The 56,783-nt window shown below is 69.8% G+C and carries 46 protein-coding genes and 7 pseudogenes (1 of these 53 running past the window's edge); 30 read left to right on the forward strand and 23 right to left on the reverse strand.

The window, feature by feature from the left end:
- Positions 1 to 301, forward strand: a pseudogene (locus tag LP52_RS15475) (IS630 family transposase); it begins 807 nt to the left of the window's first position.
- Here LP52_RS15475 and LP52_RS15480 read toward each other — a convergent pair.
- The 3 genes from LP52_RS15480 to LP52_RS15490 form a co-directional block, all read right to left on the reverse strand.
- A complete protein-coding gene (locus LP52_RS15480; RefSeq protein ID WP_040274381.1) occupies positions 298 to 1,413 on the reverse strand; it encodes an alkene reductase in 1,116 nt (371 codons plus the stop codon). The pseudogene LP52_RS15475 and the gene LP52_RS15480 overlap by 4 nt on opposite strands.
- A 65-nt stretch (positions 1,414 to 1,478) precedes the next feature.
- Positions 1,479 to 2,081 (reverse strand): NADPH-dependent F420 reductase, encoded by a 603-nt coding sequence (locus LP52_RS15485; protein WP_040274382.1) that lies wholly within the window; start codon positions 2,079 to 2,081, stop codon positions 1,479 to 1,481.
- The gene (locus tag LP52_RS15490) at positions 2,078 to 3,121 is read right to left on the reverse strand and encodes a zinc-binding dehydrogenase (RefSeq protein WP_202966125.1); all 1,044 of its coding nucleotides are present in this window, start codon (positions 3,119 to 3,121) and stop codon (positions 2,078 to 2,080) included. The genes LP52_RS15485 and LP52_RS15490 overlap by 4 nt, the downstream gene beginning before the upstream one ends.
- A gap of 87 nt (positions 3,122 to 3,208) precedes the next feature.
- Between LP52_RS15490 and LP52_RS15495 the strand changes: the two genes are divergently transcribed.
- Positions 3,209 to 3,808 carry a TetR/AcrR family transcriptional regulator gene (locus tag LP52_RS15495; RefSeq protein WP_040274385.1) on the forward strand — a complete coding sequence of 200 codons (600 nt, stop codon included), beginning with the start codon at positions 3,209 to 3,211 and terminating at the stop codon, positions 3,806 to 3,808.
- Positions 3,809 to 4,085: 277 nt separating this feature from the next.
- Here LP52_RS15495 and LP52_RS15500 read toward each other — a convergent pair whose 3' ends face one another.
- Positions 4,086 to 4,706, reverse strand: a complete 621-nt coding sequence (locus tag LP52_RS15500) for a TetR family transcriptional regulator (RefSeq protein ID WP_040274387.1) — start codon at positions 4,704 to 4,706, stop codon at positions 4,086 to 4,088.
- A 94-nt stretch (positions 4,707 to 4,800) separates the two neighbouring features.
- On the opposite strand from LP52_RS15500, the gene LP52_RS15505 reads away from it, so the two are divergent.
- Both LP52_RS15505 and LP52_RS27940 read left to right on the forward strand, forming a co-directional pair.
- Positions 4,801 to 5,733: a zinc-binding dehydrogenase gene (locus tag LP52_RS15505; RefSeq protein ID WP_040274388.1), complete on the forward strand. Its 933-nt coding sequence runs from the start codon at positions 4,801 to 4,803 to the stop codon at positions 5,731 to 5,733.
- A 318-nt stretch (positions 5,734 to 6,051) separates the two neighbouring features.
- Positions 6,052 to 6,204 carry a hypothetical protein gene (locus LP52_RS27940; protein ID WP_193789997.1) on the forward strand — a complete coding sequence of 51 codons (153 nt, stop codon included), beginning with the start codon at positions 6,052 to 6,054 and terminating at the stop codon, positions 6,202 to 6,204.
- A 113-nt stretch (positions 6,205 to 6,317) separates the two neighbouring features.
- On the opposite strand, the gene LP52_RS15510 is transcribed toward LP52_RS27940, so the two are convergent.
- The gene (locus LP52_RS15510; RefSeq protein WP_040274482.1) at positions 6,318 to 7,223 is read right to left on the reverse strand and encodes an NADP-dependent oxidoreductase; all 906 of its coding nucleotides are present in this window, start codon (positions 7,221 to 7,223) and stop codon (positions 6,318 to 6,320) included.
- Positions 7,224 to 7,369: 146 nt separating this feature from the next.
- Between LP52_RS15510 and LP52_RS15515 the strand changes: the two genes are divergently transcribed.
- Positions 7,370 to 7,741 (forward strand): MerR family transcriptional regulator, encoded by a 372-nt coding sequence (locus LP52_RS15515; protein ID WP_040274390.1) that lies wholly within the window; start codon positions 7,370 to 7,372, stop codon positions 7,739 to 7,741.
- A gap of 3 nt (positions 7,742 to 7,744) precedes the next feature.
- On the opposite strand, the pseudogene LP52_RS26665 reads toward LP52_RS15515, so the two are convergent.
- Positions 7,745 to 8,561 (reverse strand): annotated as a pseudogene (locus LP52_RS26665) (IS5 family transposase).
- Positions 8,562 to 9,273: 712 nt separating this feature from the next.
- On the opposite strand from LP52_RS26665, the gene LP52_RS27335 reads away from it, so the two are divergent.
- Complete coding sequence (locus LP52_RS27335) at positions 9,274 to 9,453, forward strand: hypothetical protein (protein WP_157036343.1); 180 nt, start codon at positions 9,274 to 9,276, stop codon at positions 9,451 to 9,453.
- A gap of 51 nt (positions 9,454 to 9,504) precedes the next feature.
- Here LP52_RS27335 and LP52_RS15540 read toward each other — a convergent pair whose 3' ends face one another.
- Positions 9,505 to 10,230: an SDR family NAD(P)-dependent oxidoreductase gene (locus tag LP52_RS15540; RefSeq protein WP_040274395.1), complete on the reverse strand. Its 726-nt coding sequence runs from the start codon at positions 10,228 to 10,230 to the stop codon at positions 9,505 to 9,507.
- A gap of 215 nt (positions 10,231 to 10,445) precedes the next feature.
- On the opposite strand from LP52_RS15540, the gene LP52_RS26670 reads away from it, so the two are divergent.
- The 3 genes and pseudogenes from LP52_RS26670 to LP52_RS28985 form a co-directional block, all read left to right on the forward strand.
- Positions 10,446 to 11,018, forward strand: coding sequence for a TetR/AcrR family transcriptional regulator (locus LP52_RS26670; RefSeq protein ID WP_238580941.1), 573 nt, complete (start codon positions 10,446 to 10,448; stop codon positions 11,016 to 11,018).
- An 83-nt stretch (positions 11,019 to 11,101) separates the two neighbouring features.
- Positions 11,102 to 11,665 carry a transposase family protein gene (locus LP52_RS26675; RefSeq protein ID WP_274518818.1) on the forward strand — a complete coding sequence of 188 codons (564 nt, stop codon included), beginning with the start codon at positions 11,102 to 11,104 and terminating at the stop codon, positions 11,663 to 11,665.
- Between the two features lie 25 nt (positions 11,666 to 11,690).
- A pseudogene (locus tag LP52_RS28985) lies at positions 11,691 to 11,873 on the forward strand (putative quinol monooxygenase); the annotation flags it as partial.
- A 459-nt stretch (positions 11,874 to 12,332) separates the two neighbouring features.
- Here the strand turns inward: LP52_RS28985 and LP52_RS15555 are convergent.
- The gene (locus LP52_RS15555) at positions 12,333 to 12,629 is read right to left on the reverse strand and encodes a hypothetical protein (protein WP_040274400.1); all 297 of its coding nucleotides are present in this window, start codon (positions 12,627 to 12,629) and stop codon (positions 12,333 to 12,335) included.
- 264 nt (positions 12,630 to 12,893) lie between these two features.
- Here LP52_RS15555 and LP52_RS15560 point away from each other — a divergent pair, with 264 nt between their 5' ends.
- The 3 genes from LP52_RS15560 (at position 12,894) to LP52_RS27340 (ending at position 15,573) form a co-directional block, all read left to right on the forward strand.
- Complete coding sequence (locus tag LP52_RS15560; RefSeq protein ID WP_040274402.1) at positions 12,894 to 13,559, forward strand: response regulator transcription factor; 666 nt, start codon at positions 12,894 to 12,896, stop codon at positions 13,557 to 13,559.
- On the forward strand, positions 13,556 to 14,734 hold the full coding sequence (locus tag LP52_RS15565; protein WP_052809891.1) for a sensor histidine kinase: 1,179 nt from the start codon (positions 13,556 to 13,558) through the stop codon (positions 14,732 to 14,734). Before LP52_RS15560 ends, LP52_RS15565 begins: the two co-directional genes overlap by 4 nt.
- A 473-nt stretch (positions 14,735 to 15,207) precedes the next feature.
- On the forward strand, positions 15,208 to 15,573 hold the full coding sequence (locus LP52_RS27340) for a hypothetical protein (protein ID WP_157036344.1): 366 nt from the start codon (positions 15,208 to 15,210) through the stop codon (positions 15,571 to 15,573).
- A 70-nt stretch (positions 15,574 to 15,643) separates the two neighbouring features.
- Here LP52_RS27340 and LP52_RS15575 read toward each other — a convergent pair whose 3' ends face one another.
- From LP52_RS15575 to LP52_RS15590, 4 genes are all read right to left on the reverse strand, one after another.
- Positions 15,644 to 16,252, reverse strand: a complete 609-nt coding sequence (locus tag LP52_RS15575; RefSeq protein WP_040274406.1) for a GTP-binding protein — start codon at positions 16,250 to 16,252, stop codon at positions 15,644 to 15,646.
- Complete coding sequence (locus LP52_RS15580) at positions 16,227 to 16,586, reverse strand: DUF742 domain-containing protein (RefSeq protein ID WP_084723234.1); 360 nt, start codon at positions 16,584 to 16,586, stop codon at positions 16,227 to 16,229. The genes LP52_RS15575 and LP52_RS15580 overlap by 26 nt, the downstream gene beginning before the upstream one ends.
- Before the next feature lie 64 nt (positions 16,587 to 16,650).
- Positions 16,651 to 17,082, reverse strand: coding sequence for a roadblock/LC7 domain-containing protein (locus tag LP52_RS15585; RefSeq protein WP_040274408.1), 432 nt, complete (start codon positions 17,080 to 17,082; stop codon positions 16,651 to 16,653).
- Between the two features lie 62 nt (positions 17,083 to 17,144).
- Positions 17,145 to 18,440 carry a sensor histidine kinase gene (locus LP52_RS15590; protein WP_052809892.1) on the reverse strand — a complete coding sequence of 432 codons (1,296 nt, stop codon included), beginning with the start codon at positions 18,438 to 18,440 and terminating at the stop codon, positions 17,145 to 17,147.
- A 1,044-nt stretch (positions 18,441 to 19,484) separates the two neighbouring features.
- Between LP52_RS15590 and LP52_RS15595 the strand changes: the two genes are divergently transcribed.
- From LP52_RS15595 to LP52_RS15605, 3 genes are all read left to right on the forward strand, one after another.
- Positions 19,485 to 20,747: a styrene monooxygenase/indole monooxygenase family protein gene (locus LP52_RS15595; RefSeq protein ID WP_040274410.1), complete on the forward strand. Its 1,263-nt coding sequence runs from the start codon at positions 19,485 to 19,487 to the stop codon at positions 20,745 to 20,747.
- 108 nt (positions 20,748 to 20,855) lie between these two features.
- A complete protein-coding gene (locus LP52_RS15600) occupies positions 20,856 to 21,572 on the forward strand; it encodes a class I SAM-dependent methyltransferase (RefSeq protein ID WP_052809893.1) in 717 nt (238 codons plus the stop codon).
- Positions 21,572 to 24,580 (forward strand): type I polyketide synthase, encoded by a 3,009-nt coding sequence (locus LP52_RS15605; RefSeq protein ID WP_157036345.1) that lies wholly within the window; start codon positions 21,572 to 21,574, stop codon positions 24,578 to 24,580. Before LP52_RS15600 ends, LP52_RS15605 begins: the two co-directional genes overlap by 1 nt.
- A 414-nt stretch (positions 24,581 to 24,994) precedes the next feature.
- Here LP52_RS15605 and LP52_RS28990 read toward each other — a convergent pair whose 3' ends face one another.
- The 4 genes from LP52_RS28990 to LP52_RS15620 form a co-directional block, all read right to left on the reverse strand.
- A complete protein-coding gene (locus LP52_RS28990; RefSeq protein ID WP_169775375.1) occupies positions 24,995 to 25,423 on the reverse strand; it encodes an MFS transporter in 429 nt (142 codons plus the stop codon).
- Between the two features lie 136 nt (positions 25,424 to 25,559).
- A complete protein-coding gene (locus LP52_RS27345; protein WP_157036346.1) occupies positions 25,560 to 25,700 on the reverse strand; it encodes a hypothetical protein in 141 nt (46 codons plus the stop codon).
- Positions 25,701 to 25,813: 113 nt separating this feature from the next.
- Positions 25,814 to 26,530 carry a methyltransferase gene (locus tag LP52_RS15615; RefSeq protein WP_052809895.1) on the reverse strand — a complete coding sequence of 239 codons (717 nt, stop codon included), beginning with the start codon at positions 26,528 to 26,530 and terminating at the stop codon, positions 25,814 to 25,816.
- A gap of 68 nt (positions 26,531 to 26,598) precedes the next feature.
- A complete protein-coding gene (locus LP52_RS15620) occupies positions 26,599 to 27,918 on the reverse strand; it encodes a cytochrome P450 (protein ID WP_084723237.1) in 1,320 nt (439 codons plus the stop codon).
- Positions 27,919 to 28,978: 1,060 nt separating this feature from the next.
- Between LP52_RS15620 and LP52_RS15625 the strand changes: the two genes are divergently transcribed.
- The 8 genes from LP52_RS15625 to LP52_RS15660 all read left to right on the forward strand — a co-directional run bounded on the left by LP52_RS15625 (position 28,979) and on the right by LP52_RS15660 (position 40,148).
- Positions 28,979 to 29,176: a thiomuracin/GE37468 family thiazolyl RiPP peptide gene (locus LP52_RS15625; protein ID WP_040274414.1), complete on the forward strand. Its 198-nt coding sequence runs from the start codon at positions 28,979 to 28,981 to the stop codon at positions 29,174 to 29,176.
- Positions 29,177 to 29,374: 198 nt separating this feature from the next.
- The gene (locus LP52_RS15630) at positions 29,375 to 32,230 is read left to right on the forward strand and encodes a lantibiotic dehydratase (protein WP_084723238.1); all 2,856 of its coding nucleotides are present in this window, start codon (positions 29,375 to 29,377) and stop codon (positions 32,228 to 32,230) included.
- Positions 32,223 to 33,224, forward strand: a complete 1,002-nt coding sequence (locus LP52_RS25835; protein ID WP_052809896.1) for a lantibiotic dehydratase C-terminal domain-containing protein — start codon at positions 32,223 to 32,225, stop codon at positions 33,222 to 33,224. Before LP52_RS15630 ends, LP52_RS25835 begins: the two co-directional genes overlap by 8 nt.
- On the forward strand, positions 33,184 to 34,293 hold the full coding sequence (locus LP52_RS15640; protein WP_040274418.1) for a thiopeptide maturation pyridine synthase: 1,110 nt from the start codon (positions 33,184 to 33,186) through the stop codon (positions 34,291 to 34,293). The genes LP52_RS25835 and LP52_RS15640 overlap by 41 nt, the downstream gene beginning before the upstream one ends.
- The gene (locus tag LP52_RS15645; protein ID WP_052809897.1) at positions 34,290 to 35,702 is read left to right on the forward strand and encodes a SagB family peptide dehydrogenase; all 1,413 of its coding nucleotides are present in this window, start codon (positions 34,290 to 34,292) and stop codon (positions 35,700 to 35,702) included. The genes LP52_RS15640 and LP52_RS15645 overlap by 4 nt, the downstream gene beginning before the upstream one ends.
- Before the next feature lie 14 nt (positions 35,703 to 35,716).
- Positions 35,717 to 37,798, forward strand: coding sequence for a hypothetical protein (locus tag LP52_RS15650; RefSeq protein WP_040274419.1), 2,082 nt, complete (start codon positions 35,717 to 35,719; stop codon positions 37,796 to 37,798).
- Entirely contained in the window at positions 37,788 to 39,803 is a 2,016-nt protein-coding gene (locus LP52_RS15655; protein WP_052809898.1) for a TOMM precursor leader peptide-binding protein, read from the forward strand. The genes LP52_RS15650 and LP52_RS15655 overlap by 11 nt, the downstream gene beginning before the upstream one ends.
- Positions 39,804 to 39,812: 9 nt before the next feature.
- Positions 39,813 to 40,148, forward strand: coding sequence for a hypothetical protein (locus LP52_RS15660; protein WP_040274420.1), 336 nt, complete (start codon positions 39,813 to 39,815; stop codon positions 40,146 to 40,148).
- A gap of 36 nt (positions 40,149 to 40,184) precedes the next feature.
- Here the strand turns inward: LP52_RS15660 and LP52_RS15665 are convergent, their stop codons facing one another.
- Positions 40,185 to 41,246 carry an acyl-CoA dehydrogenase family protein gene (locus tag LP52_RS15665; RefSeq protein ID WP_052809899.1) on the reverse strand — a complete coding sequence of 354 codons (1,062 nt, stop codon included), beginning with the start codon at positions 41,244 to 41,246 and terminating at the stop codon, positions 40,185 to 40,187.
- A 380-nt stretch (positions 41,247 to 41,626) separates the two neighbouring features.
- Between LP52_RS15665 and LP52_RS28415 the strand changes: the two genes are divergently transcribed.
- The gene (locus LP52_RS28415; protein WP_238580940.1) at positions 41,627 to 41,908 is read left to right on the forward strand and encodes a helix-turn-helix domain-containing protein; all 282 of its coding nucleotides are present in this window, start codon (positions 41,627 to 41,629) and stop codon (positions 41,906 to 41,908) included.
- Positions 41,909 to 41,984: 76 nt separating this feature from the next.
- Here LP52_RS28415 and LP52_RS15675 read toward each other — a convergent pair whose 3' ends face one another.
- Complete coding sequence (locus LP52_RS15675) at positions 41,985 to 42,722, reverse strand: CPBP family intramembrane glutamic endopeptidase (protein WP_040274421.1); 738 nt, start codon at positions 42,720 to 42,722, stop codon at positions 41,985 to 41,987.
- 675 nt (positions 42,723 to 43,397) lie between these two features.
- On the opposite strand from LP52_RS15675, the pseudogene LP52_RS29105 reads away from it, so the two are divergent.
- Positions 43,398 to 43,588: pseudogene (locus LP52_RS29105) on the forward strand (IS256 family transposase); the annotation flags it as partial.
- 21 nt (positions 43,589 to 43,609) lie between these two features.
- Here LP52_RS29105 and LP52_RS15680 read toward each other — a convergent pair.
- Positions 43,610 to 45,877 carry a hypothetical protein gene (locus LP52_RS15680; RefSeq protein ID WP_040274422.1) on the reverse strand — a complete coding sequence of 756 codons (2,268 nt, stop codon included), beginning with the start codon at positions 45,875 to 45,877 and terminating at the stop codon, positions 43,610 to 43,612.
- 1,013 nt (positions 45,878 to 46,890) lie between these two features.
- Between LP52_RS15680 and LP52_RS27350 the strand changes: the two genes are divergently transcribed.
- Positions 46,891 to 47,382, forward strand: a complete 492-nt coding sequence (locus LP52_RS27350) for a hypothetical protein (RefSeq protein WP_157036347.1) — start codon at positions 46,891 to 46,893, stop codon at positions 47,380 to 47,382.
- Positions 47,383 to 47,851: 469 nt separating this feature from the next.
- On the opposite strand, the gene LP52_RS15690 is transcribed toward LP52_RS27350, so the two are convergent.
- Positions 47,852 to 48,367: a VanZ family protein gene (locus tag LP52_RS15690; protein WP_052809901.1), complete on the reverse strand. Its 516-nt coding sequence runs from the start codon at positions 48,365 to 48,367 to the stop codon at positions 47,852 to 47,854.
- 152 nt (positions 48,368 to 48,519) lie between these two features.
- Between LP52_RS15690 and LP52_RS28420 the strand changes: the two are divergent.
- Positions 48,520 to 48,648 (forward strand): annotated as a pseudogene (locus tag LP52_RS28420) (IS256 family transposase); the annotation flags it as partial.
- 128 nt (positions 48,649 to 48,776) lie between these two features.
- A pseudogene (locus LP52_RS15700) lies at positions 48,777 to 49,036 on the forward strand (transposase); the annotation flags it as partial.
- A gap of 408 nt (positions 49,037 to 49,444) precedes the next feature.
- On the opposite strand, the gene LP52_RS15705 reads toward LP52_RS15700, so the two are convergent.
- From LP52_RS15705 to LP52_RS27360, 3 genes are all read right to left on the reverse strand, one after another.
- Entirely contained in the window at positions 49,445 to 50,443 is a 999-nt protein-coding gene (locus tag LP52_RS15705; protein ID WP_157036348.1) for a hypothetical protein, read from the reverse strand.
- Between the two features lie 1,223 nt (positions 50,444 to 51,666).
- On the reverse strand, positions 51,667 to 52,125 hold the full coding sequence (locus LP52_RS27355; RefSeq protein WP_157036349.1) for a hypothetical protein: 459 nt from the start codon (positions 52,123 to 52,125) through the stop codon (positions 51,667 to 51,669).
- Between the two features lie 754 nt (positions 52,126 to 52,879).
- On the reverse strand, positions 52,880 to 54,367 hold the full coding sequence (locus tag LP52_RS27360) for a DUF3238 domain-containing protein (RefSeq protein ID WP_157036350.1): 1,488 nt from the start codon (positions 54,365 to 54,367) through the stop codon (positions 52,880 to 52,882).
- Between the two features lie 977 nt (positions 54,368 to 55,344).
- Here LP52_RS27360 and LP52_RS27365 point away from each other — a divergent pair.
- Together LP52_RS27365 and LP52_RS25840 are read left to right on the forward strand one after the other, a co-directional pair.
- Complete coding sequence (locus LP52_RS27365; protein ID WP_157036351.1) at positions 55,345 to 55,512, forward strand: hypothetical protein; 168 nt, start codon at positions 55,345 to 55,347, stop codon at positions 55,510 to 55,512.
- A gap of 321 nt (positions 55,513 to 55,833) precedes the next feature.
- Positions 55,834 to 56,783, forward strand: a pseudogene (locus LP52_RS25840) (hypothetical protein); the annotation flags it as partial.

Here is a 56,783-nt window from a genome sequence, read left to right on the forward strand (position 1 = left end):
CGCCACGCACAAGACCCCGACGGTGCAGCGGTGGCTGGCCCGCCGCCCCCGCTTCCATGTGCACTTCACCCCGACCGGCTCCTCCTGGCTCAACCAGGTCGAGCGCTGGTTCGCCTATCTCACCGCCCAGCTCACCCGCCGCGGCGTGCACACGAGCGTGGCCGCGCTGGAGAAGGACGTGCGCGAGTGGATCGGGCACTGGAGCACCGCGCCTCGCCCGTTCGTCTGGCGCAAGACCGCCGAGGAGATCCTCGACTCCCTCGCCCGATATCTACAACGGATTTCAGGCGCAGAACACTAGGCGGAGCCGGTCACCGCGGGGTAGTCCGTGTATCCCTCCGCGCCACCCGCGAAGTGCGTGTCGCGGTTGTCGGCGGCGAGGGGGTGGCCGTTGGTGAATCGGTCGACGAGGTCTGGATTGGCGATGAAGGGGGCGCCGAAGGAGACCGCGTCGGCCAGTTGCCGTTCGAGGATCTCGTTGCCGCTCGCTTGTGTGAAGCCGAGGTTGGCGATGACGGCGCCGTGGTAGTGGGCGCGGTAGCGGGTGAATGCGGTGAGGGTGTCGTCAGTTCCCGTGTCGGGTTCCGGGCCGAGGAGGTGGAGGTAGGCCAGGTTGCTGTCGTTGAGGCGCTTGAGGAGCTGGTCGTACTCGTCCAGCGTCTCGGCGTCCGCTGTGAAGGCAGGCCCGTGATTCCAGTAGGGCGAGAGTTTGATTCCGATGCGGTCGCTGCCCCATACGCTGCTGACGGCGTCCACGACGTCGAAGAGGAACTGGGCCCGCTTCTCACTGCTGCCGCCGTAGGCGTCGGTGCGCTGGTTGAGCCGTGGGTTGAGGAACTGGGCCACGAGGTGGGACACCTGCGCGTGGATCTCCAGACCGTCGAATCCGGCGCGCAGGGCGTTGGCGGCTGCCTGCCGGTAGGTGCTGATCGTGGTGGCGATCTCTGCGGCGCTCAGGGCACGTGGGGTGAGGGAGTCCTTCGGGCCGTCGGGAGTGAAGGACATCTCGTGGGGATTGATTGCTGAAGGGCCGGCGGGGAGCCTGCCGCCGTGGTGATCCGGGTGGGAGGCGGCGCCGACGTGACCGAGTTGCGAGACGATCCTGCCTCCCACGGAGTGCACGGCTTCGGTGACCTTGGTCCAGCCGGCGGTCTGGGCGTCGGTGTAGATGCCTGGGACGTTGATGAAGCCGATCGCGTCCGTGCTCACCCAGGTCCCTTCGCTGATGATCAAGCCGGCGCCAGCGCGCTGCGTGTAGTAGGTGGCGTGCAGGGCGGTGGGGGCCAGTTCCTCGTTGCTGGCCCGAGCGCGTGTCATGGGAGCCATGACGACGCGGTTGGGCAGCTTGAGCGCGCCCAGCTGAACGGGCTGCAGGAGGGGCTGGGTGCTGGGTGCTGAGGTCTGGTGGGACATGCGGATCTCCTTCGTGGCGGAAGTCACTCCTCGTGGGCTTGAGGAGCACGAGCGGGTTGGTGGGATCAGTCCTGCTTGAGGGCGTGGAGGGCGGACAGGGGGCCGCCGAGCTGGATGAGGCGTCCTCCCTCTCGCAGCGTTCCGAGGTCGACGGGAGCGAAGCCGAACTGGGAAGTCAGGTCTCTCACGGTGTTCTTGGCATCGGCGTCGTCGCCGGCGAGGAACAGCACCTGCCGCCCCGCCTCGTGGCGGGGATCGGGTGCGATGAACTGCGCGTAGAGGGAGTTGAACGCCTTGACCACGCGCGCTCCGGGAAGCAGGGAGGACACGTATTCGCTCCCGGTGAGGTCGCCCAGATCGGCGATCGCCGGGTGCGGGGAAAGGGAGGCGAACTGGTTGGTGGCGTCGATGACGACGGTCTTGTCCAGGCGGGGGAGCCCGGCGACGGCGTCAGGAATCCGCGGCCAGGGGACCGCGAGCACGACGAGGTCCGCGGCGGCGGCCTCCGCGGGGGTCGCGGCTGCCGCGAGCGCGCCGAGATCCTCGACCAGCGGGGCCAGGGAGGCCGGCCCCCGGCTGTTGCTGAACACGACCTCGTGGCCGTGACGGATCGCGTGCCGGGCGATGGCCTGGGCTATCGCTCCGGCTCCGAGTGTTCCGATCTTCATCGGGCGGCCCCGTTTCCGGAGCCGGCCGTCCGCGGTGTGGTGAGCAGGACGGTTCCGCTCTTGGCCGGGCGGCGGGCGTGCTCGACGGCCGCCTTGAAGTCGGCGAGGTCGTAGCTGGCCGCGGCTTCGAGCAGGTCCGGCGTGTTCTGCGCCAGGTCCTGGGCGAAGGCGACGTCCTGGGCCCGCTCCCCGGGGGTGCGGCTCATCCAGCGCAGTATCGACATTCCCCGCACCGTCAGCGCCCGCGCTATGAGGGGCAGCGCCTCCAAAGATGTCGTGCCGGAACCCAGCTGCCCGTAGGAGATCAAGGTGCCGCCGTCGGCGAGCAGTTCGGCAAGGTCCTGGGTCATGGCACCGCCGACACAGTCGAGGACCACCTGGACACCCCGCTCACCGGCGTGCAGGCGGACTTGTTCCCGCCAGTCGTCGTCGCACGTCGCGATCACGGGCTGGGAAGGGTACGACCTCCGCACCTTCTCGGCACCGGAGGTGCTGCGCACGAGGTTGATCAACTGCAGGTCGTGCCGGATTGCAGCCGCGCTGACCAGCCTGCCGACGGACGAGCTGGCGGCGGTCTGGAGGACGGGACCCGCCTGACCGCGCAGGGCTTCCTCCACCGCGCGGTACAGCATGCGCAGCGTCAGCGGGTTGACCAGCATCAGGGCTGCGGTCTCGTCGCTGACTCCGTCCGGCACCGGCACTGCCAGATCGGCCGGGACCACGACGAAGTCGCTCCATGTTCCCGGCACCGGGAAAACCGCCACCCGCTGCCCCAGGCGCGGTGCGCGGACGTCTGCTCCGACGCTCTCGACGACGCCCATCCCCTCCACTCCGGGAGTCCGGGCACCCGACTGCTGTTCCGGCTGCCCCGGCAGACCCTCCACACCGATCAGGTCCCCCGGATGGACGGGCCGGACCAGCATGCGAACCAGAACCTCTCCGCTGCCGGGAGCCAGCCAGCGGGTCTCCTCGCTCAGCGCGAGTACCTGTGTGGCATCCCCTTGCCGCGTGTACTCCACGGTGCGCATAGGCACCTCCATCCACTTTTTAATGATACGCATCATTAAAATTGAATGATGGGAGGTAACATTGAAAATGTCAAACACTGCCGACACAGGAGGGCGGCCATGCCGCGGATCACCAGGGAAGACAAGGCCAGGAACCGGCAGCACATCGTCGAGGCGGCCGGGCGCATGTTCCGCTCGCAGGGCGTCGATGCCGTAGGGATCGCCGAACTGATGAAGGAAGCGGGCCTGACCCACGGCGGCTTCTACAACCACTTCGCGTCCAAAGGTGATCTGGCCGTCGAGGCGTGCGGCGCCTCGTTCCAAGCCTCTCTGGGCTCCCTGGACCACATCCTTGGGGAAGGCGCCGATCTCACCGGCCCAGCGCTGAAGCGAGTGGTGGACAACTATCTTTCGGCCGCCCACCGCGATGCCTCGGACGGCGGCTGTCCCTCCGCCTCCCTGGTCACCGACGCCGGACGGCACAGCGACACGGTCCAGAGCGCCTACGCAGCCGGCGTGGAGGGGTACCTCACCGGCTTCGCCGAGGAGTTCGCCCGCGAGCACGAAGGGGAGATCACCTCACAGGAGGCGCGGGAGCGCGCGGTGCTGCTGCTCAGCCGACTCGTAGGGGCGATGGCCCTCGCCCGCGCCGTGAGCCACGTCCAGCCCGAACTGTCCGACGAGATTCTGCGGACCTGTCGCGCCCACGCTCTCGACTGACGGCTTCGCGTTCTCCAGCCCTGCGATGTCCCGTCCGGCGGCGAGCCGCACCATCACGGCATCGGCATCACCCGAGTCCACGGCGGGCGGATGGATCAAGGTGGCCCGACTACTTCGTCCACTGGCGGTGGTGACCGGGATTGGTCGTTGACCGGCACCACAGGAGCCGGATGAAGCGAGAGTTTCACGTCCGGATCGGAGGGAGCCGGGAGGGGAAGTTCCTCCCGGCTACCCGACTCAATGGAGGCGAATCGCGCCCACACTCGCAGTCAGCAGGTCATGCCTCTGGCGACTCCGGGCTGCAGACCTGCACGCGCAGACTGCGGTCCATGGCGGCGAAGGCGCGCTGCACACACCGGGGCAGGTCGCCGGGGGCGCCTTCGGGCAGCCACTCCTCCAGCGCGCCGCGCCAGGTGGTCACCGAGAACTCGACGAGCAGTCGCGCCTCAAGGCTGTCCGGGGCACCGATCCGGCGCCTGATCTCGGCCTGGATCTCGGCGCAGTGCCGCAGGGAGTGCCCGTTCAGCGCGGGCGAGCGCTCGATCAGTTCCAGGGTGGCGGAGAAGCGCGGATACCACTCCTCGTCCATGCGGTCGAGGGTGGCCAGAACCGCGTCGCGCAGGATGTCGGCCAGCCGTCCGGACTTCTCCGTCTCGTCGAGGACCGGCAGGAAGGTGCTCCAGAACCACTTGACAGCTGTGAACGCCACATCCTCCTTGGAGCGGTAATAGCGGAAGAAGGTCCGCCGCGATACCTCGACCTCCTCCAGGAGCGTGTCGAGCGGCGTGTTGTCGAAGCCGTGCTCGCTGAACAGCGCGAGGGCGGTTTCGGCCAGGGCCTGGCGGGTGCGTAGCTTCCTGCGTTCGCGAAGCGAGGAGGGCGGGTCGGCGGTCGTCATCCACTCCAGCGTAGCGGAGATGCCCCTGCGGAGCTTATGCTTCATTGGAGCAAATGCCACACTGTGGCGCTTTCCGTCTAAGGAGGAGGCTTCCGTGCAGGCACTCGTGGTGGACCACAGCGCGTCGGCGCATCTTGCGCTGGCCGAGGTGCCCGACCCGGCGCCCGCGCCGGACGAGGCGCTGGTGCGGGTAGAGGCGGTCTCGCTGAATTACGGCGAGGTCAAGGGTGCCACCGATCCGCAGACGCCCGAGGGCACAGTGCTCGGCTGGGATGCGGCAGGGGTGGTGGTCAAGGCCGCGGGCGACGGCTCGGGGCCGCCCGAGGGGACCCGTGTCGTCACCCTGGGCGAGACCGGCTGGGCGGAACTGCGCGCGGTGCCGACCACTCTGCTCGGTGGGGTGCCCGAGGGCTCGGACCCGGGCGTCGCCAGCACCGTTCCGGTCGCCAGCTTGAGCGCGTTGCACGTATTGCGCCGCATGGGCCCGCTGCTCGGCCGGCGCGTCATGGTCACCGGCGCCTCCGGTGGAGTCGGTCGCTACGCGGTGCAGCTTGCCGCCCGAGCGGGTGCGGAAGTGGTGGCGACCAGCCGGAATCCCACCCAGGCGGATGGTCTGCGGGCGCTGGGAGCACACGAGGTCTACTCCGAACCGGCCGCCGTGCTGCGGCCCGTAGCCGCGGCGCTGGACAACGTCGGAGGTCAGCAGCTGGTGGACACCTTCGCCGCATTGGACGCCGGCGGAACGGTGGTGAGCGTGGGCCGCTCGTCCGAAGCCGAGGCCGTCTTCGCGCCCGAGGCCCTGCTGGGCAATGAGGGACGGCACGACAGGTCCATCCGTACGTTCTTCCTGTTCTCCGACCCGGCCGCGGACTTCTCCGCCGACCTGACCTGGCTGTCCGCCGAGGTCGCCGCGGGCCGCCTCGACCCGGGGATCAGTTGGCGCGGTTCGTGGACCCGTTGTGAGGAGGCGGTACAGGCGCTGCTCGGCCGTCGCCTGCACGGCAAGGCGGTGCTGGACATCGACTGACCCGATGCTGGGCGTCACCGCAGTCGACCAGTGGAAGTGCCCGGTGGGCCGTGATCCCGCCTCTCGATAGGATCGCCCCACCGATACTTCGCCCGCGAAGGCGCCCGGGTCCTGCCCGCGGCTGGGACCCAGGACCGGCTCAAGGCGGTGACCGAGGAGATCCGGGCCGCGGGCGGCACCGCCGACTACGCTACGTGGCGCGCAGCCTGGGCGACGCCGACAGCGTGCGCGCCGCCGACTACCTGCTGACCGTCAAGGCCAACCAGCCCACACTGTTCGCCCGGGTCAAAGCGTTGCCGTGGGCCGCAGGCACCGGTGTTGGAGGCCACCCGCGAGCGCACGCACGGGAGAACGGAGGTGCGCACCGCCTCCACGGGCCGGGTGGGACGCAGCTATGCCTACCTGGTCACGAGCCCGCTGGCTGAGCGCCTCACGGACGGGGAGTTGGCGCACCTGGCGCGCGGGCACTAAGAACTCCTAACGAAATGATCTCCGAGGTGAATGGATCGCTCCAGGACCGGTGATCCGGAGGTGCGGGCTGCCCGCGGCCGCAGCCGTGGGCAGCCCCGAACGGTGGGACAAGCTCAGATACAGACCACGATCTTCCCCCGCGTGTGTCCCCGCTCGGCGTATGCGTGCGCTTCCGCGATCCGTTCGAGCGGGTAGGTCCGCTCGATGCGCGGTGTGTAGCGGGCTTGCCGGCCGAGTTCGCCCGCTTCGGCGAGGAGCGTGGAGTCGTTCTCCGCGTTGGCCAAATGCACACCCAGGCGATGCGCGTTGGCGTAGTCGGCGATCGTCGACACGCGGACAGGGTCGCCCACGATCGCAATGAGATCGGCCAGAGACCCGGAGGCCGCAGTGTCGAGGGCGATGTCGACACCGTCCGGAGCCAGGGCGGCGAGGCGTTCCGCGAGGCCAGTGCCGTAGGTGGTGGGAACGGCTCCGAGAGAGGTAAGAAACTCGTGATTGCGCTCGCTGGCCGTCCCGATCACGGTGGCGCCCTGAGCCACCGCGATCTCGACCGCAGCACTGCCCACTCCTCCGGCGGCGCCCTCGATGAGCAGAGTGCGCCCCCGCAGGGGCCCGAGCGCCTTCAGCCCGCCCATAGCGGTCACGGATCCCAGACCGGCGCCGGCGGCCTCCTCGTCGGTCCACGTGGTGGGCGCGTGGGCCCAGGCCGAGAGCACGGCCAGCTCCGCCGTCGCGCCGGTGACGCCGCCCAGCCCGAAGACACGGTCGCCGATGCTCACGCCCTGCACGCCCTCACCGGTCTCGTCGACCACGCCGACGGCATCACGCCCAGGAATCGCGGGCAGGTCCACGGGGAGCACCTCGTGCACCGCACCGGAACGCACCTTCCAGTCGACGGGATTGACGCCGGCCGCCGCAACGCGGATGCGGACCTCGCCGGCCCCGGGATGCGGGTCCGACACCTGCTCGACCATGAGAGTCTCTACACCGCCGTACTCGTGATAACGGACTGCGCGCATGACGTTCTGCCTTTCCAACACGGCCTGCACCGGCCGTTCGTGAGATCAGTGGGGTGAATGTTCGGCGAGTGCCGACGCCCGCTACGCTAGAACCTGACGTTGACGTCAGGTGCAAGTCGGGCGGGCCGCCCGACAGAGGAGGACCGGTGCGCATCGGTGAGGTCGCCGAAAAGGCGGGAGTGAGCGTCCGGGCGCTGCGCTATTACGAGGAACAGGGTCTGCTCCAGGCGGGCCGCAGTCCCGGCGGCCAGCGGCATTACCCCGACACTGCCGTCGGCCGAGTCCGGCTGATCCAACAGCTGTATGCCGCGGGCCTCCCGAGCAGAGTGGTCCGCAAGGTGCTGCCGTGCGTGGACTCGGGTGAAGTAAAAGCGCCCCCGGCACTCCTGGACCAGATGGCGGCCGAGCGTGTCCGCGTCGACCAGCGGATCACCGACCTGCTCGCTGTGCGCGACCGGCTCGACGACGTGATCGCCGTCGCGCGGGACCCTGATTCCGACTGCTCTCACGTGGAGTGAAGGCTACTGCCGCAATGACTTCAGACGTCGCCAGCAGATGAGTGCGCATCCGAGGGTGAGGAAGGCTTCGTGGATGTCGTCGCGTATCTCCCAGCGGATGCGCAGGCGGCGAACCAGTGCAGGTGCGCGAACGCGCGCTCGACGACCCAGCGTTGGGTGCCGAGGCCGGAGCCGTGCTCGGTGCCGCGGCGGGCGATCAGCGGTTTCACGCCGAGGTCCCAGACCAGGCAGCGGTACTTGTCGTGGTCATAACCGCGGTCGGCCAGCACAGCGTCCGGGCGGCGTCGGGGCCGGCCGCGCTTGCCCCGCACCGGCGGCACGGCTTGAAGGAGTGGGATCAGTTGGGTGACGTCGTTACGGTTGCCGCCGGTCAGGGTGGCGGCGAGCGGGATGCCGGTGGTGTCAGTGATCGAATGGTGCTTGCTGCCGGTTCTGCCCCGGTCGACAGGGCTTCGTCCGGTCTTGGCTCCCCCTTTAACGCCCGGATGCGCGAGCCGTCGACGGCCGCCCGGGAGAAGTCCAGGGCATTCGCGCGGCACAGCTCGGCCAGCAAGACCTCGTGGAACCGGGGCCACACCCCGGCCTCGGTCCACTCGGCCAGGCGGCGCCAGCAGGTCCTACCCGAGCCGAAGCCGAGTTCCTGCGGCAGATGTTCCCAGGCGATCCCGGTGTGCAGCACGAACAAGATGCCCTGGAACACCAGCTGGTCCGGACGCCGCTTGCGTCCCGGATGCCGAAGCCGACGCTCCACCTTGGGCAGCAGCGGCCCGAGCACCGCCCACAGCTCGTCATCGACTTCCCACGGTTTCGGCCGCGCCACCCCGCACCCCTCGGATCATCAGTCCTGGAGTGATCCAACCACCTCGAAGATCATTTCGTTAGGAGTTCTAAGCCTTTGCCACATTGGTGTTCGGGCTGCTCGGAGGGTGTACGGCGTGGCGTGGCCACGAACAAGTGGTCGGGTAGCCGGGAGGACCCCTCCCGGCCCCCACAGATCCCGGCGTGACGGTCTCCCGTCGCCGGGCTCCTCTCGATCTCACCATCAGAACTCGGGAACCCACCGCCAGTGCGCGAAGAACCGCGCATGCCGACGAACCGCCCGCCTCCACGCCGCGTGCGCCTTCTGAAGGTCCTCAACCGCATGCGGCTGGGCACGGGCTTCGACCCCGTCACCGGCAAGGTACCGGTGCCCACCGAACGCACTGTCGCCGAACTTCTTCTGCCGACCTCGACCCCCAACATCCTCGCGGCGGCCGGAGCCGCTCACGCCGAAGCGATCGCCGCCCACACCAGTCCCGCCCCCCGGCGAGCCCGACAACGTGCCCCGAACGCGAGCACCGCCGCCGACGCAGCTCTCCAGCGACCCTGCCGCGCCAGGCGCCCGGAGCGGTAGCGGTGTGCGAGCCGCGTAGGGCTTTGCCGTCGACGAACAGCACGGCAGCCTGCTCGGCGGCGCTGAGCCGGCTGAGTACGGCCGGGTCCTGTTGCGCCCGGGTCCTGTGCAGGCTCTGATCCCAGGAAGGATACAGAGCATGGCAGCACCGATGAAGTACAGCGACGAGTTGCGTGAACGCGCCACGCGCATGGCGTTGGAAGCGATCGCGGCCGAGGGCCAGAGGATGGGGCCGATCCGCCGCATCGCAGACCATCTGGTGTTCATTCGGACGGTTGCCCACCCGGTTGCAGGTTGCCGAGGCAACTTTGATGAATAGGGCACCGGCGACGGAAATTCCGCTGGGGAAAGGGTTATACCTGTGCCATAGCTATGTCAGCGCTGTCAGGTCGAAGGTGCCCGGAGGGCCCGAGAGGCTTGCCTTCGCTTCGACTCCGAAACGGTCAAGGATCTCGACCTCTCCTGCCTCGATTCCGTCCAGGGCTAGTCGAACGAGGTAGTCCGGTTCGATCATCGGGTCCTCAGGGAGAGAAATTCCGGAATCCTTCATGGCTTCTTTCAAGGTTTCGCTGGCCACGAGCCCCGGGACGAAAGCAGCCACTAGAGTTCCCTGGTCAGCCAACTCCACCCGCACCCCGTTAGTGAGTCCCCACTGTGCGGATTTGGCGGCGGCGAGGGCGGTGTTGCTCTCGACGGTAGTCCAAGCCACTGCTGACAGGACGTTGAGGATAGCGCCGCCACCATTGCTGGCCAGCACGGGGGCAAACGCCCGGATCATGGCAAGTGTGCCGAAGTAGTGCGATTCCATCAGCTGCCGGACTACATTGAGGTCTCCGCTGACGAGGCTACCGATGCCCATGTAGGCGCCGTTGTTGATCAGCAGGTCGACGTCGGTGGCGACCTCGGCGGCGGCTTCGATGGACGTCTGGTCGGTGATGTCGACATGGAGCACTTCGGCACCAGGGATATCGACAAGTTCCGGGCGGCGAGCCGTGGCATAGACCTTCGCCCCGCGGCGCAGGAGTTCGATGGCGAAGTGGCGGCCCATCCCGCTATTGGTGCCGGTGACGAGGGCTGTGGATCCTTGTAGCTGCATAAGTTCCTTATCCGACCTGGACTTGCGGGCTGCCCTGCGAGACAGATAATGACCCATCGGTCATCTTAAGTCGACAGTGGATCACAAGATGACCGACTGGTCAACTTGTTAGGATGGTGCGCATGACGCTGCCTGCCCGTTCGCTGCGCTCAGACGCGGCGCGAAACCGAGAACTGCTCCTCGCTGCGGCAGAGGAGGAGTTCAGCAAGCGGGGCATGGACGCCTCGATCGCGGATGTCGCTCGCCGTGCGGGCGTGGCGAAGGGGACCGTCTTTCGACACTTCGCCACGAAGGAGGAACTGGTCGCCGTGGTCGTAGGCGGTCATTTCGACTCGCTCAGCGCCGTCGCGGGGGAGTTGCTGGAATCCGCTGATCCTACGGGTGCGCTGCTGGAGTTCCTGGCTGTGGCGGCAGAACAGTTGCAGCACCAGGATCTTGTGTTCTTGCGGGCGGCCACGGAAGGAGATCCAAAAGTGACCGAGTGTCGGAATCAGCTGCATGTGAGGACCAATGCGTTGGTCGAACGCGCCCAGGAAGCCGGTGGAATCCGATCTGACGTCACTGGGCCCGATATCCTTATGATCCTCTGCGCTCTCGTTCACACCGTCGGGCTCCAGGCGGGACAATCGGCAGATTCATTGCAGCGTCACCTCATCATCCTCTTCGACGGACTGCGGCCCCAGGGTGCTTCTCCATTGCCGGGTCCAGGTAACTATTCAGCCGGTGGCGGGTCACGGGCAGCGCAAAGTCGGTTGACGACGGGGACGCACCTGGTCACGGACCTGTGACGATCAACGGAAAGCCCTGAGGACAGCAGAAGAGCCCCTGGACAAGAGCGATTTGGCCGATGTCGGCGAGGCTCTGCCACCACATGCCCGGGCAGTCGCCGGTGAGGAACTGGAGAAGCTGGACGGCAAAGAACGCTACGCCGTCGACCTGTGGCCGGGCCGGGCCACTGAACGCGGGCGCCGGCACGGACCGCGCGTTCTACAGCGGCAAGCACAAATGCCACGGAGTGAGCGTGCAGGTCGTAGCCGATTCCTTCGGTCGCCTGGTGTGGATCTCACCGGCGCTGCCCGGGGCCCGCCACGATATGGGGGCGGGCCGCGAGCACGGCATCATCGACGCCTTCACCACGGCCGGGGTGCGCGCGATCACCGACACCGCCTACCAGGGCGGCGGCCCGGCGATCCGGGTCCTCCAGCGTCGCCGCCGCATCGACCCCGACACCGGTCGCTACCGGCGGCTGTCGCGGGCGCGGAAAGAGGTCAACACCGCCCACGCCCGGCAGCGGGGACCGGGTCAACGCCGAGCTGAAGAACCGGCGCGTCCTGCGCAAGATCCGTTCCTGCCCCGGCCGGGCCTCCGAACTCGTCGCCGCAGTTCAGATCCTCATGCTCGCCACCCCGTGAACAGGTTGGCAAAGGCTCAATGACGCCGGGGACGACGACTACGAGGCGCACGAGGTCGACGGACAGTCCGGCGCGTTCGTCATCTGCGAGCGCTGGGAGAGCAGGCAGGACCTCGACGCGCACCTGAACACGCGGCGCATGCGGGAGCTGGTGCCGCGGATGCGCAAGCTCATCGAAGGTTCCATCAAGGACGGCATCACCCTGCTGCGTCCCTTTTGCCCTGCTCACTAGCCCGTCAGGGGGCGAAGGACCTGCCTCAGCTTGCCACGCCGGATGGCGGCCTCACGCCGTTCCCAGAGGTCACGGAACCACGCGCTCCGTGCATGCACCTCCTCCACAAGCTGGATGAGGGCTGGACGTAGGTGCCACCGGCGTGCAGGCGCAAGGCAGGGAGCGGGCCGCCTCGGAGCCGCTGCCGTGCACGCGCCGGTCCCGCTCTGGAGCATGCGGTCGGCCTTCGTCGCGTCCAGGTGGACCAAATGGCCCGGCCAGTGGGCGGCGATACGGCCCGGCGCGCGGTTGGTCTCGCCAGTGGGGTCGATGAACCGGCGCCGGGCGGGTGACGGTGCGCCGGTGCCGAGAGCCGCGGCCCGTCATGCGGGGGCGGTTCGCGGCGCGCCCCCGCGAACCGCCCCGACGGGCCCCGGACGCTTCAACCGGGATCCGCGACCGCGCTGGACCGCGCTACCTCTACTCGGCGAGCTTGGTCGGCTTGGCCGGCTCGGCGTCGCCGGGGACCTCGCCGTCCTCGCCCTTGATGATCCGGACGCCGTCTCCGTCCTTGATGATGTGGATCGACTCGTCCTTGGCCAGCTTCTCGCCCTTTTCGGCCTCCCCGCTCGGCTTGGCGGGCTTGGCGTCGACGCCCACCGGCACCTCCACGGTCTGCTCCGGCGCGGTGCCGGAGGCGAACGCGGCGGCACCGCCCCCTCCGACAGCGAGGGCCACACCGGCGACGACGGTTGCGATCTTGCGGAAGGAAGACATGGGACATCCCATTCTGTTCGGCTGGACTGCTCCGCGGAGCATCCCGGGGGTCGTTCCACCGGGAGCGGCCGCCGTGGCTGGCTGCGACCGCCACGAGCAGTAAGCCAGCCGGGACTTATCGTCAGTGTTTGGCCGATTCCATAACTCATCCATATGCCGGTGCGTTGATCATGGGCTCGACGTGGCGTTCCGTTTCAGCCTGCACCCGGCAGCGCTGAGCGGACGCGTCCGGAACAAGCCGGATACGACAAGGAGGGCAGCCGCGTGCGGGTGCTGGTGGCGGAGGACGAGGAGTTCCTCGCCGATGCGTTGCGGTCCGGCCTGCGCCGCGAAGGCATGGCGGTCGACGTCGCGCAGGACGGTGACACGGCTCTGGAGCACATCGCGGTCAACGACTACGACGTGGTGGTCCTGGACCGCGACCTCCCCGGGGTGCACGGGGACGACGTGTGCCGCAACGTGGTGGCCGACCACCCCGAGTGCCGCATACTGATGCTGACCGCGGCCGATCGGCTGGCCGACAAGGTCGCCGGGCTGCGGCTCGGGTCGGACGACTACCTGGTCAAACCGTTCGACTTCCCCGAGCTCGTGGCGCGGCTGCACGCGCTGCAGCGGCGCTCCGCACCCGCGCAGCCGCCTGTGCTGACCCGCGGTGACATCCGGTTGGACCCGGCCCGCCGCAGCGCCGAGCGCGGCGGCCTCCCCCTGTCCTTGACGCCCAAGGAGTTCACCGTCCTGGAGCTGCTCATGCGGGCGGACGGGGCGGTCCTCAGCGCTGAGCAGCTGCTGGAGAAGGCCTGGGACGCCAACGCCGACCCGTTCACCAACGCCGTCCGCATCACCGTCTCGACACTGCGGCGCAAGCTCGGCGACCCGCCCGTGCTGCATACGGCCACCGGCGTCGGCTACTACCTGGCCACCGCGGCATGAGCGCCTCCGACGGCCTCCGGCGGGGCCGACTGACCATCCGGACCCGACTCACCCTGCTCTACGGCGGCATGCTGCTCGCTTTCGGCATCGTGCTCATCTCCATCCTGTACGCACTGATGTGGTTCGTCCCGAGCTACAACCTGGCCGCGACGAGTGTGCAGGTGACCGCCGTCGAGGCGGAACGGGCCAGACCCTTCCAGCCAAGCGGACCCTCCGGGGCGAGCGAGGCCGTCGCGATCACCAGCAAGCAGGACGTCCTCTCGGTCCTGCTGCAGCTGTCCGTCGCCGCCCTGGTGGCGATGACACTGATCGCGTTCCTGCTCGGCTGGCTCATCGCCGGCCGCATCCTCGCCCCTGTCCACCGGATGACCCGCTCCGCCGGCGTCATCGCCGGGCCCACCCTGCACAAACGGATCCGCCTCAGGGGGCCCCGGGACGAGTTCACCGACCTCGCCGACACCATTGACACCATGCTCGACCGCCTGCACGCCAGTTTCCAGGCCCAGGAGCGCTTCGCCGCCAACGCCGCACACGAACTGCGCACCCCGCTGGCGACCACCCGCACCATGCTCCAGGTCGCCCGCGCCCACCCCGGGGACCACGACGTCGGCGCCCTCACGTCCAGGCTCATGAAGACCAACGAGCGCAGCATCGCGACCGTGGAGTCCTTGCTGACGCTGTCCAGAGCTGACCACGGCATCGACGAAGCGCAGCCCGTCGACCTCGCGAAGGCGGCCGCGGACGCACTGGAGCAGGTCCAGCAGGAAGCGGCGGACCGGCGGATCGACGTGCGCAGCGACCTGCATCCGGTCGTGGTCGACGGCGATGCGGACCTGCTCCACCACCTGCTGATCAACCTGCTGCAGAACGCGATCCGCCACAACGACGCGGACGGCACGGCGCACCTCGAGGTCTCCGCGCAGGAGGACTCCGCCGTGATCACCATGACCAACAGCGGCGAGGTCATCAGTCCCGAACTCGCCGATCGACTGTTCGAGCCGTTCCACCGCAAGCGATCACGTACGCAGGCCACGGGCCACGGCCTCGGCCTCACTCTCGTCCGCGCCATCGCCCACAGCCACCGCGGAACCGTTGGCGGCGCCCCCAACCCCGAGGGCGGGCTTACCGTCACAGTCGTGCTGCCCGCCGCCGGGAGCGCGCCGCAGCAGCGTTGAAGCCGGCACCACGGCGGAGCAGCGCGCGCCCTGCAGGCCGGTTTTCAGGCGGCGGTGGCCAAGCCGTTTGCCATCTCCAAGTTGGAGGTCTGGCAGGCATGGGAGCAGGTGCGGGCCAAACGGGGTGCTGCCGGTGTCGACAGCGTCGTGCTGGGGGAGTTCGAGGAGGGGTTGAAGGACAACCTCTACAAGATCTGGAACCGGATGTCCTCGGGTCCTATTTTCCCGACCCGGTGGCGGGCAGCAGCGGTTCGAGCACGCGCCACTGCTTGTCGGTGAGGTCTTTGCGTCCTCCGATCGATACCCTGGCCACCGAGGTCTCCGTGTAGACGGTCTTCTTGGTCGTTGATCCATCTACCGGAGACCTCACTTATGCGCAGACCCGACATGCCGGATCCAGCCGACATCCGGGGCTTCTGCGCTGCCGTGCCCAGCGCGCCGGGCTGCGCGCCCGTCGACACCATCTGGCCCTGGTGCCGGTAGCCGAGGCCGGCGACGACTCGGTTCCCGCCGTCGCCACCGGCCGCGGCGGTGCCGGTGGGCATCCGGATGCGGTGGTGGAGCGGGCGGTGGAGCGCGGGGTGCTCACCGGGGCCGAGGCTGAGCTGATCGGGGCGAGTCGGCTGGAGGAGACCTCCCTGCGCATCTTGGCTGCGCAGCAGGGGGGCGGGTACTGGGCGCTGGCCAAGCGCCGATCGCGCGCCGAGGAACGCCTGGTCCGCGCACTGGTTGATGGTGACCTCGATCCCGGCCCCGTACCCCAACGGCTCGCGGTCGCCCTCCACGAATGCCCGAGGTCAACGGGACCTCGACGTGCCCGAGCCCGCACCCCCTGCTGACAGCGGACAGCTGTGCGGTCGCCCTGCCGACCAGGGCGGCCGCACAGCTACGGGTGGGCGGCCTCGCCTCTCAGGCGGCCGGATCGGCCTCGCGCGGTCGCGACAGGGCATAGCGCAGGAGGGTCTTCAAGACGCCCCCGGCGGAGTTGCGGTCGCGGGCGTCGAAGTCGACGATCGGGATCTCCGGGTTGATCTCCAGCGCCTCGCGGATTTGATCAACGGTGTAGGGAAGCTGGTCGTCGAACCGGTTGAGCGCCACGATGTAGGGCGCGCTCTGATTCGTCTCGAAGTAGTCGATCGCCTCGAAGCAGTCGGCCAGGCGGCGGGAGTCCACGACGATGACCGCCCCGACAGCGCCACGGACGATGTCGTCCCACATGAACCAGAACCGCGCCTGTCCCGGCGTGCCGAACATGTACATGATCAGCTCTTGTTCGAGGGTGAGCCGACCGAAGTCCATGGCCACTGTGGTCGTGACCTTGTCGGGCGTGGAGGACAGGTCATCGTGCTGCTCGCTGGCCTCGGTCATCACCGCTTCGGTGGAGACCGGCGGGATTTCCGAGACGGAGGTGACCAGGGTCGTCTTTCCGGCACCGAACCCGCCGGCGACGACGACTTTGGCGGAGACGAGCGACCGCCCCGGTGCACTTGGGCTACTGGAAGAGACGTTCGAGTCCACGAAGCGCCCTTTCAAGAACTTGGTTTTCCGACGGGCTGTGGCCGGTGATGGTGGGATGGATGTAGATGAGTCCCTGATCGGCCAGATCGCTGATCAGCACCTGGGTCACGCCCAGCGGGATCTTCAACTCCGCCGAGATTTCAGCCACCGATCGGGTCTCGTGGCACATCTCGTGGATGCGTTCGGCCTCAGGGGGCAGCGTCGCGGGCACCGCGCCGTCAGCGTCGGCGACCGAGACCAGCGTCTGCACCAGCAGCGGATGGCGCGAGCGTGTCCGGCCACCGGTGAAGGTGTACGGGCGGATGCGTCCGCGTCGGCTCCTTCGGTTGCTCATGTGGATGCCCCCCTCCTCGTCCACGGAAATGCGTGCCGGCGTTCACCGACCGGCGACAGTCCGCTCACGGCGCCACGACTCCGCGGAGCTGTGAGCGCAGCTGCGGAGTAAGAACGTGCCCAGCGCTTTCGACGAGCTTGGTCATCTGGTAAGCGACGATCTTCATGTCGGCGTTCGGCGCGCTGAGAACGGCCAGGCAGGAGCCATCGCTGATCGACATGACGAACAGATGGCCGCGCTGCATACGCACGATGAGCTGCTCGCACTCGCCTTTCCCGAACATCTTGGCCCCGCCCAGCGCCAGGCTGTGCATTCCGCTGGCGATGGCGGCCAACTGCTCGGCGTTCTGCTCGGGGAAGTCGCGCGAGGAGGTCAGCAGGAGCCCGTCGGAGGAGACGACGATGGCGTGTTCGACACCGGGGACGTCATCGACGAAGTTCGAGATCAGCCAGGTGAAGTTCTCCGTGTCGGCGCTTTGGCTCAAGCGGTTATCCATTTCAGTCCAGCTTCTGCGATCGGGTGGGTGGAGGTTGTCGCGTCGATGCCGGTACAGACCCGTCAGGAGCCGTCCTCGTCGCGGGCCGCCGCCTGCTCGCCTTCAACGAAGCCGGCGAGGTCGTCGCGGATCCGCTCGGCCCTGTCGACCGACGGATCATCGGGGGCGTCGACGGGGGCATCGCTCTCCCACGGTTCGGAGAGCGGCAGCGGTGAGGTGTGGCGATGCGCGCTGCGACGTGGTAGTCCGGCGGCGGTGACCGTCGACGAATCGGAGTCCATGGCGCTGCGCTCCTCTGGCGGAGTCGGGACGGGAGCCGCCGACGCGGCCGGTCCGGGCTCGGGCGCCGGACGGCGGAGGGGCGGGGGCGCCACCGGCTGCGACGGGGGTTCGGGTGCAGGAGGCAGAGGACCGGTGGTGTTGACCAGGTCGGCGCCGAGCATCACGTGGGCGCTGATGCCGCGGAAGGCCCGTGCCTCCAGCTGTACCTCCATGCCGTGGCGGTGGGCGATGTTGCTGACCACGTACAGCCCCATATGCCGCATGACCTGCTCGTCGAGCACCGGTTCGCCGCGCAGGCGCTCGTTGAGGTCGGCGAGGTGGTCCTCGGGGATGCCGATTCCCTCGTCCTGGACCGTTAGCAGAAGCCGCCGGCCGTCGGCCATGTACTGGCCGCTGACCACCACTTGGGCGTGTTCGGGCGACTTGCCTGTCGCGTTGTCCATGAGCTCGGCGAGCAAGTGGCTCAGGTCGTCGCCGGCCGATCCCGTGACGAAGACCTGGGGCAGGCGGCCGACCTGGACCCGCTGGTAGTCCTTGATCTCGGAGATGGCGGCGCGGGCGACGTCCAGCAACGGCACGGGTTCGGCCGAGGCGTCGCCGATGTCCTGGTCGGCCAGCACCAGCAGGTTCTCGCTGTTGCGGCGCATTCGGGTGGCGAAGTTGTCGATCTTGAACAGGCGCTCCAGCAGCTCGGGGTCCTCGCTGCTGTCCTCCAGGTCCTCGACGACCTCGATGAGGGAGTCCACCAGGGCGAGGTCGCGCATCGCCAGACTGGCCAAGGTGCTGGTCACCAGCTTGACGGGGGCCTCGGCAGCGGTGGCGGGCCGAGTCGGTTCTCCGGCCGGTTCACCGAGGGCCTGCGGTTCCTGCGCTGCGGCAGGGTCGGGCGGCTGCTGCGGCCAGGCCGCCTGGGGCGGTCCCTGCTCGGGCGCCGGGGGCTGGTGCGGGTGGGAACCGACGGTCGGAGGGGGGCTCAACTGTTGGGCCAATGCCTGCTGCTGGGCTGCGAACAGCTCGTGAGCCGTCATCCCGGTGGCGCTGCGGCGTTTCCGTCCCAGTCCGAGGCGCCGCAGCATGCGTCGCCACCGTCCTTCGGGTTGCCGGGTCGGCCACCGGGGCGGCGGGGGACTGTGGTGCGTGAGCGGCGGCTGCTCCGGGGGCGGGTATCCCTGGCCGGTAGATGACGACGCCTGTGCCACTGCACACCTCCTCGTATGCGGGTAATCGGGTGAGCGGCCGCCGGTTCGCCGAGGTCCGGAGGTGAATCGCCTGGGTAGGCGTCCGACCGGTCACCCGGGTCAGCGCCGCGGGCTGTAGTTAGGCGTGTCGCAACAGCCGATCGTTCCAACGGCGGCGCATCTGGGAACGATCCGATTGTCGTCACGGCCTGGAATCCGACGAATCGGCGGACACGCTAGCACAGCAATCCAGGCCGGGCGGGACATGCGCGAACGGGAGCCATACGCAGAAAGCCGGGGGAGGCGCACGGACCCGGTTCCACCGGACCAGAATCAGACATTTAGTGCATCCAATTCAGGCGGCTCGTGCTAGGTGAAAATACACCGCCGTGGGGGTGCCGTGTCGCCTCCCGCGTCCCCCTTGCTCGCGCGACCTCGCTCGTACCATCGCCGACCACGGGAAATGTGGCCCCTGGTCGATGCGGGTTGCGATCCTCGGCCTGCCGAAACGCTCCGGCGCGTGCGCAGGATCGGACGGAACGGCCGTGTGTGATCAAGCTCATGTTCAGTGCAAATGCACGATGGGGAAAGATCACTTTCGTGCCGCTTGATCATTCTCCTCCGGATCACATCCCGAATATCCGTTTCTTTCGCTCCGCGCCGGCGGTCCGCCCTGTGCCCGTGTCTCGACCGGGCCGCTCCGGTCCACGTGGGAACCGGGTCGGCCCGTTGCGTCCACGGCGGCTCCCGTCCGCACCGCCGACCGGCGCCACCGCAGGCCGGGGCCCGCACTCCTCCCACAATCCCGGCACAGCGGGGGGATCGGGCCGCCACCGCAGGGGACGGAACAAGATCACGAACCGGTACTGTCGCTCTCGTTCATTGCCGGGTGACCGGTCGCTGTTTCCTTGTCGCCTGCGACCGGCTGACGCAGGAGGAGATATGCGCAAGATTCTGATCGTCGGCGGAGGACAGTCGGGCCTGCACCTCGCCCACGGCCTACTCACTCGCGGTTACGACGTCACGATCATGAGCGCCCAGTCCTCCGGGGAAGTGCGCCGAGCCAGCCCCTCGACCACACAGTTCAGCCTGCCCCTGGCCCTGTCGTCCGAACGCGAGCTGGGTCTGGACCTGTGGTCGGCCCAGGCGCCGCGGATTTCCGGCGCCCGTCTGGAACTCCACCCGCCCTACATGCCGCCGGCGGTGCTTTCGGGAAGCTTCGCCGCCCACGGCAACGGGTTCGGTGTGGCCGTCGACCGGCGCGTCAAAATGGCCGACTGGCTGGAGTTCTTCGAGGACCAGGGCGGCAAGGTGGTCATCCACGGCGCCACTCTCACCGATGTCGACTACTTCTCCCGGATGTACGACCTGACCATCGTCGCCGTGGGCGGCGGCGAACTGGGAGCCGTCTTCGACGTCGACCAGAGTCGGCTCGGCGGCGGCCACCAGCGCGTGATCACCCAAGTCCTGGTGGACCGCGTCGAGCCCGCCCTGACCGACTACGCCGACGTGGTCTCGGCGGCGCAGGGCCGCATTCTCATCGCCCCCGTCCTCACTGCGGACGGCCCCGCCTACTCGGTGTGTGTCATGGGCGAGCCGGGAGGGCCGTTGGACGGCTCCCACCTGCGGCCCGAGCGCGGCCGCCCCCACCCCGGCCAAGTCGCAGAATGGATCGTCGGCACCCTGGCCCGCGAGTTCCCCGACGTCGCAGCCCGCATCCAGCACGGCGCACCCCTCGACGCTACGGCCGCCCTTGTCTCCCGCGTCCGCCCGCATGTGCGCAAGCCGGTCCAACGCCTCTCCGGCGGAGCGGTCCTGGGAATGGCCGACGCCGTGGTGAGCACCGACCCCATCGGCGGGCAGGGATGGAACCTCTCCAGTCTGTGCGCTCAGGTCTACCTCCAGCGCATCGTCGAGCACGGCGATCAGACCTTCACCCCCGACTGGCAGCAGGAGACCTTCGAGGCGTTCTGGCGCAGCGGCGGCGAGTCCGCGGCCCGCCTCAGCGACCTCCTGCACCGCATGTGGGACCCCGAAGCAGCCGAGGCGATGCCGCACCTGACCGAAGTGCTGTTCGCCGCGGCCCAGCACCAGAGCGTCGCCGACCGGTTCATCGGCGACCTGGCCGACCCCCGCCGCTACGACACCTGGCTCTACGACCCAGAATCCGCATCCGCCTTCCTCAACGAAGCCGCACCCGCCTGACGACCCCTGCCTCCCACGCCCCGCCCTTCTCGGACCCGCACCACACACCTCCCCATCCCGGACCCCGGCAGTTGCTGTGCGCGCATGCGCAGAAACGAGGAGTGGTTCATGTCACCGTCCGCTGAATCCACCCCGTCCATCCCCCGCCCCGGCGACCAGTCTTCCGCCGCCCTGGAGAACCAGGCGCTGTGGAGCCGACACAACATGGTCCGCCGCTATGACCTGCTGGTCACGCACGGCACGATCCCTTGGGTGTGGCGCTGCCCGCCGAAGGCGCTCATCGACCTCTACTCCGGTGCACTGTCGCCGGGAACGGCCCACCTGGAGGTCGCCCCCGGAAGCGGCTACACCCTCGCCCACGTTCTGCCGCATGTGCCCGACGTGCAGCTCCACCTGCTCGACCTGCACACGGGGGCGCTGGAGGCCAGCGCCCAGCGTCTGGCCTCCCACGCACCCGCACTGCACCGCCAGGACGCGCTCGCCCCGTGGACGCTGGACGAAGAGTCGGTGGACTCCGTAGGTGCGAGCATGCTTGTGCACTGCCTTCCCGGTGCCCGTATCGCCGACAAGACCGCCCTGTTCGACAATGCGGTCCGCGTGCTCCGGCCCGGCGGCGTATTCGTCGGCGCCACCGTCTTGGCCCACGAAGTGCCCCAGACGCGGACCTCGCTTTTCGCGCTGCGCCGGCTGAACCGGCGCAGCGTCTTCGCCAACAGTGGGGACCGGCTCACCGACCTTGCAGCCGAGCTGCACACCCGATTCGACGTGGAGCGGCTCAGCGTCACCGGTTCCGTCGCCCAGTGGCGCGCGAGGAGGCGAGCGTGATGACAGTCGGGGAAACCAGCACAGGCGGATCCGGACACCGCCCCGCCACTGCCGACCACCGGGCCGCCATCGTGGGAATCGGATGCCGGCTACCCGGCGGCGTGCACGGTCCCGAAGCGCTCTGGGCCCTGCTGCGCAGCGGCCGAAGCGCCATCAACCCCGTTCCCCGGGAACGGTGGGCGACCATGGCGCCGCTGCTCGACGAACAGGACCGGCCAGGCCTCCCCTGGACGTCCGCCGCGCTCGACGCCGAGGACATCAGTGCCTTCGACCACGACTTCTTCGGCATCGACCCGGCCACGGCCGAAGCGATGGACCCCTTGCACCGGCTGCTGGCCGAAACCGGTATCGAGGCGCTCCAAGACGCCGGGATCACCGCCGCCGAGGCGGCCGACCGCACCGGCATCTACACCGGATCCTCTGCCATCGACGCCGTCACCAGCCGATTCGGCCCCCAGCAACGCCCCGGGCTACTGGATATCGGCGGCGGAGGCACGGGCATGCTCGCCACCCAGCTCGCCAGATTCCTGGATGCCCGGGGACCGGTGACCACCATCGACACCGCCTGCTCCTCCAGCCTGACCGCGATCCACTACGCGCGCCGCGACCTGGAGGACGGCGACATCGACGTCGCGATCGTCGCCGGCGTCAACTCGGTGGCCTCACCCGTGCTGACACGCGCCTTCGACGACGGCGGCGTCCTGTCCGACATGTGCCGCCCGTTCGACGCCAAGGCCGACGGCTACGTGCGCGGCGAAGGCGCCGTGGTGGTCGTCCTTCGGCGGCTCAACCACGCCCGCACCCTCGGCGACCGCGTCTACGCCGTCATCGCCGGCAGCGCCGTCAACAGCGACGGCCGCTCCCCCCAAGGGTTGGGCGCTCCCAGCGCCCGGGCCCAGGCCCGGCTGCTGGACGACTGCTACACCCGCGCCGGAATCGACCCGGCCTCAGTCGGGTACATCCACGCCCACGGCACCGGCACCCGTGCCGGCGACCGGATCGAGACGCAGGCGCTCGACCAGGTCTTCGCCCGTGACAGCGGAGACCCGCTGTGGGTGGGCTCCAGTAAGGGCGCCATCGGACACCAGGAAGGCGGCGCCGGGGTCGCCGGCCTCGCGGCGGCGGCTCTGGCCGTCCACCACGGACAGATCCCGCCCACCGCCGGGCACACCCGCCTTCGGCCCGCCCTGCAGCGACTGGCGATCCGAGTCCCCACCGAATCCGTGCCCTGGCCCGACCGCGGGCCCGAGCGCGTGGCGGGCGTCTCCTCGTTCGGCTTCGGCGGGAGCAACGCCCATACCGTCCTGACGAGTCCACCGGAGCATGCGCCTGCCGCCACCGACCGGGCCGGGGACGCGCAGGCGCGGATCATCCCCGTCTCAGCGCACACCCCTGAGGCACTGGCCGCCACGGCCGCCGACTGGGCGCACGCAGCAGAGACGGCCGGTTCCGACCTGCGGGGCATCGCCGCCACCGCCGGCCACCGCCGCGACCACCACCGACATCGGGCCGCGGTGGTCGCGTCCACCGCCGCCGAAGCCGGTCGCGCACTCCGGGCCCTGGCTGCGGGCGGCCCCCATCCGGGGCTGGTGGCACCCCGCACCCCGTCCGACCGGGAACCGCGGCTGGTGCTGGCCTTCGGCGGGCATGGCGCCCAGCGCCCAGCCATGGGGCGGATTCTCGCGGCGCGATCGCCGGAGTTCGCCGCCGCGCTGGCAGAAGTCGGCACATGCCTCGACGCGCACGGGGCCGACCCCTCATGGAACCCCCTCCACGGGGAACCGAGCGGCTACGCCGCCGTCCAGCAAGCCGTCTTCGCGTTCCAGGTGGCGACGGCGCGCATGCTGAAAGCCTGGGGACTGCCCCCTGACGCGGTCATCGGCCACAGCCTCGGCGAGGTCGCCGCCGCCCATGCCTCCGGCGCCCTGTCACTCGACCAGGCCGTCCGGGTCGTGGTCGCACGCTCGCGGCTACTCGAAGAGGTCGTCGACCGCGGCGCGATGCTGGCCACCGGCCTGAGCGAGTCCGAGGCGGGGGAGCGGCTGGCCGCGCATCCGGAACTGGACATCGCCGTCCGCAACGCGCCCCGGAGCACCGTCGTCTCCGGTCCCGCCTTCGCATTGGAGCGCCTGGCCTCCGAACTGGCGGCCGGCGAGGTGTGGCACCGCCTCCTGGACGACGCCCCGCCGGCCCACTCCCGGATCGTCGCCGAATCCTCTGATCGCCTCGCCGCGGCGTTGGCCGGGTTGGAGGCCGGGGCCCCCGCCGTCCCGATGGCCTCCACCGCCCGGCGCGGCACGCCGGCGCCGGTCATGGACGCCGACTACTGGGCCGCTCAGCTCCGCGACCCCGTCGACCTGCACGCCGCAGTGGCGCGCACCGCTCATGCCGGGCCCTGCCTGATCGTGGAGATCTCCCCGCACTCCACCCTGGCAACGCCGATCACCCAGACCATCGCCCGCCACGCACTTCCCGCCGCCCTCTGCGCCCCCGGCGCGTTGGAGACCGATGAGCACACCGCGCTGCTGCACGCCATCGCCGAGTGCTACACCCGCGGCCGGACCCCGGCTTGGCCCGATCCGCGCCATCCCCACGTCCCCCTGCCTCCACTGCGCTGGCACCGCTCCGCAGCCGAGCCCGCCCAACCGCCGCTGGGTCGGCAACTGTGCGGCCTCGATCCGGCCGAACGCCGCGCACGGCTGGAGAATCTCGTCCATGACCTGGTCGCCGAACTGGCACCCGTCCCGGTCGGCATCGAAGACCACGACACGGACCTGAGCGAACTGGGCCTGACCTCGCACGCCCGACTGGCCCTGCGTGCCCGCCTGGCCGGTTTGGACCCCGTCCTCGCGCAACCGGGTGCGCTGGACGTGGACCATTCGCCTACCGTCGGCGGCCTCGGGCATGCCCTCGCCGCGGTTCTGGCCCCCGCTACCGAGCCTGAATCAGGGCCCGGCACCGACCCGGGTACCCCAAGCTCGAGTCCTGCAAAGGCACGGGTCCGTTGAGGAGCCGTCCTGTCGGGGCCGCACATGGCGCCCCTGGTGCGGCCCCGATTCCGATACGCAACTGCGCCGATTGAGCGGGAGGGGCGGGGACGGACCGCTGCCGACCCCTCCCACAGTCCAGTCCCGTGCCCCGGCCCGGCCAGGAACCCCACCCGGGCCCATGTCCTTCATCGACACGGCCGCTCACAGCAGCCGCCCCGGCCGCATGAGCATCAACCACTCCGCCAACCTCGCTCGGCTGCCGGCCACGGTGGAACAGGTTGCCCACCCCAAGACTCCGTCCCAGTGCGCGGACGTCGACCAGGCAGTGGATGCGCAGCCGCCCGCGGGCCTGTCAAGGTAACGGTGTAACTATTGTTCCTGGTCAGCGGCGTGTCGCGGTCAGTCGGCCCTCGAAGGTCAGATCGAAGGCGTTCAGGGCTTTCTTCCAGCGGCCGGTCCAACGCGGTCAGCAGGACGATTGTCACGGCGAAAGCCGAGAGTGCCCACGGGTCGCCCCAGCCTGCCGATCCGGCTTGAACGAAGGCGAGGGACAAGGCGAGCAGCGCGCCGCCGAACAAGCCATGCCCGGTATGTCGATGCGCGCGGCCGATGCGGCGCGTGACTCCCGAGCCCACCGGGAGGCGGCAAAGCCGTCAGGGAGCCGACGGCGATCACGACGAACACCGACCGCCAGCCTCCCAGGTGGCTCAGTGCTCCCGCCACCAATGGGCCGAAGGCGGCCCCGGCGCCGAAGCTCGCGGCGAGCAGGCCGAACACCCGCACCCGCTGCTGCCCCGATGTGGCGTCGGCGAGCACGGCGGCCCCCGCGGAGACGACCGTACCGGAGCCCAGGCCCTGCAAGGCGCGGAGCAGATCGATGAACGATCAAGAGATGGTCAGCAAGCCTCATGGCCAGGGGCGCGATGAGGCCGGTCGGCATATCGGACTGCGGGAACCTCGATCAGGGTCGGGTCCTTGGCGGGGGGCAGGGACGGGCTCAGAGATGCAGGGTGGGCCGGTAGGTGAGTTCTTGGATGCTGCTGTCCAGGGGCCGTCGCTCGATCGGTTCGAGGTCGAACGGTACCTGGTCCAGGGAGAACGAGGTCGTGGCCAGCAGGATGAGGGTGGACAGCATCACGGCGCCGATGCTCAGCAGCGATCGCCAGGGCCTGCTGCTGTACTCCGGTCTCCAGGCGTCGCCCCATCACGTGCACGCGGGGGTTGGTTGCGCGGCTGCGCGAGCTCATCCGTTCACGGAGGCGGCTTCATGCCGGTGATCACGGTGGAGTCGAGGGACGGGGAAGTGCTGACGCGGGGGGTCAGGCCTTCGGAGGCGAGCAGGCTGGCGGCCTGGGAGGTCTGGGAGGGGTGGAGTTCGGCGAGCAGGCTGCCTCCGGGGGCCAGCCAGGCGGCGGCTTCGGGGATGAGTCTGCGGTGGAGATCCAGGCCGTCTGTTCCGCCGTCGAAGGCGGCACGAGATTCGTAGAGGCGCACATCCAGGGGGAGTCGGGCGCTCTCTTCGCTGGTGACGTAGGGCGCGTTGGTCACGATGAGGTCGACCCGTCCCCGCAGGGCGGGCGGTAGCGGGGTGAATAGGTCGCCTGCGTAGGCCCGCCCGCCGATGGGGGCGATGTTCCGGCGGGCGCAGGCCACCGCGGCCGCGTCGATGTCCGCGGCGTGTAGCTCGATGCGCCCGGCGGAGGCCAGGGCGGCCCCGACCGCACCCGCACCGCAGCACAGGTCGAGGACGACGATGTCCGCCGCGGAATCCGCCTCCGGACCCGCTTCGGTGTCCGTTCGCGCGTCCGGACGGATGCCCTCCTGGATCAGGGCGGCCGCCTGTTGCACGAGGAACTCCGTGCGGCGCCGGGGAACGAAGACGCCTGGGTCGACCTCGATTTTCACGCCGCAGAAGTCCGTCCAGCCGTTGACGTGCTGCACCCAGCCGATGCGTTGCGCCGGTCGCATGCTCACTCCCTCTCCACGCGCCCGGCGACCCGCGGCCCGCGGCGCGTCGGCGGCGGTTCGGCGCCGCGCTAGGTGACGATGACCTCGGCGTCGTGCGGGGGCACGGTGGCGTTTCGGCGCCGAGACGCCCGAGCCGGCTGCGGCGGCGTGGGGCGCATCGCGACGCCGAGGACCAGCTCGCGAAGCACCGTCTCCATTTCGAGCTGGGCGAACGCCCGTCCGAGGCAGCGGCGCGCCCCGCCGCCGAAGGGGATCCAGGTGTAGGTGCCGGGCGGCTGCTCCAGGAAGCGCTCGGGCAGGAACCGCTCGGGCTCCGGGTAGACGTCGGGGCGCCGGTGCAGCAGGGAGATGGCGGGAATCACGCGCACCCCGGCAGGGACGTCGTAGCCGGCGAAGCGCATCGACTGCCGGAGGGTCCGCGGGATGATGGAGATGACCGGCCGGAGTCTCAGCGTCTCGTACACGACCGCCTTGAGGTAGGTGTCCGAGCCGGCGCGGAGCTCCTCGGTGAGCCGGTCGAGCTTGTCCGGGTGCCGGACGAGCTCCCGCACCGCCGACACCAGCGCCGAGGCGGTGGTCTCGTGGCCCGCGACCAGCAGTGTCACGAGCTCGTCTCGCAGCTCCGAGTCGGTCATCGGCGAGCCGTCCGCGTGCTGGGCGTGCAGCAGGAGCGAGAGCACGTCAGAGCGCTCCGCGACATCGGGCTGCTGCCTGCGCCGGCGGATCTCGGCGTAGAGCAGCCCGTCGATCGCCTCCATCTCGCGGCGGAACGGCGGGAAGCGGCGGAGGCGGTCGGGCCCCAGCACGAGCAGGAACAGGGCGTGGCGCGGGTCGGCGCCGATGGTGAGCAGACGCTCTAGGTTCGCGCGCAGCGGGCTGAGACGTTCGGCCTCGGCGACGCCGAAGACCGTGTGCAGGATGTACTCCATGGTCATCGCCTGCATGCTCGCTCGGACGCGATGCGGGCGGCCGCGCGGCCAGCTGCCGATCTCGGCGGCGGCGATCTCGCGCATGAGGCCGGCGTATCCCCGGGCGCGCTCGCCGTGGAAGGAGGGCAGCAGCAGCCTGCGCTGCTCCCGGTGCTCGGCTTCGTCGAGCAGCAGCACGGAGTTCTCGCCGAGCACCGGTTTCATCGACCGGTTGCCGTCACCGGCGTGCAGTTGCTCGGGCGCCGCGGTGAAAACGCGTTTCACGTCTTCCGGTGCGCTGATGAATACGCATGTGCCCTGATGGGCGATCTGGATACGGAATATGTCGCCGAAACGTTCATGGCACTGCGAGAGCATGCGCCGCGCGTCGCTGAACCAAAGCGCGGTCTGCGCCACCCGCGGCAATTGGGGGCCGGGAGGAATCCGTTTCTTGTGGACGGTCGTTCGCACGGTTCCCATACGCCAAGTTACGCACTCGGCGACACCCTGTGTCAATCCCTCGCCGACGGGGCTGCTGTAAGTAACCGAGGGGGCGTCGGGGAAATCCGCTACTGAAGGTCACGGTTTCCTAATGGACCGGGCCGGGGGGTCGGCCGGACTCCGAGAACCGCCATTCCGAACCGGGAAGGCGCGCACGCAGCGTGCAGCGAAATCCGCCTGAAAGCGCAGCGGCGCCGGGAAGGCGACGCCCCTTCGCCGCTCCGGCGAGAGCCGGAACGCGGTGTGTGACCGGAACCGCCGTCCGGCGGCCGATGCGGCACACATCGGGGCAGCCGCCCGCCGGCCTGCCGCAGGTATGCGCGTCCGGGCCTGTGCCGGCTTCGCGCGGCGCTGACCGGAGCCCGTCGGCACCGCGAACCCGGATCGACGGCTCCCCCGCCTGCCGCCGGCCCGCTCGCGGGTGTACCGGCGCCCTCCGGGCGGCCGCCCGAAGGCCGGTTCCCCCGGCGGCGGGGACCGGGTATCCACGCGGCTCCGGCGGCGCTGCGCGGGGGCTAAGGGCCGGGGATCACCCGGGCGACCGTCTGTTCGGAGATGTGCGCGCACAATAATCGTCCCATCATCGTCCGAAACCTGCGGCCGGTGCCGTCCGACTGCTACCGCGGAGCGCCACCTCGTCGGCCGCGAACGCATCCTCCTTCGCCACGGCGCCGGCGCCCCCGTGGGCAGCGGTGGCGGCGAGCGCAGGGGGGTGCGAAGGAGCCGGTCCCGGAGCGCCGCCCGCAGGCCGCCGCAGGTGCCCCAGCGGAACCGCCTCTCCCTCGAACCACAGTTGCGGTCCACCGGCCGACCGCCCGCCGCCGCGATATCAATCGCCCTCCTTGACCGCCCTCAAGGGCCGCCCTAATCTGTGCGAAGCGCATTCCGATTCACGCCCTGATTCACGCCCTCCACCGATCCAGAAGAGCTCGGAACAGGCCTGCATGCCCACCTTCGACGAAATTGTTAAATCGGAGGAGGAATTGCGCCGGAGCGGCGTTCGTGCTGCCCCGGTACGTAAAGATGAGAGGAGCTGGGAGTGGCAGGATCCAAGCGGAATGGAAAGGTTTCCGAGCAGCTGGACTTCGACCTGAGTTCGGTCCCGGTCGACGTATTCGACCTCGCGGACCAGGGGCTCACTCTGGAAACCCTCACCGAAGGGCACGGGCTTCCGGAGAATGGCGCGTCCTCGATCTGCAATGAGCTGATGTGCGCCTGCAGCAGCCCCGCCTGCTGACGGTTCCGGTCCGGCCTGCACCGCGGCCGATGTCCACGCTCTGATGTTTCACTGTTCCTGGGTTCGCGGAACCCGGTGGTCGTGAGGGCTCTCACCTCGGGATCACCGGTTCCGGCGGACGGACGGGCGGAGGGTCGCCCGGCCGCCGGCGCCGCGCAGCGGCGCCGGCTCGAGTACCCGCTTGCGAGGGGACGCCGAATGAGTGGGGACACGGTGAACCGGGAACCCCCGGCGGCCCTGGAGCAGGCCCCGGTCCTGGCGAGCGGAGCACGCGTGGCGTCGCCGCCGGTGGTCCGCACAGCCGGCCTGCCCGTACGGGTCCTCGGCGCCCTCCAATTCACCCGCTCCTTCGCGGCCGTCGACGAGGCCGCCCGCCTCGGCGAGCGGGTGGAGGCGGAGGGGCGCCTGCTGGCCGGCTCCCTGTACGACGTCATCGGCACACTGGGCAGCGGTCCGCCCAAACCGGGAGTCGTCGGTCTGCGCAGGGCGCTGCACCGGTCGAGGCAACCGCGTCCGGCCGAGTGGAACGAGCAGGTGGCAGGCGTTCTTCCCGGGCCGGTCGCGGACCGGATCCGCCGCTGGACCGCCGACCTCGGCACGCTGAAGCGGACGGTACGGGAACTGCCCGCCGTCCTCGCCGACGAGGAGGCGGCCAAGCGCGGCGAACTCCGTGCGGTTGCGGGGCACACGGGCTTGCGCCGCGCCCTGTCCCAGTCCAGCCCGGCGCTCTACGCCGAGATCCGCAAGTGGCTCGGCGATGACGCGCACGCGCCGCGCCGCCAGTCGCTGGTCGCGCTGGCGAAGTACGTCGCGCGGGCGTCGGCCAAGACGAGCCCCTACAGCACGTTCATGGTCAGCGGCGTGGGCGTGTGGACCCGCGACGGGCCCGCTGTCCGCGACATCGGAACGCGGTGCGTGCGCAGCGTGGTGGAGCTGGACGGCCTGCTGGTGCAGACGCTCCTGGCGTCGCTGTGCACCGATCCCCGGCTGGCGCCCTCACTGCGGCTGCGGCTCAATCCGAGCGCGACCGTGGGCGACGGCCGGGTCAGCTTCGCGGGCCGCCGGCCGGCCGAGCCCGTCCTGACGATGCCCGCCACACCGGCCGTGCGCGCGTGCATGGACCTCCTCGGCACCGGCCCCGAACGCACCTGGTCCGGCCTGCGCGACGCGCTCGTGGCCGCGGGCGACGGGGCCTCCGGCCGTGCCTCCGCCGAGAGCGTGGACTCGTTCGTGGCCGGTCTGGTCGACCTGGGCCTGGTGGAACGCCGGTCGCCGGTCGCCGACCTGGCCGGCGACCCGCTGGGGGAGCTGGCCGACTGGCTCTCGTCCTGCGGCGGCGAGCGCCCCGCCGGCGTGCTCGCGCTGGTGCAGCGGGTGCGTGCCGAAGCGCGCCGCGACGTCCCCGTCCACGACCTCGACCAACACCATGAGCGACAGCGCCGCCTGATGGGGGCGATACGCGACCTCGCGGCGCGCGTCGAAGACCTGCCGGAGGCGGACGCCGAGCCCGGAGCGGACGCGGCGGCGCGAGCGGACGCGGAGCCGAACTCGGGGGCGGACGCCGAGGCGGGAGCGGACACGGGGGAAGAGGCCGAGGCAGACGCCGCCGCGGCCAAGTGGACCTTCTACGAGAACGCCGTCTACACCGACCCGGCGGCGGCGTGCTCCTTCGCGCGCTGGGAACCCGCCCTGCACGACCTGGACGTGCTCCGCCGCTGGCTGGCCCCGTTCGACCCGTCCCTGCCGCTCCGCCTGGCCCTGGCGGCCTACTTCCGCGAACGCTTCGGCACCGCGGCGCGGGTGCCGGTCCTGGAGCTGCACAGGGCCCTGCAGGACGAACTGCGGAGGGACGGCGCGCCGGACCGGACACCGGCGGCGCGGGAGCTTGTGCGGCTGCTGCACGCCAAGGCCCACCTCGTCCGTCCCCTCGCCGGGAGCCTCCTCCCCCGCCTCCGCGAGCTGTCGCGCATTCAGGCCGAGGCCCGGGACGCGGTGCTCGGGGACCGCGGCACCGGCGCAACCGCGCAGTACGGCGCGGTGTGCGCGGACCCGGCGCGCCTGGCCGCCCTAGCGGCCGGATGGCCGCCCTGGGTCGCGGCGGCGGAGTCGCTCGCCTGCTACGTCCAATCGACCGGCACCGAGTCCAGCCCGTCGCTGGTGCTCAACGCGGTGCAGAACGGCCACGGCCGCGGCAGGAGCCGCGTCATGCACCTGCTGGACCAGGCGGACTGCGCGGCAGGCGACCTCGTTCCGGGGCAGCCGGAGCCGGAGGGCCGGGCGGTGGCCGAAGTGGGCGGGCGGTTCGCGTCCGCCGTCAACGTGCGCAGCGCCGCCGCGCCCTACGAACTGGACTACCCGTTCACGACGAGCCGTCGCCCCGCCGAGCAGCGTATCCGCCCCGGCGACTGCGTGGCGGTCCACGACTCCCGGACCGGCCTCGTCCGGCTCCACTGCGAGACGCTCGGCACCGAGGTTGTACCGCTGCACCTGGGGATGCTCGGCGACCTCTTCCTGCCCGCCGCCGCGCAGTTCATGACCCAGGCGTTCGGCCACAGCTTCTACGTGTACCCGAGTGCGTCGCTCGTCGCCGACGAGGCGCCGCAGACGCCGGCGTCGGTCACCGCCTACCCCCGGGTCGCGGTCGGCTCCGCGGTGCTGCGCCGCGCCGCGTGGGCGGCTCCGATGCGGCAGGTGCCGCGCCGTCAGGGCGGCGAGGCCGAAACCGACTACTGGCTGCGCCTGCTCCGCTGGCTGCGCGAGCACGGCATCCCGACACGGTGCTTCGTGCGGGTGTGGGCCGACCCCGCGCGGCCGGGCAGCGGCGCGAGCACCGACCGCACCTGGATGCTCGACAAGGCACACAAGCCGGTCTACGTGGACTTCGCAAACTGGTTCCTGGTGCTGGCCTTCCAGCGGATGCTGGACGGTTCGGCCGCGATGGCCGTCTTCGAGGAGGCGCTCCCGGATCCCGGCGAGGCGCGCGCGCCGGGCGGCGGCCCCGCCGTGACCGAGTTCCTCGTGGAGATCTCCGAACCGGGGAGGCGCAATGGATGAATCCGACTGGGTGAGCGCTCACGCGTTCTACCACGGCGACCTGGACCTCCTCGTCACCGAGGGGATCGCTCCCCTGACCGCCGAACTCGACTCCGCAGGCGTGCTGCGCCGCTGGTTCTTCCTGCGGTACTGGGAGGGCGGCCCGCACGTCCGGCTGCGGCTGCTGCCCGAGCGCGGCGGCCGGGCACGGGTGGAGCAGGCCGTGCTAGACGGACTCGCCGGCTACTTCCGCGCCTGCCCCAGCCGCGAGCCGATGCGCCGGGACCGGTACCTGCACATGGCCTCCTTCTACGCCCGGAGGGAGCGCATGGAGGCCTTCGAAACGGATCTGCGTCCCGACAACTCGGTGGCGTTCCTGCCCTACCGGCGCGAGTACGACCGCTACGGCGGCGCAGGCGAGGCGGTAGAGCGGCACTTCGCCGAGTCCAGCCGGCTCGCTGTCCGCCTCCTGGTCGAAGGGGCGGCGCTCGGGCAGCGGACGACCGCCGCCTACGCGGCCGTCCTGCTCGCCTGGCTGGTCGCCGAACCCGACCTGGGGCGCCTGGCCGCACGGGTCGGCACCGCCGAGTCCGCGAAGCCCGGGTCGGTCGACCTCCTCGGGCTCGGCGGCACGCCGCCGTCCGCCCGCCTGGAGCAGCGGCGCGACCAGGCGCTCGGCATCGCCCGCGGCCTTCTCCCACTGGCGGCGCGCGCACGCGACGTACAGCGCCCGGGGACCTTCGTCGACTGGGCCCGGTCGGCAATCGCCCTGCGCGCCGATGTGGAGGGCGCGCAGGGCGGCGCATCCGGCCCGGCCCCCTTTCAGGTCCTGGACACCTGCGCACATCTGTTCTGCAACCGCATCGGCGTGCTGCTGAACAGCGAGGACGAGATCCGGGGCGCGGCCGCCGAAGCCGTCGGCACGCTCGCCGCCGAGCAGGCGGCGAACGGCGGGGACGACAAGGAGGACCGGGGTGGAATGGCACAGCCTGCACGTCGTCTACTACGCGAATGACAAGGACCGCCTGCTACTCGAAGGGGTCCGGCCGCTCTTGCGCCGACTGGCGCCCGAGGTCGCCGCGACGTCGTTCACCCGGCACTGGCGGCTCGGTCCGCACGTACGGATCCACGTGAAGTGCGCCCCCGCGGCGGTGCCCGCGCTGGTGCGTCCTGCGGCGGAGGAGATCGTCGGCGGCTTCCTGGCGCGGCACCCCTCGTGCACACACCTCGTGCCCGAGGACCACCTGGACGAGCACCGGAGACTGGCGGAGCTGGAGGAGGACGACCGGCCGCTGCTGCCGTGGCGGCCGGACAACACGATCCACCAAGCCCCGTTCGAACGGCGCGCGCACGTGCTCGGCAGCGAGGAGGTGGCGGACCTGCTGGCCGACTTCCACGCGGCGACCGCTGATCCGGCCTTCCGGATGACCGAGGCGGTCGCCGGCGGAACGCCGCGGCTCGGGTTGGCCTTCGACCTGATGGTGGCCACCGCGCACGCGCTGTCGGGGGTCGGCATCACCACGGGGTTCATGTCGTTCCGGTCCCACGCCGAGGCGTTCCTCACCACCCACCCGGAGGCGCACCGCCTCCGGCCGTCCTGGGACGCGCACTACCGCGGCCACGCCGCCTCATTGTGCGACCGCGTCGGACGGGTCACCGGGGCGCTGGACGACGGGTCCGGCGGAGTCGGCTTCACCGGGGAGTGGACGGAGCTGATGCGGTCGTTCCGCCGCCGGGGGCGCGCCCTCCTCGCGGAAGGGCGGTTGCCCTCCGAAACGGCGTTCGCGCCCGGCGCCGACGGCCGCCCTCCGCCGCTGGCCGGCGCCAGCCCCTACCATCGCGCCGCCTATCGCAACCCGGCGGTGATGGCGTCGATGACCGCCGAGTGGTTCGTCCTGTACCGGCTGATGCTGAATTACACCTACCTCTTCATGACACAGCTCGGCGTCACTCCGGTGGAGCGCTACCTGCTGTGCCATCTCACCGCCCACGCCGTCGAGGAGCTGTACGGCGTCTCCGCGATGGAACAGATCACGCGGGCCCCGCCGGAGCCGGTGCTGGACGCGGGGGGTGAGCCCCGGTGAGCGCCGCACCCGGTTCCGGCGGCCTCGACCGCGACCTGCGCCTGGTCCCCGGAGTTTCCTGCGCTCGCGGCGACGGGCACGTCCGAGTCGCGACGCGGCGCCGCAACGAATCGCTGGGCGCCGACGCGCCGTGGAAGGGCAAGGTGCTGGTCCGCCTCGCCCAGGGCCCGTCCCGGTCGGCGGACCTGGTCGCCGATGTGGCGCAGGACGCCGGGCCCGGCGAGGTCGAGGCGCTGGTCACGCAGCTGGAGGCCGGGGGGTGGCTGGCCGCCGCCGTCCGCTCCGGCGACCGGCCGCTCTACACCCTGGTGCCCGAGAGCCCGCTGGGGCCGGCCTCCGGCGACGGCGGCGCCGGAGTGGTGCTGTCCCGGTTCACCGTGGTGCGCCGCGAGAGCGACCGGCTCGTTGCGGAGTCGCCGCTGGCGAGCGCCCGCCTGGAGACAGGCGACCCGGCGGTCCAGGCTGCGATCGGGGTCCTCGCCGGTGCGGGCGGCGCCGCGGAGCTCGCCGCCGTGCCGCTGGCCGCCGCGGCCCGGGAGCGCCTGCTGGCGGACCTGCTGCGGAGCGGCCTGGCGGTGCCGAGCGCGGCCGAAGAGGAGTCCCGGCTGCGGCTGCGCCAGTGGCAGCCGCACGAGCTGTGGTTCCACCGCCGCTCGCGGATGGGCGACCGCTCCGACGCTGCGGAGGGCTACGGTCGGACGATGTGGGCCCGAGGGAGCCTCGACCCGCTGCCCGCGCGCCGGAAGCCCTACCCCGGTCCGGAGGTCGTGCTGCACCGGCCGCGCCTGGAGGCGCTCAGGCGCGAGGACCCGACGCTGACCTCGGTCGTCGAGGATCGGCGGTCGCTGCGCGTCCACGACGACGCCAACCCGATCACCCTCGACCAGCTTGGCGAACTGCTGTACCGGTGCGCCCGCGTGCGCTCGATGCGCGTCGGCGGCGGGGTCGAGTACCCCAGCCGCCCCCATCCCTCCGGCGGCTCCGTCTACGAGCTGGAGCTGTACCCCGTCGTCCGCCTCGCCTCCGGGCTCGACGCGGGCGTGTACCACTACGACGCGCACGCGCACCGGCTCCGGCTGGTGCGGGAGGAAGGGCCCGACGTCCGGCGGCTGCTCCGCACGGCGCTTCGCGCGGCGCCCACTCCGGGGACGCCGCAGGTGCTGCTCATAGTGACCGCCCGATTCGGCCGCCTGATGTGGATCTACGAGCAGATGCCGTACTCGCTGATCCTCAAGCACGTCGGCGTTCTGTACCAGACGATGTATTTGGTCGCGACGGCCATGGGGCTGGCGGCTTGCGGCCTGGGCGGCGGAGACGCGACGGACTTCAACGCGGCGACCGGGACGGACTACGCGACCGAGAGCGCTGTCGGCGAGTTCTCGCTGGGCAGCCGCCCCCCACAGGGGTGACAGGGAGGATCCGCATGGGATTGCTGCTGCGTCCGGACGCCTACTACGCGAAGTCGCCCCAGGGCGCCTATGTGCTGACCCACGAGGGGGAGATCAGGTTCACGGGAAAGTCGGTGTACCTGCTGATCGACCGGCTCGCCCCCTACCTCGACGGCCGCCACGGGCTCGCCGACCTCACGGCGGACCTCGCCCCGGAGCGGCGCCGGCTCGTCGAGCGCATGGTCGCCACGCTGCGCGAACACGGCGCGGTGCGGGAGGTCCGCGGGCCCGGTCCGGCGGCGTCCGCCCCGGCCTCCCCTGAGGCCGCCTTCCTCGACTACTTCCGCGAGGACGGCGCCGACGCGTTCGCCGCCTACGCCACGAAACGCGCGCTGGTCGTCGGCTCCGGCCTGCTGCTGGTGGAGACCGCGGTCGCGGCGGCCCGCAGCGGCCTCGGCCGGGTGGAGGCCGTGGTCGCTGGCGGGAGCCGCGCGGACGCCGACGAACTGTCGTCGCGCCTGGCGGACGCGGGTGGCGCGGCCTCGGCCGGGACCACCGCCGCCTTCCCGGAGCGGCCGGACGAGGCCGCGCTCGCCTCCCGCCTGGACGGGGCGGACCTGGTCGTGCACGCCGCTGAGGACGGGGAGGCGGCCGACCGCCGTGCGGGGCTGCTGGAACACCTGTGCGCTGAGTCCGGGATCCCGCTTGCCCAGGCCTTCTTGCGGGACGGCGCTGTGTGGCTCGCGCCGATCGGATCGAGCTGGACGTCGGGCCGGCTCAGGCGCGCGGCCCGGACCCTAGAGCGCGGCGCGCCCGCCCCGGGGCCGGAGGGCGCAACCGACGCACTGACGGCCACGGCGGCGGCCGCGCAACTCGTCCACGGCGCGTTCCGGGCGGTCACGGGTGCGGGCGCGGGCGAACCCAACACGCTGACACGGGTCGGCCCGTCGGGGCTGGAGAGCACCACCCACCGCTTCCGCCCGCATCCGTTCGCGGCGCCCGCCCCGCCGGCCGACACCGAGCGGGCCTTCCTCGATCGGGTCGCCGCGCTGGCGGAGCGACCGCGCCTTGCACCCGGCGACTTCTCGCGCGAGGCGAGGTCGTGTACCGGGGAGGCGCTGGGCGCCCTCGGCGAGCCCGACGAGGGCGACCGCGTCCAGTTCCCGCTGCATGTGTGCGGGGTCGACGTCTCCGACCCGGTCGGCCTGCTCGGAGCCCGCGACCGGGGGCCGACCGTGGTGGGCTCGGGGACCGGATTCGAGACGGCACGGTTGCGCGCGGCGCTGCGGGCGTTCGCGCTCTACGGCACTCTGATGGCCGACCCCCGGCGGCTGCTGTCGCCCGAAGGCTCGCCCCTGTGCGCCGGGGACGGCGATCCTCGGGCGGCGGTGGCGGCGCTGCGCACGCACCGCGCCGCTGGCCGGGTGTGGGCGTACGGGCTGGTCGACGGGTCCGCCAGCCTCGTGGACGCCGCGCGGGTCTTCTCCGCGCTGGGCCGCGGCGCGTCCCCGCCCCCGATGCAGGCCGACGATACGGCCTCCAGCCTCCCCCCGGGAACCGCCGCGGCCTACAGCTGGAGCGAGGCGGTTGAGGCCGGGCTGCTAGCGCAGTGCCACCGCCGCACGCTGGCCGACATCGCCGGTTCCGCGGCACCATTCCCCCGGCTCGACCCCGCCGCCGCGGATCTGGACGAGGGGGGCGACTACTGCCGCGCCCTGCTCGGCGCCGTCGACGACGCGGTGGCCTGCCACGACGTCACGGGCCCTCTAGGCGTGCCGACCGTCGTGTGCTTGCTGGGGGGCGCACCTGCGGCCTCCGCTTCGGGGCTCACGATCGCCGACGCGCTGGGGTCAGCCCTGGAGAAGACGCTGCTGGCCTACCAGGCCCGGAGGAACGGCCGGTGCGAATACGCGCCCGCTGTCCCGCACCTGCCGGCGCGGCTGCGGTGCGATTCGACGCGCCCCGCTGCGCCCGGTCCGCGCCTGTCCGGCGCGGACCTCGCGGCGGCGCTGGCGGAGAGGGGCCACTGGCCCGCCGCCGTCCCCCTGGATCACGACGCGGAGGTGAACAGGGTAATGCCGTTCACCGTGAGGGTGGTGCTTGACGATGACCAGTGAAACGACGGCCGCGCCCGCCGGAACCGGCCCTGGTGGGGGCAGCCCAGCACTGCACGTCGTCGGATCGGGCCTGCTGGCCGATGCGATCGCCGCCGCGGCCGACGCGCACGGCGGCGTGGCGGCCTCCGCGGCTCCGGGGCCGGAGGCGGCCGGTGTGGACGCCGGCGCGCTGGTCGTCGCCGCCGCCGACGGCTGGGACACGCGCTCGCACCCGCTCGTGCGCGCGGCCTGCGCCGCCGCGCCGGCGCCGTGGCTCCCCGTGCGCACCGAACTCGGCCGCATCGTGCTGGGACCCGTCGAACTCCCGGGCCGGCCGGGCTGCGGCGACTGCGCGGAGCTGCGCAGGCGCGTCGCCCGCCGGGACCCCCAGGGTCGCGATGAGGTTCTGCGGGTGCACGGCGACGCGCTGGCGGAGCGGCCGTCGTCGTGGCTCACGACGCTCGCCGCCGACCTGGCGGCGGCCCTGGTGCTCGACGAGGCGCAGCGCGTGACGCGGGATCCGGAGTCCGCCCGCACGTGCAACGCGCTGCTGTTCGTGGAGTTGGACAGCCTGCGGACGTCCCGGCACCGGTTGCTGCCCAACCCCCTGTGCGGACGATGCGGCTCGCGGCCCGACGACTCGGCGGAGCTGGCCGATCTGTCGCTCGCCCCGCGCCCCAAGGCGACGCCCGACACCTACCGCTCGCAGGACGTCGCCGAGCGCTGGGAGTCGCTGGAGCAGACGTACTTCGACACCGAATCCGGGCTCGTGCACACCCTGACCAAGGGCAGCGGCGGCGGGATCGTCACCGCCTCGGCGGAATTGGGTGCGCACGGCGACTCGGTCGAGTACGGGTTCGGCTGGACCCGCAGCTACCGCACCAGCCGCGTCGTCGCACTCCTGGAGGCCCTCGAGCGCTACGGCGCGACCCACCCCGGCGGCAGGCGCACCGTCGTGCACGCGCCCTACGCCGAAGTGCGCGACGAGGCGCTCGACCCGCGCGAGCTAGGCCTCTACCCGCCGGAGCGCCACGTCGAAGGGTTCACCTTCCGGCGGTTCTCCGAGTCCGTGCCCTGCTCCTGGGTGTGGGGGTACTCCTTCGCTCGGGAGGCGCCGATCCTGGTGCCGGAGAACTACGTGTACTACCGGCTGATGCGGCGCGCCGGCCCGGAGAACCCGCCGTTCGTCTACGAATGCTCCAACGGCTGCGCGCTGGGCGGCAGCGTGGAGGAGGCCGCCCTCTACGGCGCCCTGGAGGTGGCCGAACGCGACGCCTTCCTGATGACGTGGTACGCGCGGATGCCCGTTCCCCGCATCGACGTCGGCTCGGCCGGCGACGACTCCCTGCCACTGCTCGCGGCGGCGATCGAGCAGGAGACCGGATACGAGGTGCGCGCGTTCGACACGACGCTGGAGTACGGCGTCCCGAGCGTGTGGACCATGGCGGTCAGACCGGGCGACGACGACGCGGCGCCCAAGGCCGCGTGCTCGGGCGGCGCCCACCTCGACCCGGAGCGTGCCCTCCAGCGCGCCCTGAGCGAGCTGGGCCCGATGACGGCCGGCCTCCTCGGCCAGGACCCCTCCCGCCAGGAGCGGGCACGCGAGATGGTGCGCGACCCGTCGCTGGTCACGCTGATGGCCCACCACACACAGCTCTACGGGCACCGGGAGGCGTTCCCCCGCTTCGACTTCCTGGAGCACTCCACCGGGGTCCGCCGGATCGCGGACATGGCGCGTGTGCCCCCGGCGGCGGACCTGCGCGACGACCTCGGAGAGTTGGTGCGCCGGTACCTCGACTGCGGTCTCGACGTCATCGTCGTCGACCAAACGACCCCCGAGCACCGGGCGGGCGGCCTCGCCTGCGTCAAGGTCATCGTCCCCGGCACCCTGCCGATGACCTTCGGCCACGAGTTCCGCCGCGTGGACGGACTGCCGCGGCTGTACTCGGTGCCGCACCGCCTCGGCTACGCCGACCGGCCGCTGGTGCCCGAGGACATCAGCCACCACCCGCACCCCTTTCCCTAAGGAGTCCTCATGCAGTTGATGCTCGTCGCCTGGGACCTCAGCGACTCCGACGCGACCCCGGACAGCCTGCGGCCGTACCTGCGCGACTACGCGGTCGACGCCTTCTCCACGATGGACGGCATGCGGCTGAAGGCGTGGTTCTCCAACGCCGAGCGGCAGATGTGGGGCGCGGTGTACCTGTGGGACGGCCCCGAGTACGTCGACGGCTGCTTCCGGGTGAGCCGCTCGATCGAACTGATCGGCTATCCGCCGACCTCGGTCTACATGTTCGACCTGGAGGCGACCGCCGAGGGAAAGAGCGTCCACGAGGCGCTGTCCGGTCTGGGGCTGGCCCTGGAGACGTGACGCGGTCGGCGGCCGTCGACGGCCGCCGACCGCGGGCTACGCGGTGCCCGCTCCGCCCGCGGAGCGCTCCTGGGCCCCCAGGCCCTTCAGCAGGGCGGTGCGGATGGCCGGGCGGCTGCCGAAGGCGAGCAGGAACGTCGCCTCCCGCGTGAGGCGCTGAGCGTGCGCGTCGGTGAGAAGGGCCCGCCCGCCGACGTGCACGGCCAGCGCAGCCGCGGCGCGCACCGCGAACTGGGAGACGGCGGCGCGGGCGGCGGGTACGTCCTCGGCCGCCGCGCCCAGCAGCGTCCGCCGGGCCGTCGCGAGCTGGGCGGACAGCGCGCCGCTGTCGTCGCCCATCAGCGCGATCGCCCGGCCGGCCACGCCCAGGGCCAGGTTGCCGTTGAACCGCACGGACTCCGGGTCGCCCTTGCTGTGGGCCTCCAGCGGAACCGTCTGGACGACCCGCTCGCGGGGTACGAAGTGCCGGGAGAAGCGCACGGTCACGGTACGACTGGCCTGGGCGGCGACCAGCCGCGCCGGCGGTCCGGCGCTCACCGACTCCCCCTCTTCGGCGTCGAGCAGCGCCATCACCAGGACGTCGTCGGCGTCGCGCGCCGCGATGTAGAGGGTGTCGACCATGCCCCACCCGCTCACCCAGGGCGCGGCACCGTCGAAGATCCAGCCGCCGTCGACGGGTTCCGCCCGCAGCATGGGAATTCCGGGACGCACCGCCGCGGTGACCGCCACCCCCGACCGCAACCGCCCCTCGGCCAGCGGCTTGAGGCGGGCGTCGCGCAACTCCCGATTGCCGGTCTTGGCGAGGGCCGATACGGCGCCGTGGTGCTGCACCCACACCAGCGTGGTCGCCAGGCACCCGCCGGCCAGCGACTCAACCGCCCGGCAGGCCGCCGCGTAGCTCGGAAAGTCCAGTGCCGTCAGGTCGTCGGGCGCCGCGAAACCGTAGAAGCCCTTCTTCGCCAGGAGGTCGAGATGGCTCTGCGGCACGCGGTCGGCGCCGTCGACCTCCAGCGCCGCGGGAAGCAACGCCTCCTCGGCGATGCATGCCGCCTCGTCGAGGGACCGGCAGCCCGCCGTGCTTGCGCCGGTGTCGGTCACGACGCGCCTCCTTGGTCTCACTGGGCGGGGCTTCGCGGCACCCGACGTGACGGCTGGGCGGGGGCACCGAAGGGGAGTGCTTGTATTTGTACGTGCCCCCGGACAGGCGCAGGCATTCACCCCGATACCGGGTGATTCGTCCTCTTCGGCGCACCGGGCCAGGCGGAGTCTGCCGGTGTGGGGTCAGTGGGGGTGCGGTGGCACATGAGGGCCTTCTGAGCGTTCGGTCCCGTCTCCGGAGATTCCACTACCGGACCACCCGTTCCCTTATTCGACAGTGGCCGATCCGCGTGGCGCTGATCCGGTGGTCAGGGTGGAGCGCCCCGAGCGCAGCGAGGTGCCCCCTTCGTCGAATCGCCAAGCCGTGGACCGTGCGGTCGGTGGCCGCGGAGGCGGGTGCGGGCCGGTCGCTGTTCGCCGCCCGGTTCCGCATGCTCGTCGGGCAGCCGCCGATGCGCCACCTGGCCATGGGCCGCATGCAGGAGGCCGCCCGGCTGCCGGCTGAGAGCTCCCTGCCCCAGGACCAGGTGGCGCGCCGTGTCAGCTTCGCTTCCGCCACCGGATTCCACTTGGCGTTCCGCCGCGCGTCCGGTACCGCACCGGGTGAGTACCGCCGCAGCGGCGGAGCGCAGGAGCCGGGCGGCGGAGGGCGCCGCGGTTGACCGGAACGGCGAGCGGGGACCGCCGCTCTCGGGTGGCGGCCCTCCCGCGGCGGCCGGTACCGCGCCCGTCGGCGCCTCAGGCCGGTCCGGGGCCGGTGAGGAGGACGTACAGGGGCAGGGCCGCGTTGTTCACGACGTGGACGGCAACCGCCGGCCAGATCGAGCCGCTGCGGCGCATCAGCTCGGCGGCGACGACTCCGACGGCGAGCGCCGCGGGCAGGACGATGTTGATGCCGTGGAAGAGCGCGAAGACCACCGAACTGCCGAGCACGCCGACGACGGGCCCGTAGCGCAGTAGGGCGTTGGCAAGTACCCCGCGGAAGAGGAACTCTTCGCCCAGGGGGGTGAGCAGGGACAGGAAGGAGAACGTGAGGACCATCGGCAGCACGCCCCCGCCGGCCGCGTCGTAGTACATGCCTTGGGGGTTGGCGTCGAATCCTGTGAGTTCGGTGATGCCGTAGGTCAGCGCGGCATTGGCACCAAGGGCGACCAGGCCGCCGAACACGCCGATGCCCATCCAGCGCCAGGTGGTGCGGCGCACGCTGAAGGCGCCCCAGGAGCGGATGCGGACCAGTGCGGCCGCGGCGAAGCCCGTGAGGCCGGCGACGCCCGACCAGGCGGCCACGACGAGGCCGTATGTGACGTCGTCCAGTTCCAGTCCCAGCGGACCGAAGAACGGCAGCACGACCACAGCGGCGACGAGGGCGACCAGGCCGACCACGACCTCCGGCCAACCCGGGCGCACCGGGCCTGCGGCGCCTGCCGCAGCCGGTTCGTGCGGGCGGTCCGAGTGTTCGGGGCGGGCTGTCGACATAGCGGGGTCTCCTTGCTCCTTCGAGGCGCTCGGCGTCGATACCGGTGACGTGGACATGGTCCGATTCCAGCGGTCGGCGCGCCGTTCCGGCAGTGCGGCGGCGTCACCGCCCGGCCGTGACGTTTCTCGGGGGAGGGCGTGACGCGGCGTCACTGGCGGCGCCTGCGGAGCGGGAAGAATACTGGGGGGCTCCGCTTTGCTCCAGCGGGACCGGAGGAGTCGGGGATTTCAGGGCGCTGGCCGATGCCGCGGTGGCCGATGACCTGCACAATCGACATGGCGCCGACACAAGAGCACCCACGGAGCGACATCCGCCTCGGCGGCGGCCGCTCCACCGGCAATGCAGGATGCTGACCTGCGAAAACAAGGTGGGCCACCAGGGGATCGAACCCTGAACCCGCGGATTAAAAGCACGATCTGCCGTGTCCTGCCATTCCATCGACTCGACAACGCAGCCCCGTGCCACCCTCTCCCATCGCATGCCGGTCGTGTCGGCAACCACCGAGCACCGACGGAGCACAGGCCCCGTGATTCGCGATCGGCGGGCTCGGCGATGACGAATGCGGTAGGCGTGCTCGGCGAGAAGGGTCGACACCGCACGATCGAACGCGGCCAGTCGCTGTCCCGGCTTCAGGCGCCCCGCAGGGGCCTGCTGAGCTGGTGGGCTTTTTGGGCCGCATCCGCCGCGCGGTCAAGGCCCGTGGGCACTTCCCCAGCGAGAGTGCCGCGCTCAAGTGCGTCGACCTGGCGCTGATGAGCCGGGACCCCAAGGGCACCGGGCGCGCCAAGTGCCCCGGCGTTGGAAGAAGGCCCTGAACGCCTGCGACCTCACATTCGAGGGCCGCCTGCCCGTGGAACACCGCTGAACAGGAAGAATAGTTGAACCGTTAGCTTGACAAACCCGTGCGGCCTCCATCGGCGGATGTGGGGGCAACGTGGGGGAAGGTCACACGCAGTCGGCCCGTCCGCACTGTGGGCGGGGCGGTTCCCGGGTGCGGTCCGGTGCCCGGGTTCAGGATCGGTGAGGGGGTGCCGAGCGGGTCGAGCCAGTCCCAGGCCCCGGGCTCGACTGTGGGCACGGGCATGCCCAGGGCGGTGGTGTCGTGGTGGAAAGGGAGATCCGCTGTAAGGAGGTCGGCCACCCTGAACGTGGCCTCCATGCGGGGCAGCGCGCCGGTGAGTTCGCGGTGCAGAGAGGGGAACTGGGCCGTCGGCAGCAGGTCGGTGGTCGCGTGGACGGCGGCGCGGGGGTCCACGAGGAGGCTGAGCGTTGTGTCGGTGCCCGCCGATGTGGCGCGCAACCGGAGTTCGCCGGCGGGGACCGTGAAGGTCTGCTGTTCGGGCCGCAGGCGGGTTCCGCCGGGCGTTTGGACAGCGAAGAAGTGGTCGGCGTCGGTGTCCAGCAGATAGCCGATGAGGCCGTCGTCCAGGGATTCGGGCGAACCGAGGAGGACCGGCCAGTCGCGGTCGTCGAGCGCTGTGTCGTTCCGGGGGGAGGCGGCGAGGTTCGTCGGCGTGGGGCGGACGTGCGGGGGACGTTCCAGCTCGATGGCGAGGTTGGCCCGAACCAGTGCGAGCGGGCGTCCGACGGCATGTAGTCCACCGTGGCCGTGCGCCGGGTGGGCGGGGTCGATGGTGCTGTCGGCGTCGTCGATGAGCGTCAGCAGATTGTCGAGCCGGGCGCCCCGGCCGTAGAGGAGGTGGGTCAGGAGGGCGCGGAACCGGGGATGCAGCTCGTCGGGCAAACCGGTGCCGGTGCCGTGGCGGTTACGCCAGGCGACCGCGGTGTCCTCCGGGTATGTGGAATACAGCTCGCCGAGGAGTGTGCCGTCGGGGGCGTGGGCGAGCAGGCTGCGGTTGAGGTGGTCGGGCACTACCCAACCGCAGACGGGAGAAGCGGAATCCTGCGGATGCAGGGGCCGGTCGTCGTCGGCGGCGACCGGGTCGAACCGGGCCCGGGCCGCTTGGGGTAGGCGGGGGGCGAGTTGGAAGCGATTCCGTGCGGTCTCGGATCCGGCGCTCACTCGCATGGATTCGGCGACAGCGACGGATCCGTGGCGGTCGGCGGTGTCGCGGGTGATGAGGTCGACGCTGCGCCCGTGGCGGTCCACCAGGGTGAGTTCCGTGAGCAGGGCGTAGCCCGATCGCAGCGGGTGGAATTGGGCGACGGCGGCGCCGTCGGGAGACGAGGGGTCGATCGTTGCTCCCAGCGGGGTATGGGTCCACGCGCCGTCGAGCACCGCGGCGAGCTCGTTTCGGGGACGGCGGGTCAGCGCGGCCTCACGGGCGAGCAGTTGGTCGGTGAAGCCGTCGAGGGCCTGTGACAGCAGATCGCCGCCGGAGGCGGAACCGCGCACGGAGTCGCGCAGGTTCTCCAACTCGGTCCGGGCGGCCGCCGACGTGGCATGCGCGCGGGCGAGGTCGTCGGTGCGGTCGGCCAGGGTGAGAACGGCGTGCGGGGACAGGGGCAGGCGCCCGCGGAGTCGGACGGATCGCGGGGTCTCGGTGTGCCGGCGGGTGTAGCGGCCCACGCGGCTGTTGAAGCGCCACTTGCCGTCGCCCGCCTCCTCGGAATCGGCGTCGGGATTGAGAACGCGGGCGTCGGGCTCGGCGATGCCGACTGGATGGTAGTCGGCTGTCCACAGCAGGTAGAGGGGTGTCCAGGGCTGCTGCCATTTCCCGGGTTCGAGTTCGCCGCTTTGGAACAGGAGCCGTTGCAGTTCGGAACCCATGTGCTGGTCGGAGCCGAGGGCGTCGGCAAGCTCGCCCTGGGCGCCGGCGGCGTCCGCCCCTGTGCAGTAGAGCGGCTCGGCGTCGGCGCGAAGCGCGGCGGCACCGGCTCCCTGGATGAGGACGACGGGGTCGGCTGCGCGGTAGAACGGCCCGTTGGGAACGCGGTGGGGTTGGAAGGAGCGGGCCTGCGCGACGTCGGGCGGGCCGTCGGGGAAGTCGCGGGCGAAATCGTCGATGTCCTCACGCTGGTCCTTGCCCCGGTCCGCGTCGGCGGCGATCTTGGCGGTGAGGTCGGCGATCTGGCGAGCCAGCCGGTCAAGGGCCTGAGGGTTGATGCTGCCTTCACCCCGCTCGCGAGTGAGCATGCGGTGGAACCAGTCGAGCTGGTACAACCGGTCGCGGTCGGTGGCGAGGTCGCGCATCGCGCGGTCGTGTTCCTGTTGGAGGCTTCAAGGGAAAGGTCGGAACCCTCCGGGACCTTGTCGCGGAGGAAGTCGATCGATGACAGGCGGGCAAGGGTGGAGCCGAGTGGGAAAAGTATGGAGAACACCATGGTGGTGCGGGTGCGCGGCATGTCCTTTCTCGCGCCGTCGTCGGTCTCCTTGTTCTCCTTGTGCTGCTTCGGCTCAGTCTCGTCTGAGTCGTCCTCGGCGGTGGTATCGGTGTCCGGCCGGGGGGCGCTATCACCGTGCGCGCCGTCCGAAACCGCGGACTCGGCCGTGGGCGCGACGACCCCGTCGGGGGTGTCCGTGCCGGCCTGGGCTGCGGGCTTCCCGGTGGGCTGCTCGTCGTCCTTGTGCGGATGCAGGAAGGCGACCATCCAGCTGAAGCCGCGGGGCGCCTTCGGCGCTTCCCCGTCCTTGTTCGCTTCCTGACCTCCGCAAGCGGGGACGGTGGTTTCCTTCCGCTCGGTCAGGGCGGGGCGCAGGGTCGTGCGGTGTTTGTCGGGGTCGTGTTCGAGGACCAGCGGGGGGACCGGGACCGTCCCGAGCGGGAAGTCGGCACCAGCAGAACCCCCGAACACCTCGACCAGTCCGGCAAGGGTCAGGACGGGAGCCTTCGCGACCGGTGTCGAAGAGAAGGTGTAACCGGTATGACCGTTCTCGCGCCGGAGCGAGGTGTGCAGCATCATGCGCGGCCGGGTCTCACCGGGCACAGCGATTCCGGCCTCAGCGGTGAGAACATGGCGGAAACCCTTCTTGTCGGTCGTCTCCGGCTCCCCGCCCGGCTCGCCCGTAACCGCGCCGTGCTCTTTGACGTGCTCGCCGCCGGTAGTCTCGCTACCGCCTTGGTCCTTCGGTGCGGCGGTCCCACTTCTCGCGCGGTCGTCGCCGGCATCGCCCCTTGATCCCCCTTTGGAGGCATCGTCTTTTCCGGCGCCGCCGTCCCACGCGGCAGCGTCGCCCACGCTGACCTCGTATACAAGGGCCGGATCGTGCACACCGAGTTTCGTCAGGAACCCGAGCTTGCCGATCACGGCGGCACCGTCACTCTCCTTTCCGGTGCCATCGGGAAATTCGATCCGGAGCCGTGCTCCGATGATCGGCGTGGTGGACGCAGAGGGTTTCGCCTGGGATGTGGCCTCGGCCCCAGAGTCAGTGGAAATCCCGCCTTCCGCCTCTTCGCTGGATCCGCCGTCAGTGCCCGTCCAGAGGAACAGGACGGTCGCCTTCAGCTTGACTCCGTTGCCAAGCACCAGTTTTCCGCTGACGGACAGGGAGTCGGGGACGGGCTCGATTTCGCGCATCTTCAACCCGTCGAGTTCGATATGGGGGCCGATCAACGCGAGTGCGAAGTGCCCTGTGACAACCCCGATCGCGGAGCCTGCGACAGCGGCGAGGTCGAGTGTGGAGCCAGGGTGTACTTCGCTCAGGGCATGCTGGATCGCGCTGACCGTGACACGCATTCGGTCTCCTCGGCGGGTTGAGGTCAGAGTGTTCCTCAATCGTGCACCGAACAAGCCATTGGATGCGACCTACCTTGGGATTTCGCCGATCTTTACATCTGAACCATTGCCGCAAATGGGAAAAATGGCGACCGTTTCTCGGGACGAGCTCGACTGCGGCCAGGTTTTCTTGAGGGCTGAATACCGGACATCCCTCATCCGGAACCCTCTATGTCGCTTCGCCCGGTCGACATTGCTTGACGCGGCTGTTTCATTCCGGAGAACGAGGGGCATTGACGCAGGTCGCGCGGCTCCGATGAGGTCAAGCGGCCGCGTGAAGCAGCCATAGCCCACCCACCGGTGGGCCACGGGGATGTTCGCTCAGTTCAACCCCACCAGCAGTGGAATCGCGAGGTTGCGCGGGAGGAGATGGCCGGCGCCGCGTTGTTGGGCTACGGCGTGTGTGGCCGTCGGAGCCCTGGATGGATTGGTTGCGGGGCCGGGACAGGTGTCATTGGCGGTCGCGGATGACCGCATTGGGGCGCTCGGCGTGCTTGAGCGGGCCAGCGAGCCGAAGGGTGACCATCGCCAGCAGTACGCCGATGGCGACACCGATCGTGTTGGAGAGCCAGTCGTTGGTCGAGCACGACCGTCCGATCATCGGTGCCAGCGCCTGCGCGGTCTCAATCAGCGCGCTCAGCGCGCTCGCGGCTACCAACACCAGCACGGGACGTCGGGTCGCTACCGAAGCGAAGAGCGCCGGCGCCACGAAGAGCACGACGTTGGCCGCCAGCTCGACGCGTCCGACTGTCGGCAGCGTCCACGCGACCTCACATCGTTCGAACGCCCTCCGTTCAGTCGGGAGCATCGTCAGTACCACCACCGGGAGCGTCCCGAGACCAGTTAGCAGCCAGGCTGTACCCGGCCGGTCGGCTATCAGCCGTCCCACGAGCGGACCAAGGATGACGAGAAGGGCCAGTGCCGTCGGCGACAGCCACGGATGCTCAATCAGAAAGGTCGTGATCACGCAAGAATGCTACGGGCCCCCGACGGCCTCAACTCCTTTTCAGGTGCCGACCGGACGTCCCCAAAGGCCGCCTACCCAGCCCTGGGGGGACTGTGGATTTAACGGTGCTTCCGGCCTGACACGCCAGCGTGGCTGGCGGGAAGGTGCGGACGATGACCGCAACACTGCCGGATGTGGCAGCGAAGAAGAAGCGGGCCGAGGAGTCGGCCGAGCAGCAGGCAGCAGCTGAGTTGGTCCGGCTGGCGAGGGAGCAGGGCTTGTCTCTGACGGGGCCAGACGGGCGCTAACCTCGGGCTTTCACGGCAGGCGTGATCGCAGACCCCTCTGAACATGCGAAAGGTGCTTCTGAACTGGGACAATAAGGACTGTCGAGATCCATGTCCCCAGCAGAAACAGAAGCACCTTTCAAGTGAACTCTACCGAGTCCTACCCCCGTGTGCAGCCCAGAGCCGACGGCACCGGAACCATCTCCCAAGCCGGCGGCCTGCTGCTGAGCGAGACCGTGCGCGCCACCGGCCTCGATACGGCGCTGCGCACCGCCCTGGCCCGGTGGCGCAAACCCGGCGCCGTCCACGATCCCGCCAAGACCTGCACCGACTGGCCATCGCGCTCGCCCTGGGCGGCGACTGCCTGGCCGATGCCGAACTGCTGCGGGCCGAACCCGCCCTGAGGTTCCCCCGGGGCGCGGACACTTGAGGTGAGGGCAGGCGTGATCATCAGGAAGGATGTCGTCCATGCCCTCTCCCCACTCGCCCGAGTTCCGCCGCCGCGCTGTCGAGCTGGCGCGCCAGGGCAGCAAGTCTACTGCCCAATCGATAACGGGAGGTGGCCGACAGCCGGTGCCCCCTTCGCCGGGGATGAGGAGGTGAGTTGGTCGGGATGGGAGGTCGTTGTCGGTCACCACCAGCACAGGGCCGCCCAGCCCTTGCCGCCGTCCTGGTCGGCTGTGTTCGACCTGGTTGACACCATGTGGCGGTCGTCTATCGACCGATAGGAGCAAGCATGGCTAGTCGTCGTCGCCCTTTGCCGCCGCCCACGGCCAATGTCGGATATCTCGGAAACATCAGCGAAGCGAGCTTAAGCTCCGCTACATTGAAAGCCAGCCGAGATCTTTCGGGAGAGGCTTATGGCGCGGTTCGCCCAGACGATGGTGGCTATTGGAGCGCTGGCGGTGAGTGCCGGGATCAGCGTCGGCGCCGGCTTGCTGACGCAGGCGTGGTCAATGGCCTGGTGGCCGGGCCTGGTGGTCCTGATCGGCTGTATGATCGTGGGCAGCATCCTGCACGTGGTGCAGGGGCACCAGGCCCCGTCTGAGGGCCGTGTCAGTGCGATCCGTGCCTCGCGGGAAGGCGCCCCCTCTGCGGGTTCCGGCACTGCAGGCAAGGATAGTACAAGCATCGACATGCGCGGGAGCACCGCAGGTCGAGACGTCATCGGGCGCCAGAGTTCGCGCTCTCCGAGCATCAGCAGCCGGTTGGTCTCTTCGCGCTGCGTAGCGAGCTGCTCCGCCTGTGCGCTGGAGCGGTCGGGAACAACGAGCGGAAGGGCGTCGTCGGGCGTGCTCGGCTGACGGGATCTACCTGATCGGCGCCTGGGAGCCTCTGGCTCAGCCTCGGGTTCGGGCTGTACGCACAGGCGGCACGCGCCTTCTTCGACGTGGCGCTCCGCGATGGATTGCATGCATCGTGGGCAGACCGCGAACTCCACGTCAGCGAGGGCACCGTTCGCGTGCGGGAAACGTTCCAGCCGCGTGATCTCCCGGTGGAGCCGGTCGATGCGCGAAGTCCTGTCATGCTGGACGCGCGTTAACTGGTCGATCTCCTCCTCGACGTCGGCCGCGTCGCCCTGGGCGATGGTGAGCAGGCCGCGCAACAGCGTCACCCGGTCGTTGCGCACGCCGCTTTCCGAGTGAAGGTGCTCGAGTTCGGCCGTGTAGTGCTCGCGTTGCTGGCGTGCCGCACTGAGGTGTTGCCGAAGGTCGGACCTGGGAGGGACAGTACCGCTTTCAAGGAACGAGGTGACGGTGGTGTGGCGCGCCTTCGCTTCACGAAGTTGCCCTTTGGGCGGAAAGTTCATCGGGAACAACTCCGTCGGCGATGTCTGCACCCACCAGCCCCAGCAGGTCGCGCACCGCCATGCGAGCCTGCCAGCTGTACCTGGCGTACGTGCGCGCTCCGGAATCCTCAGAAGGGTTGGCCTGTAGCGGGGAAACGGATGATTGAAGGGGGAGGGGAAGCTCATCCACGAGGCGATCCGTCCTGATCCACACTGTTCTTGCGCCCCTGATGATGACCAGAGAACGGGCACTGGCGGCACCCATATCGTTGGCCGGATCCGGACGGATTTTTTCGTCCAATCGCTGGTGAGGAATTTCAGTCCGTGTTACAGAACGTGGGGGTGCGCACTGGAAACCGATGTTCTTACCGGAACAGTCTCTCGTGGTCGGTAGCGCGCAGATTGGTCATTTCGGCGTTTCGGCGAGGCTGGTGGTGTCCCAGACCTTGCTAAACGTCTCCTGTGGGAAGAGGTGCGGCGCGTGTCGGATTCCTGGCCCGGATCGGACGGCCTTCCTCGAGGTCGGCGCCGCTTCTCCAGCCTCACTGGGAGCTTTGTCTTCGTTTTCCTATCGAACGGGACGCGAGTGGAAACCCGCCGCGGTCGTCCGTTCCGTCAGCCGGCGGCCCTGCCGGGTGGCCATGATGCGAGCGAAGTCCTGAACGCGTTCGCTGAGACGGGGGAGTTCGGGGCGGATGCACGACTTGGGTGTACGCCCAGCGCAGCGGCCGCGCGGGACGCAGCGGCCAGCCCGCCCTGGTCACGACCTACTGCGCCACCGGCACCAGCCACGACCAGTACTACTTCCGCCGCTCACAGAAGATGGTCGCCGGCGTGGTGCGGCCTCCGCGCTTGGAAGGGGGGCGTGGGGGTGGTGCCGTGGTTGAGCTAGTGGGGCCTCCTCCGGGCGGTGTCCGGGATGGTGACGGCTGGGCTGAGGCGGTGGCGCGTGCGGTCGATGCTCTCGGCCCGGTCGCGGATGCGGACAGGGAACGGTTGGCGCTGCTGCTGGCGCCTGCTGATCCAGGTGAGGAGTAGGGTAAGGGGCGGCCTGGCGGCCGCCCCTGCTGCGTTCTAGGCGGCCGTGGGCTTGGTCTTGCGGGGCTTGGCGGGGGTGAGTCCAACCGCGCTACCTCGAGCATGCAGGCGCCGCGCCCGGTGGGGTGGGCGGTGGGGCGGGCGGTGATCGTGCCGATCAACCGCAGGATCTCCCGGCGGCGACGCTCGAGAACCCGAATACTGGATCAGGTATCGCAATTTGCTTGATCGATTCGGGCAGTATCGGCGAGAACCGCGCCGGTGGCCACCACGCATATGCCGCGTGATGAGGTCAGGTAAACCGGTCCCGCGTAGTCTTCGGAGGTTCCGTAGCTCCATACTGCCTCGGCCGGCCCTGCGGACGAGTGCTTCAGTCCCACCTCCATACTCGTCGGTTCGGACACGTTGCCGACGACGACAGCACAGACATTTCCGGTGTGGTCGTCGAAGAGTACATAAAGCCTTCCCTTGTCATTAGGGATCGGTTCATCGGCGACAATCCAGAAATCGCCACCACTGAGGCCGTCGCTGTTGTTGCAAATCAGGTTGGGGCTATCTTGGGCGGACGCAGGAGAGATTGCGGCTGCCAGAAAACCTGTTGTGGCAAGAAGGCAGGATGCGGCCGCAGTCGCCACCCATCCACCGCCACGCAGTATAGGGAACACGAGGAGGTCCTTCCGTTGCATTCGACTGGATGAGGTTTATTGCACGTGTCCTGAACGGCAGACCCTCTCTCTTGTTATAATATACGCAACGCAATATCCCGGGTAAACACGATTGCAATTGGGAAAGCAAGAAGCACTATTGTCCAGGCTGTGCTTACGTTGAGTCGTTTGAGCATCAGCAGTAGTGCTAGCTGTAAAAATGCCGCGAACAACCATATCCCGACTGGAAGCGAAAGTTCCAATGGACGGTTCGGCGAATAGGAGAGGAGGAAAAAATATAAAAAATGTGGAAGGCCTCCGCAAATTGAGGCGAGAGTGTAGAATATCCGGGCGAACCGTTCCCCCTTCATGCGTCCATGCCATATCATTGCGAACGCAATCGGTATCAGAGTCGTCCCGGCAAGGAATATTCCGTACGCGGCGGCGAATCCGGCGATCACCGTAGCGATCGAAGCTTCGGACGACGACAATAACATAACGAATATAGACGCCTGGACGCCGCTGGCGCCGAGCACATTCTTTGCTGGTGTAGAAAATCCCCTCGCGCTCTTTCCGCTGGCTATCATAAAGTGTCCAGGACTTTCCGATCGGTCTCCGTAGCGGTGATCTACGGGCCGATGCCCCTTCGGAGGACGTCACCGTTGCCCCGACCGTCTGGCCTTCCGCGGTGATGACTCCTGACCGTGAGGTTGGGACACCGGCCCGTGGTATTGGCTCCTGGGAGCGCGTGGAGCCCCGAGGTTCGCCTTCGCTGCTAACTGTTCGTTGGGGTACTGCAGTCCGGCTCCCAGGGCCTGGGGTCAGGACTCAGCGCTATGGACGGTAGGGCCAGCTTCTCCAACGATCCTCCGGTATGTCGGTAGGCGCAGTCGAACTCCACCTGGCTACTCGCTTCGTAATCGGCGTAGGTGGGGGAATCTGCGATGGTATCGCCGGATATCGGGCCGGATTTGGTTTGTATGAAACTCTGGTGGTGTGGCGCGTTGTCGTGGCTCCCCGAGATGTGGTGAGAGCCGTCGGTGCTGACAGTCGCGGATACGTCTACGTCTACTTCAGGGGCGTCTATACCCCATAGGATGTGACATAACGGGTCAGACGCCGATGACTGAAAGCTAGCGTTTCCTGTGGTGCTGCTCTGAAGTCCCGCGCCGGCTTCAACGTCGTCTTTTGAGGCCCGGCTCGTCTCGATGACCTGCATCGACCCGTCGGCCTGCTCTTCGTAGATTCGCGACTCACCTATCCGCTCCATCGACTCGGCAACCGGTTCGGTCCAGTTGACGAAGCTCCAACCCCACTGGGGCGAATAGCTGAATACCGGCGATCCGAAATCGAATCGGCTGACTAGCTGGACTCGACTGTCGCCCTCCCACCTGTAGCCGTCCAGGTTGGCCCCGAATGAGCGGCTATCGCCTCCATAATACTTGTCCGTGAATTCGGGGAGAGTCTCGTTGCAAAGAACCGGCGCCGGAACCTGCGTTTGGGGGATGAAAAAATCCCAATAAATCCAGCGGTCGTAGACGCCGTATGCAGCAGAAGACCGTACTAAGTCTCTTTCGCGGCTGAGGGAGGCATCTGTGTTGTTTCCGAGCGCGGGAACCTGAATCTCCCACTCATTCCCCGGACGCGTGTCGTTCTGTTTGTCCGATCGCTCCGCACGGGTAGACGGTTCCTGTTTGGGAGTCACCGAAACGTGGTAAACTTCGCTACCCCCGTCATAGTTCTCGTCGGTGATCTCGACGCTATCCCCGTTGTCTTCGGCCCCTTGACTCAAGGATTCCCGCTGTGATCTTGTCGATATCTCTCCGTTCTGGGATGTCTGTACTTCCGCTTCGAATTTTCTAGAGGTGGAGATCCACGTGATCCTGTCATGCTTTCCCTCGGATTGCGTCGTGGTAGTGCGAACCAGAGCTCGAGCGAGCACCGTGCGCTCATGATCGAGAGCGAGAACGCGGAGCCGGACCACCTGCGCACTGCCGAGCCCGGTGATTTTTAACCGGCTTTCTTGTCCTGTGTAAACGGGATCAGATGCCGATCGTGGAGATGCCCTGTCGGGTACCTCGTTATAGGCTACATATTCTACTGCGCCTTCAGTGTCTTCCCAGTCGACGGATACAGTGGAGTCTGATGACTGGACGTCGGACACGATCAGCGGGATCGCACTCTCTTTGGCGTTCGCAATGGCTGTCGAGAAATGCAAAAGAACCGCTACCAGCATGAATAGACTGACCTTGCTGGACTTCATAGGAAAGCTTTCTGCAGGGGGATTTATCAGTAGCAGGTTCGCATAAGGCGACTGCTGCCTGCAAGAAAGAATTGAAGATTGTTTATTGATCACCGCGTGATCTCTGGGCGGGCCTGCGTGGTCAATTGTTTGACCGCATGTGGACACGGAACGTGAGGGAACTGTAGCCGTGTTGAAGATGGGGCATCGCCCCCGAAGGCAGAGACATCGTCGGTGGCGAGTGCGGTGATCACGACAGTTTCCGCGGCCCGGATGCCGCGGGCCGGACCTCGGCTGCGTGCTGACCGCCCGGGCCGCATACCGTGATGGCTCCTTGGGCGGCAGAAGAGACGTCGGCCCCGAATGTGCACAGCGCCGAAACGTGGGTGTTGCGGCTGGAGGTAGATGCGTTGCCGGATCGAGGACACGCCCTCGCCCTGGGTGAGTAGGGCGGCCAGCAGGGGCGCGGTGTCGTTGGGTAGCGCGGAGTGGGAGGCCGGTCGCCGTGTTGACCGCCCGCACCTGCGCGGGTTCGGACCGCCGGTGGCGGTGTCGACCAGTTGGACATTGGCATTCCCAACCACCTGGCGTAGTCCGTTAGGGAAATCCCGCGTGGTGACGCAGTCGAGCAGAACCCGCCTGCCGGTGGCGGCCCCGCATGAGCGCTGATCAGCCCCCCTTTTGTTGGACTCTGGGCACATGCGTATGGGGAGGTGAAGTCCAGGTAACGCGGCTCGGACAGGCGCCGATCTCGCGCCAGTGGGCCGTCCTACTGGAGGCGGGGGCGGTACCGCCCCGGTCGGCTGCCGCCCGCCTGGCCGACAAGGAGGTTCCCCTCGAGGAGGCACTGGCCTGGGCGCAGCGCCTCGGTTTGGATACCGCGGACGCCATCCGCGTTACCGGCCACATCGGATCCCAGCAGGGGGAGCCTCAGAACCTCGGTGGCCGGTGTTGATTCACTTTCCGCGGGAGGCGGGCAAAGACGGCAGAATCAGGGGATGGCACTGAGGAAGCCGACGAAGCTGGCGATGCTCGGATGGATCTTGCTCGTCGTCGGGCTGCTGCTGGTGGGGTTGTGGGCAGCCGAGGAGTTCGTGCCTGAGGTTGATGGTCGGGCGGCATCATCGGAGGCCTGGCCGGAGCCGGGGGCGTCGTCGCCGCGGTAGTGGGCCACTCGGCCCCGGAGAGCAGGGGCAGCGGTGGCCGCCGCGGGATGACCACCAAAGCCCGTACCCGCGACGGCCACATCGTCCAGACCGCGGGCGATACCAGCCCGGCGACCGTGATCACCGGCCCCAGCGCCACGGTCCACTACAACTCCCCTGCCCCTGCTACCGAGGCAACCTCCGCTGCACCGGGCTGGGTGAATGCGGCGGTGCGGGCGGATGCGGCCGATCCCGCCCGGCTGGGCGCCCACGCCGCCCGCCCCGGGGGCGACGGCCACCGGCAGCCGCCCTACGTGGCCCGCGAGGCTGACGCCGACCTCGATGCGCATCTGGCCGCTGTGGCGCAACATCCGCGTGGAGGGCTGGTGCTGGTGGCCGGGGCTCCCACGGCGGGCAAGACCCGCGCTCTGGCGGCCGCACTGGCCCGCACGCTGCCCGGGCGGATGGTGGTCGCCGCCCGAGGACGCCGACCTGCGGCCTCTGCCGGGCTGGCTGAAGCACAAAGCCGAGCACGCGCCCAGCGGGTGGATGGTGTGGCTGGACAATGTGGACCGCCACCTGCCCCACGCCCATCTGGATCTCGCGTTGCTCGACGAACTTGGTCCGGCCGGGGCGATCGTGGCCGCCACCATCCGCCTCACACAGTTGAGCGTGCTGAAGCCCGCGGCCACCGACACCGACGACCGCACCGTGGGCTATCCCGTGCTCAACACGCCCGCGGTCCTGAACCGGCGATGGAGTGCTCGGGAGCGTCAGCGCGCCGCCGACACCGGTGATGCGCGTCTGGCCGAGGCCGCCGATCAGGCGGCCTTCGGGGTGGCCGAGTACCTGGCGGCCGGCCCCGAACTGGAGCGCGATTGGAAACACGGCCCCGACACCGGGCACCCGCGCGGCTACGCGCTGGTGGCCGCCGCGGTGGATCTAGCCCGCACCGGCCTCTCGACACCGTTGACCCGCGCCCAGATTGAACAAATCGCCGGGCGCTACCTGCCGTCCCCGCCGCCCGCCCACGAGGCGTTCGAGGCGGCGTGGGAATGGGCCACCGCGGTGCGCAGTGGGGTGGCCGGGCTGCTGGTACCCGCCGACCACGGCAATGAGCGCTGGCGCGCTTTCGACTACCTCACGAGCGAGGAACCGGTACCCGGGCCCGTCTGGCATGCGGCACTCGACTGGGGCGGCGGGGAGGACCGCTTCGCGATCGGCGTCACCGCCTACACCTCCGACCGGAAGCCCCTGGCCGAGACGGCCTGGCGCCGCGCCGCCGAGGCCGG

This window comes from Streptomonospora alba (genome assembly GCF_000826685.1).
Lineage (GTDB): Bacteria > Actinomycetota > Actinomycetes > Streptosporangiales > Streptosporangiaceae > Streptomonospora > Streptomonospora alba.

Excerpts from the sequence above, each read along its gene's own strand:
- LP52_RS15480 (WP_040274381.1), bottom strand. The coding sequence starts at position 1,413 with ATGTCCCACCAGACCTCAGCACCCAGCACCCAGCCCCTCCTGCAGCCC.
- LP52_RS15485 (WP_040274382.1), bottom strand. The coding sequence starts at position 2,081 with ATGAAGATCGGAACACTCGGAGCCGGAGCGATAGCCCAGGCCATCGCC.
- LP52_RS15490 (WP_202966125.1), bottom strand. The coding sequence starts at position 3,121 with ATGGAGGTGCCTATGCGCACCGTGGAGTACACGCGGCAAGGGGATGCC.
- LP52_RS15495 (WP_040274385.1), top strand. The coding sequence starts at position 3,209 with ATGCCGCGGATCACCAGGGAAGACAAGGCCAGGAACCGGCAGCACATC.
- LP52_RS15500 (WP_040274387.1), bottom strand. The coding sequence starts at position 4,706 with ATGACGACCGCCGACCCGCCCTCCTCGCTTCGCGAACGCAGGAAGCTA.
- LP52_RS15510 (WP_040274482.1), bottom strand. The coding sequence starts at position 7,223 with ATGCGCGCAGTCCGTTATCACGAGTACGGCGGTGTAGAGACTCTCATG.
- LP52_RS27335 (WP_157036343.1), top strand. The coding sequence starts at position 9,274 with ATGGCAGCACCGATGAAGTACAGCGACGAGTTGCGTGAACGCGCCACG.
- LP52_RS15540 (WP_040274395.1), bottom strand. The coding sequence starts at position 10,230 with ATGCAGCTACAAGGATCCACAGCCCTCGTCACCGGCACCAATAGCGGG.
- LP52_RS26670 (WP_238580941.1), top strand. The coding sequence starts at position 10,446 with ATGGACGCCTCGATCGCGGATGTCGCTCGCCGTGCGGGCGTGGCGAAG.
- LP52_RS26675 (WP_274518818.1), top strand. The coding sequence starts at position 11,102 with ATGCCCGGGCAGTCGCCGGTGAGGAACTGGAGAAGCTGGACGGCAAAG.
- LP52_RS15555 (WP_040274400.1), bottom strand. The coding sequence starts at position 12,629 with ATGTCTTCCTTCCGCAAGATCGCAACCGTCGTCGCCGGTGTGGCCCTC.
- LP52_RS15565 (WP_052809891.1), top strand. The coding sequence starts at position 13,556 with ATGAGCGCCTCCGACGGCCTCCGGCGGGGCCGACTGACCATCCGGACC.
- LP52_RS15580 (WP_084723234.1), bottom strand. The coding sequence starts at position 16,586 with ATGAGCAACCGAAGGAGCCGACGCGGACGCATCCGCCCGTACACCTTC.
- LP52_RS15585 (WP_040274408.1), bottom strand. The coding sequence starts at position 17,082 with ATGGATAACCGCTTGAGCCAAAGCGCCGACACGGAGAACTTCACCTGG.
- LP52_RS15590 (WP_052809892.1), bottom strand. The coding sequence starts at position 18,440 with ATGCTGCGGCGCCTCGGACTGGGACGGAAACGCCGCAGCGCCACCGGG.
- LP52_RS15595 (WP_040274410.1), top strand. The coding sequence starts at position 19,485 with ATGCGCAAGATTCTGATCGTCGGCGGAGGACAGTCGGGCCTGCACCTC.
- LP52_RS15600 (WP_052809893.1), top strand. The coding sequence starts at position 20,856 with ATGTCACCGTCCGCTGAATCCACCCCGTCCATCCCCCGCCCCGGCGAC.
- LP52_RS15605 (WP_157036345.1), top strand. The coding sequence starts at position 21,572 with ATGACAGTCGGGGAAACCAGCACAGGCGGATCCGGACACCGCCCCGCC.
- LP52_RS15615 (WP_052809895.1), bottom strand. The coding sequence starts at position 26,530 with ATGCGACCGGCGCAACGCATCGGCTGGGTGCAGCACGTCAACGGCTGG.
- LP52_RS15620 (WP_084723237.1), bottom strand. The coding sequence starts at position 27,918 with ATGGGAACCGTGCGAACGACCGTCCACAAGAAACGGATTCCTCCCGGC.
- LP52_RS15630 (WP_084723238.1), top strand. The coding sequence starts at position 29,375 with ATGAGTGGGGACACGGTGAACCGGGAACCCCCGGCGGCCCTGGAGCAG.
- LP52_RS25835 (WP_052809896.1), top strand. The coding sequence starts at position 32,223 with ATGGATGAATCCGACTGGGTGAGCGCTCACGCGTTCTACCACGGCGAC.
- LP52_RS15650 (WP_040274419.1), top strand. The coding sequence starts at position 35,717 with ATGGGATTGCTGCTGCGTCCGGACGCCTACTACGCGAAGTCGCCCCAG.
- LP52_RS15655 (WP_052809898.1), top strand. The coding sequence starts at position 37,788 with ATGACCAGTGAAACGACGGCCGCGCCCGCCGGAACCGGCCCTGGTGGG.
- LP52_RS15660 (WP_040274420.1), top strand. The coding sequence starts at position 39,813 with ATGCAGTTGATGCTCGTCGCCTGGGACCTCAGCGACTCCGACGCGACC.
- LP52_RS15675 (WP_040274421.1), bottom strand. The coding sequence starts at position 42,722 with ATGTCGACAGCCCGCCCCGAACACTCGGACCGCCCGCACGAACCGGCT.
- LP52_RS15680 (WP_040274422.1), bottom strand. The coding sequence starts at position 45,877 with ATGCGCGACCTCGCCACCGACCGCGACCGGTTGTACCAGCTCGACTGG.
- LP52_RS15705 (WP_157036348.1), bottom strand. The coding sequence starts at position 50,443 with ATGAACTTTCCGCCCAAAGGGCAACTTCGTGAAGCGAAGGCGCGCCAC.
- LP52_RS27360 (WP_157036350.1), bottom strand. The coding sequence starts at position 54,367 with ATGAAGTCCAGCAAGGTCAGTCTATTCATGCTGGTAGCGGTTCTTTTG.
- LP52_RS27365 (WP_157036351.1), top strand. The coding sequence starts at position 55,345 with ATGGCACTGAGGAAGCCGACGAAGCTGGCGATGCTCGGATGGATCTTG.